The organism is Knoellia flava TL1 (assembly GCF_000768675.1).
GTDB classification, from domain to species: Bacteria; Actinomycetota; Actinomycetes; order Actinomycetales; family Dermatophilaceae; genus Knoellia; species Knoellia flava.
Genome location: NZ_AVPI01000020.1, coordinates 1 through 56095 on the forward strand (window position 1 = coordinate 1; position 56095 = coordinate 56095).

57 protein-coding genes (1 of these 57 cut by a window edge) are annotated in these 56095 nt (G+C 71.9%); 14 read left to right on the forward strand and 43 right to left on the reverse strand.

Going from position 1 to position 56095, the window contains the following annotated elements:
• The 3 genes from N798_RS08295 to metK all read right to left on the reverse strand — a co-directional run.
• Nucleotides 1-414 (reverse strand): primosomal protein N' family DNA-binding protein (locus N798_RS08295; protein ID WP_035947713.1); only part of this gene is annotated, 414 nt, incomplete at its 3' end.
• Nucleotides 415-444: 30 nt separating this feature from the next.
• Nucleotides 445-1242 (reverse strand): alpha/beta fold hydrolase, encoded by a 798-nt coding sequence (locus N798_RS08300; RefSeq protein WP_308738190.1) that lies wholly within the window; start codon nt 1240-1242, stop codon nt 445-447.
• Nucleotides 1239-2459 carry a methionine adenosyltransferase gene (gene metK, locus N798_RS08305; RefSeq protein ID WP_035947715.1) on the reverse strand — a complete coding sequence of 407 codons (1221 nt, stop codon included), beginning with the start codon at nt 2457-2459 and terminating at the stop codon, nt 1239-1241. The genes N798_RS08300 and metK overlap by 4 nt, the downstream gene beginning before the upstream one ends.
• A gap of 178 nt (nt 2460-2637) precedes the next feature.
• Between metK and N798_RS08310 the strand changes: the two genes are divergently transcribed.
• Both N798_RS08310 and N798_RS08315 read left to right on the forward strand, forming a co-directional pair.
• Nucleotides 2638-3987, forward strand: coding sequence for a coiled-coil domain-containing protein (locus tag N798_RS08310; RefSeq protein WP_035947716.1), 1350 nt, complete (start codon nt 2638-2640; stop codon nt 3985-3987).
• 29 nt (nt 3988-4016) lie between these two features.
• Nucleotides 4017-5189, forward strand: coding sequence for a coiled-coil domain-containing protein (locus tag N798_RS08315; RefSeq protein ID WP_052117066.1), 1173 nt, complete (start codon nt 4017-4019; stop codon nt 5187-5189).
• Nucleotides 5190-5421: 232 nt separating this feature from the next.
• On the opposite strand, the gene N798_RS08320 is transcribed toward N798_RS08315, so the two are convergent.
• The 12 genes from N798_RS08320 to pyrR form a co-directional block, all read right to left on the reverse strand.
• Nucleotides 5422-6798 (reverse strand): bifunctional phosphopantothenoylcysteine decarboxylase/phosphopantothenate synthase, encoded by a 1377-nt coding sequence (locus N798_RS08320; protein ID WP_035947717.1) that lies wholly within the window; start codon nt 6796-6798, stop codon nt 5422-5424.
• A gap of 7 nt (nt 6799-6805) precedes the next feature.
• Complete coding sequence (rpoZ, locus tag N798_RS08325) at nt 6806-7069, reverse strand: DNA-directed RNA polymerase subunit omega (protein ID WP_035947719.1); 264 nt, start codon at nt 7067-7069, stop codon at nt 6806-6808.
• A gap of 20 nt (nt 7070-7089) precedes the next feature.
• The gene (gene gmk, locus N798_RS08330) at nt 7090-7653 is read right to left on the reverse strand and encodes a guanylate kinase (protein ID WP_035947720.1); all 564 of its coding nucleotides are present in this window, start codon (nt 7651-7653) and stop codon (nt 7090-7092) included.
• Nucleotides 7650-7967, reverse strand: a complete 318-nt coding sequence (gene mihF, locus N798_RS08335) for an integration host factor, actinobacterial type (protein WP_035947721.1) — start codon at nt 7965-7967, stop codon at nt 7650-7652. The genes gmk and mihF overlap by 4 nt, the downstream gene beginning before the upstream one ends.
• A gap of 138 nt (nt 7968-8105) precedes the next feature.
• Nucleotides 8106-8963: an orotidine-5'-phosphate decarboxylase gene (gene pyrF / locus N798_RS08340; RefSeq protein ID WP_035947722.1), complete on the reverse strand. Its 858-nt coding sequence runs from the start codon at nt 8961-8963 to the stop codon at nt 8106-8108.
• A complete protein-coding gene (locus tag N798_RS08345; protein ID WP_035947779.1) occupies nt 8960-9922 on the reverse strand; it encodes a dihydroorotate dehydrogenase in 963 nt (320 codons plus the stop codon). Before N798_RS08345 ends, pyrF begins: the two co-directional genes overlap by 4 nt.
• Nucleotides 9922-10851 (reverse strand): dihydroorotate dehydrogenase electron transfer subunit, encoded by a 930-nt coding sequence (locus N798_RS08350; RefSeq protein ID WP_229708281.1) that lies wholly within the window; start codon nt 10849-10851, stop codon nt 9922-9924. The genes N798_RS08345 and N798_RS08350 overlap by 1 nt, the downstream gene beginning before the upstream one ends.
• Nucleotides 10848-14165, reverse strand: a complete 3318-nt coding sequence (gene carB, locus N798_RS08355; RefSeq protein ID WP_035947725.1) for a carbamoyl-phosphate synthase large subunit — start codon at nt 14163-14165, stop codon at nt 10848-10850. Before carB ends, N798_RS08350 begins: the two co-directional genes overlap by 4 nt.
• A gap of 1 nt (nt 14166) precedes the next feature.
• Nucleotides 14167-15327 (reverse strand): glutamine-hydrolyzing carbamoyl-phosphate synthase small subunit, encoded by a 1161-nt coding sequence (carA, locus tag N798_RS08360; protein WP_035947726.1) that lies wholly within the window; start codon nt 15325-15327, stop codon nt 14167-14169.
• Complete coding sequence (locus tag N798_RS08365; protein ID WP_035947727.1) at nt 15324-16616, reverse strand: dihydroorotase; 1293 nt, start codon at nt 16614-16616, stop codon at nt 15324-15326. The genes carA and N798_RS08365 overlap by 4 nt, the downstream gene beginning before the upstream one ends.
• On the reverse strand, nt 16613-17605 hold the full coding sequence (locus N798_RS08370) for an aspartate carbamoyltransferase catalytic subunit (protein ID WP_035947780.1): 993 nt from the start codon (nt 17603-17605) through the stop codon (nt 16613-16615). The genes N798_RS08365 and N798_RS08370 overlap by 4 nt, the downstream gene beginning before the upstream one ends.
• A gap of 20 nt (nt 17606-17625) precedes the next feature.
• Entirely contained in the window at nt 17626-18234 is a 609-nt protein-coding gene (pyrR, locus tag N798_RS08375) for a bifunctional pyr operon transcriptional regulator/uracil phosphoribosyltransferase PyrR (RefSeq protein WP_035947728.1), read from the reverse strand.
• Nucleotides 18235-18437: 203 nt separating this feature from the next.
• Here pyrR and N798_RS18085 point away from each other — a divergent pair, with 203 nt between their 5' ends.
• Nucleotides 18438-18611: a hypothetical protein gene (locus tag N798_RS18085; protein ID WP_156971671.1), complete on the forward strand. Its 174-nt coding sequence runs from the start codon at nt 18438-18440 to the stop codon at nt 18609-18611.
• Nucleotides 18612-18651: 40 nt separating this feature from the next.
• On the opposite strand, the gene N798_RS08380 is transcribed toward N798_RS18085, so the two are convergent.
• From N798_RS08380 to N798_RS08410, 7 genes are all read right to left on the reverse strand, one after another.
• Entirely contained in the window at nt 18652-19080 is a 429-nt protein-coding gene (locus tag N798_RS08380; protein WP_035947729.1) for a type II toxin-antitoxin system VapC family toxin, read from the reverse strand.
• A complete protein-coding gene (locus tag N798_RS08385; RefSeq protein WP_052117067.1) occupies nt 19077-19334 on the reverse strand; it encodes a FitA-like ribbon-helix-helix domain-containing protein in 258 nt (85 codons plus the stop codon). Before N798_RS08385 ends, N798_RS08380 begins: the two co-directional genes overlap by 4 nt.
• An 89-nt stretch (nt 19335-19423) precedes the next feature.
• A complete protein-coding gene (locus N798_RS08390) occupies nt 19424-20011 on the reverse strand; it encodes a dihydrofolate reductase family protein (RefSeq protein WP_035947730.1) in 588 nt (195 codons plus the stop codon).
• Between the two features lie 36 nt (nt 20012-20047).
• Entirely contained in the window at nt 20048-20557 is a 510-nt protein-coding gene (locus N798_RS08395; protein ID WP_035947731.1) for a GNAT family N-acetyltransferase, read from the reverse strand.
• A complete protein-coding gene (gene nusB / locus N798_RS08400; protein ID WP_035947732.1) occupies nt 20554-20964 on the reverse strand; it encodes a transcription antitermination factor NusB in 411 nt (136 codons plus the stop codon). Before nusB ends, N798_RS08395 begins: the two co-directional genes overlap by 4 nt.
• Before the next feature lie 3 nt (nt 20965-20967).
• On the reverse strand, nt 20968-21528 hold the full coding sequence (efp, locus tag N798_RS08405; RefSeq protein ID WP_035947734.1) for an elongation factor P: 561 nt from the start codon (nt 21526-21528) through the stop codon (nt 20968-20970).
• 99 nt (nt 21529-21627) lie between these two features.
• On the reverse strand, nt 21628-22218 hold the full coding sequence (locus N798_RS08410; RefSeq protein ID WP_035947736.1) for an NYN domain-containing protein: 591 nt from the start codon (nt 22216-22218) through the stop codon (nt 21628-21630).
• Between the two features lie 115 nt (nt 22219-22333).
• On the opposite strand from N798_RS08410, the gene N798_RS08415 reads away from it, so the two are divergent.
• Nucleotides 22334-23914 (forward strand): FMN-binding glutamate synthase family protein, encoded by a 1581-nt coding sequence (locus N798_RS08415; RefSeq protein WP_052117068.1) that lies wholly within the window; start codon nt 22334-22336, stop codon nt 23912-23914.
• Between the two features lie 43 nt (nt 23915-23957).
• Nucleotides 23958-24860, forward strand: coding sequence for an NAD-dependent epimerase/dehydratase family protein (locus N798_RS08420; RefSeq protein WP_035947737.1), 903 nt, complete (start codon nt 23958-23960; stop codon nt 24858-24860).
• Nucleotides 24861-24870: 10 nt separating this feature from the next.
• On the opposite strand, the gene N798_RS08425 is transcribed toward N798_RS08420, so the two are convergent.
• Genes N798_RS08425 through N798_RS08430 form a run of 3 tightly spaced genes read right to left on the reverse strand, consistent with a single transcriptional unit; the run spans nt 24871 to nt 26875 of the window.
• Nucleotides 24871-26145 carry a DUF2254 domain-containing protein gene (locus N798_RS08425; RefSeq protein WP_052117069.1) on the reverse strand — a complete coding sequence of 425 codons (1275 nt, stop codon included), beginning with the start codon at nt 26143-26145 and terminating at the stop codon, nt 24871-24873.
• 59 nt (nt 26146-26204) lie between these two features.
• Nucleotides 26205-26375 (reverse strand): hypothetical protein, encoded by a 171-nt coding sequence (locus tag N798_RS18090; protein ID WP_156971672.1) that lies wholly within the window; start codon nt 26373-26375, stop codon nt 26205-26207.
• Nucleotides 26372-26875, reverse strand: coding sequence for a hypothetical protein (locus tag N798_RS08430; protein ID WP_156971673.1), 504 nt, complete (start codon nt 26873-26875; stop codon nt 26372-26374). The genes N798_RS18090 and N798_RS08430 overlap by 4 nt, the downstream gene beginning before the upstream one ends.
• 302 nt (nt 26876-27177) lie before the next feature.
• Here N798_RS08430 and N798_RS08435 point away from each other — a divergent pair, with 302 nt between their 5' ends.
• Genes N798_RS08435 through N798_RS17310 form a run of 3 tightly spaced genes read left to right on the forward strand, consistent with a single transcriptional unit; the run spans nt 27178 to nt 29875 of the window.
• Nucleotides 27178-27888 (forward strand): response regulator transcription factor, encoded by a 711-nt coding sequence (locus tag N798_RS08435; RefSeq protein ID WP_035947740.1) that lies wholly within the window; start codon nt 27178-27180, stop codon nt 27886-27888.
• Nucleotides 27885-29267: a HAMP domain-containing sensor histidine kinase gene (locus N798_RS08440; protein WP_035947741.1), complete on the forward strand. Its 1383-nt coding sequence runs from the start codon at nt 27885-27887 to the stop codon at nt 29265-29267. The genes N798_RS08435 and N798_RS08440 overlap by 4 nt, the downstream gene beginning before the upstream one ends.
• Nucleotides 29264-29875, forward strand: coding sequence for a GerMN domain-containing protein (locus N798_RS17310; protein WP_052117070.1), 612 nt, complete (start codon nt 29264-29266; stop codon nt 29873-29875). The genes N798_RS08440 and N798_RS17310 overlap by 4 nt, the downstream gene beginning before the upstream one ends.
• Nucleotide 29876: 1 nt before the next feature.
• Here N798_RS17310 and N798_RS08450 read toward each other — a convergent pair whose 3' ends face one another.
• The 4 genes from N798_RS08450 to aroC form a co-directional block, all read right to left on the reverse strand.
• Nucleotides 29877-30131: a hypothetical protein gene (locus tag N798_RS08450; protein WP_035947742.1), complete on the reverse strand. Its 255-nt coding sequence runs from the start codon at nt 30129-30131 to the stop codon at nt 29877-29879.
• A 156-nt stretch (nt 30132-30287) separates the two neighbouring features.
• A complete protein-coding gene (gene aroB / locus N798_RS08455) occupies nt 30288-31352 on the reverse strand; it encodes a 3-dehydroquinate synthase (RefSeq protein ID WP_035947743.1) in 1065 nt (354 codons plus the stop codon).
• A complete protein-coding gene (locus N798_RS08460) occupies nt 31349-31870 on the reverse strand; it encodes a shikimate kinase (RefSeq protein WP_035947744.1) in 522 nt (173 codons plus the stop codon). Before N798_RS08460 ends, aroB begins: the two co-directional genes overlap by 4 nt.
• Nucleotides 31864-33087, reverse strand: coding sequence for a chorismate synthase (gene aroC / locus N798_RS08465; RefSeq protein ID WP_035947745.1), 1224 nt, complete (start codon nt 33085-33087; stop codon nt 31864-31866). The genes N798_RS08460 and aroC overlap by 7 nt, the downstream gene beginning before the upstream one ends.
• A gap of 121 nt (nt 33088-33208) precedes the next feature.
• Here aroC and N798_RS08470 point away from each other — a divergent pair, with 121 nt between their 5' ends.
• The 3 genes from N798_RS08470 to N798_RS08480 are packed head-to-tail and all read left to right on the forward strand — an operon-like array spanning nt 33209 to nt 34907.
• Complete coding sequence (locus N798_RS08470; protein WP_035947746.1) at nt 33209-33970, forward strand: ArsR/SmtB family transcription factor; 762 nt, start codon at nt 33209-33211, stop codon at nt 33968-33970.
• A 60-nt stretch (nt 33971-34030) separates the two neighbouring features.
• Nucleotides 34031-34330, forward strand: a complete 300-nt coding sequence (locus N798_RS08475; protein WP_035947748.1) for a DUF1905 domain-containing protein — start codon at nt 34031-34033, stop codon at nt 34328-34330.
• A 52-nt stretch (nt 34331-34382) separates the two neighbouring features.
• Nucleotides 34383-34907: a hypothetical protein gene (locus tag N798_RS08480; RefSeq protein WP_035947749.1), complete on the forward strand. Its 525-nt coding sequence runs from the start codon at nt 34383-34385 to the stop codon at nt 34905-34907.
• Nucleotides 34908-34931: 24 nt separating this feature from the next.
• On the opposite strand, the gene N798_RS08485 is transcribed toward N798_RS08480, so the two are convergent.
• From N798_RS08485 to N798_RS08510, 6 genes are all read right to left on the reverse strand, one after another.
• Nucleotides 34932-35630 (reverse strand): prepilin peptidase, encoded by a 699-nt coding sequence (locus N798_RS08485; protein ID WP_035947750.1) that lies wholly within the window; start codon nt 35628-35630, stop codon nt 34932-34934.
• Nucleotides 35630-36448 (reverse strand): shikimate dehydrogenase, encoded by an 819-nt coding sequence (locus N798_RS08490; RefSeq protein WP_229708284.1) that lies wholly within the window; start codon nt 36446-36448, stop codon nt 35630-35632. The genes N798_RS08485 and N798_RS08490 overlap by 1 nt, the downstream gene beginning before the upstream one ends.
• Nucleotides 36442-37605 (reverse strand): endolytic transglycosylase MltG, encoded by a 1164-nt coding sequence (gene mltG, locus N798_RS08495; RefSeq protein ID WP_052117071.1) that lies wholly within the window; start codon nt 37603-37605, stop codon nt 36442-36444. The genes N798_RS08490 and mltG overlap by 7 nt, the downstream gene beginning before the upstream one ends.
• Entirely contained in the window at nt 37602-38114 is a 513-nt protein-coding gene (ruvX, locus tag N798_RS08500; RefSeq protein WP_035947752.1) for a Holliday junction resolvase RuvX, read from the reverse strand. Before ruvX ends, mltG begins: the two co-directional genes overlap by 4 nt.
• Before the next feature lie 2 nt (nt 38115-38116).
• The gene (alaS, locus tag N798_RS08505) at nt 38117-40810 is read right to left on the reverse strand and encodes an alanine--tRNA ligase (RefSeq protein ID WP_035947753.1); all 2694 of its coding nucleotides are present in this window, start codon (nt 40808-40810) and stop codon (nt 38117-38119) included.
• Between the two features lie 158 nt (nt 40811-40968).
• On the reverse strand, nt 40969-42261 hold the full coding sequence (locus N798_RS08510; protein WP_371870448.1) for a replication-associated recombination protein A: 1293 nt from the start codon (nt 42259-42261) through the stop codon (nt 40969-40971).
• Between the two features lie 585 nt (nt 42262-42846).
• On the opposite strand from N798_RS08510, the gene N798_RS08520 reads away from it, so the two are divergent.
• Nucleotides 42847-44838 (forward strand): heparinase II/III domain-containing protein, encoded by a 1992-nt coding sequence (locus N798_RS08520; RefSeq protein ID WP_035947757.1) that lies wholly within the window; start codon nt 42847-42849, stop codon nt 44836-44838.
• 11 nt (nt 44839-44849) lie between these two features.
• Here N798_RS08520 and N798_RS17315 read toward each other — a convergent pair whose 3' ends face one another.
• The gene (locus N798_RS17315; protein WP_052117072.1) at nt 44850-47210 is read right to left on the reverse strand and encodes a N,N-dimethylformamidase beta subunit family domain-containing protein; all 2361 of its coding nucleotides are present in this window, start codon (nt 47208-47210) and stop codon (nt 44850-44852) included.
• A 315-nt stretch (nt 47211-47525) separates the two neighbouring features.
• Here N798_RS17315 and N798_RS08530 point away from each other — a divergent pair, with 315 nt between their 5' ends.
• Together N798_RS08530 and N798_RS17320 are read left to right on the forward strand one after the other, a co-directional pair.
• Nucleotides 47526-48341, forward strand: a complete 816-nt coding sequence (locus N798_RS08530) for an alpha/beta fold hydrolase (RefSeq protein WP_035947759.1) — start codon at nt 47526-47528, stop codon at nt 48339-48341.
• On the forward strand, nt 48338-49138 hold the full coding sequence (locus tag N798_RS17320) for a GNAT family N-acetyltransferase (RefSeq protein WP_052117073.1): 801 nt from the start codon (nt 48338-48340) through the stop codon (nt 49136-49138). Before N798_RS08530 ends, N798_RS17320 begins: the two co-directional genes overlap by 4 nt.
• Here N798_RS17320 and N798_RS08540 read toward each other — a convergent pair.
• The 7 genes from N798_RS08540 to N798_RS08570 form a co-directional block, all read right to left on the reverse strand.
• Nucleotides 49098-50099: a GTP pyrophosphokinase gene (locus N798_RS08540; protein WP_035947791.1), complete on the reverse strand. Its 1002-nt coding sequence runs from the start codon at nt 50097-50099 to the stop codon at nt 49098-49100. The two genes, N798_RS17320 and N798_RS08540, sit on opposite strands and share 41 nt — an antisense overlap.
• Nucleotides 50096-50746, reverse strand: a complete 651-nt coding sequence (locus N798_RS08545) for an HAD family hydrolase (protein WP_052117075.1) — start codon at nt 50744-50746, stop codon at nt 50096-50098. The genes N798_RS08540 and N798_RS08545 overlap by 4 nt, the downstream gene beginning before the upstream one ends.
• Entirely contained in the window at nt 50746-52539 is a 1794-nt protein-coding gene (aspS, locus tag N798_RS08550) for an aspartate--tRNA ligase (protein ID WP_035947761.1), read from the reverse strand. Before aspS ends, N798_RS08545 begins: the two co-directional genes overlap by 1 nt.
• Nucleotides 52540-52690: 151 nt before the next feature.
• Nucleotides 52691-53188, reverse strand: coding sequence for a LysM peptidoglycan-binding domain-containing protein (locus tag N798_RS17325; RefSeq protein ID WP_052117076.1), 498 nt, complete (start codon nt 53186-53188; stop codon nt 52691-52693).
• A gap of 141 nt (nt 53189-53329) precedes the next feature.
• Nucleotides 53330-53740, reverse strand: a complete 411-nt coding sequence (locus N798_RS08560) for a YchJ family protein (RefSeq protein WP_035947762.1) — start codon at nt 53738-53740, stop codon at nt 53330-53332.
• On the reverse strand, nt 53737-54396 hold the full coding sequence (locus N798_RS08565; protein ID WP_035947763.1) for an NUDIX domain-containing protein: 660 nt from the start codon (nt 54394-54396) through the stop codon (nt 53737-53739). The genes N798_RS08560 and N798_RS08565 overlap by 4 nt, the downstream gene beginning before the upstream one ends.
• Nucleotides 54393-56095: the 3' portion of a CTP synthase gene (locus tag N798_RS08570; RefSeq protein ID WP_035947764.1), read on the reverse strand. It continues 4 nt past the right edge of the window; only the last 1703 of its 1707 coding nucleotides appear in the window; the start codon falls outside the window, past its right edge — the gene reads right to left on this strand; its stop codon occupies nt 54393-54395. Before N798_RS08570 ends, N798_RS08565 begins: the two co-directional genes overlap by 4 nt.

A 56095-nucleotide genomic window follows, 5' to 3' on the forward strand; every position in this document is an offset into this window, starting at 1 on the left:
GGGCGGGACGGCGAGCCGGAGGACGTCGCCGACGACACCGCCCTGCCGCCGGGCGACGGCGCGGGCCGCCTCGAGCACCGGCGGCGTGAGGACGGGTTCGGGCGAGACGAGCCGCCGGATGACCGCGAGCCGCCCCTCGTGCTCGGCGTCCGCCCCGCGTGAGACGACGAAGCCGTCGAGGTCCTGCCCGGCGAAGCGCACCTTGACCCGCACGCCGGGAGCCACACTGTCGGCCATCGCCGCGGGGACGAGGTACTCGAAGGGCCGGTCGAGGTGGGCGAGACCGGTGTCGACGAGGACCGAGGCGACGGGGTCGCCGTCCGCGATCGGCTCTCCTCCGGAGACCGGCTTGGGGCGCGATCGGGCCGACGGTTGGATGAGCTCCAGCTGCTCCCCCTCACCCGGCCCGGTCATGCCCCGAAACTAGACGACCGCCCGGACAGGTCAGCCGCCGAGCCGGGTCCGGAGCAGCGCCACCGTGTCGTGCGGGCGCTCGAGTGCGGGCAGGTGGCCTGCCCAGTCGAGCTCGACGAGCACGGCACCGGGGATGTCGCGGGCCAGGAGCACCGCCAGGTCGCGGAAGTGCTGGACGTCGTGGGCGCCCGAGACCACGAGGGTCGGTGCCGCGACGTCGGCCGGGTCGACCTCGACCCGCTCGGGCTGCGGGGGCGGGTCGAGCTCGTCCGCGGCGAGCTGGACCTCGAAGGCGCGTCGCTGCATCGCGGCCAGGTCGTCGCGGACCTCGGCGGTCATGTCCGGCCCCGCCCACGTCTCGACGTTGAGGGTGGTGGCGCCCTCGACGTCGCCGGTCTCGAGCAGAGCGTCCTCGCGCTCACCGAACGCGAGGAGGACGGGGTCGGTGACCTCGAGGCCGCGGTGGGCCGCGCAGAGGAGGACGAGCGAGACCACGCGGCCTGGGTGGCGGGTCGCGAGCTCGAGGGCCACCCGTCCGCCGAACGAGGCACCGACGACGGAGGCCCGCTCGATGCCGAGCACGTCGAGGAGGCGGACGACGTCGTCGGCGTCGGCGTAGGCCTCACCGGGCAGCGGCGTGTCTCCGAACCCACGCAGGTCGGGGGCGACGACGCGGTGGTCGGTCGCGAGCGATGCCACGACGGGCGCCCACATGCGGCGGTCGGCGACCCCGGCGTGGAGCAGGACGACGGCGGGCCCGCTCCCCTCGTCGTCGTGGGCGATGAGGAGCGGGCCCGTGGTCCCGGTTGCCGGCGTGGTCAGGGTCAGCCCTTGACCGCGCGCTGGAGGTCCTCCACGCGGTCGGTCCGCTCCCACGTGAAGGGGGCGTGGACGCCGTCGGCGGTCGTGCGACCGAAGTGGCCGTAGGCGGCGGTCGGCTTGTAGATCGGGCGGAGCAGGTCGAGCGCGTCGAGGATGGCGGCCGGGCGCAGGTCGAAGACGGCGAGGATCGCGTCCTGGATCCTGTCGGCCGGGACCGTCTCGGTGCCGAACGTCTCGACATAGATGCCGACGGGCTGGGCCTTGCCGATGGCGTAGGCGACCTGGACCTCGCAGCGGCGGGCGAGGCCCGCGGCGACGACGTTCTTGGCGACCCAGCGGGTGGCGTAGGCGGCGGAGCGGTCGACCTTCGACGGGTCCTTGCCCGAGAAGGCGCCACCACCGTGGCGGGCCATGCCGCCGTAGGTGTCGACGATGATCTTGCGGCCGGTCAGCCCGGCGTCACCCATGGGGCCACCGATGACGAACGTGCCGGTGGGGTTGATGAGGGACCGGTAGTCGCTCGTGTCGAGGTCGGTGCCGGTCTCGGCGAGCTCCGCGAGGACCGGGGCGATGACGTGCTTCTCGATGTCGGGGCCGAGCAGGGTGTCGAGCGAGATGCCCTCGGCGTGCTGGGTCGAGAGGACGACGGTGTCGAGCCGGACGGCCTTGTCGCCCTCGTAGCCGATCGTCACCTGGGTCTTGCCGTCGGGACGCAGGTAGGCCAGCTCCTCCGACTTGCGGACCGCCGTCAGCCGCTCGGAGAGACGGTGCGCGAGGAAGATCGGCAGCGGCATGAGCTCGGGCGTGTCGTCGCACGCGTAGCCGAACATGAGGCCCTGGTCGCCGGCGCCCTGCTTGTCGAGCGGGTCGACGCCGCCGGTGCGGTTCTCGTAGGCCGTGTCGACGCCCTGCGCGATGTCCGGGCTCTGCTGGCCGATGGAGACCTCGACACCGCAGGAGGCGCCGTCGAAGCCCTTGGTGGAGCTGTCGTAGCCGATGCCGAGGACGGTGTCGCGCACGATCTTGGGGATCTCGACGTAGGCCTCGGTGGTCACCTCTCCGGCGACGTGCACCAGCCCCGTCGTCACCATCGTCTCGACGGCGACGCGGGCTCGGGGATCCTGCTCGAGCATCGCGTCGAGGATCGCGTCCGAGATCTGGTCGCAGATCTTGTCGGGGTGACCCTCGGTGACGGACTCGGACGTGAACAGGCGTGCAGCCACCGGGGCTCTCTTTCGTGCGGGGTCAGGTTCGTCCGCGCGCGAGGGCGGCGGGGTGCCCAAATCTAACCCCTGCGCGACGCACGCGAAGGCCGCTCCCGTCAGGTGGTCCTTCGCGGGGCCGGCGTGAGGACCTCGTCGGGCCTGACGGGCAGCTTCGGCGTGCGGCATGATGTGCGGCGTGAGCGACCCTCTCGACCTCCTGGCGCGGGCCCAGCGCCTTGCCGAGGAGGTCCGCGTCGAGTCCTTGCGCGAGGTCGCCGAGGCCCGAAGGGACGCGGCTCAGGTCCGCGCGCGCACCGCCGACGCCATGAGCGAGCTCGAAGGCGTCACCTCGAGGCTCGACCGTGCGCGTGCGGAGGCAGAGGCCGTCATCGAGGCCGCCCGCGAGGAGGCCGGAGCACTGCTCGCGGACGCCGCCGACCAGGCCTCGCTCGTGCGCACGCGCTCGTCCAAGGCCGCTGACGAGGCGCTGTCGATCGCCGAGGAGGACGCCGAGGCGCGGCTCGCCCAGGCGGAGCAGCGTGCCGCCGAGCTCGTCGCCGACGCCGAGCGGACCGCCCGTGAGCGGCTCGAGTCCGCCTCCCGCGAGATCGCCACCGCCCGCGAGCAGTGGTCGACCGAGCGGGCCGCCCACGAGAGCGAGATCGCAGGGCTGCGCTCTGGTGCCGAGGAGGACGCCGCTCGGATGCGCACGGAGGCGGACGCGTATGCCGTCCGCCACCGTCGCGAGGCCGAGCTCGCCGCCGAGACCGCGCGCGCCGAGACCCAGCACCACCTGTCCGTCGCGCAGCAGGAGCGCGACTCCCTGCTCGCCACGGCTCGCACCCAGGCCACCGAGCACCTCGACCGTGCCCGCGCGGAGGCCGACGAGCTCATCCGGTCCGCCGAGGCCCATCTCGCCTGGGCGCAGGCCACCGTCCGCGACATCGTCGGCACGGCCGAGCGCGAGACGATGGCCCAGCGCCGCGAGCACCACCAGTCGCTGTCCGAGCGCGCCCGGGCACAGCGCGACCGGATCACCGCGCTCGCCGCCAGCGCCGCCGCCCGAGCTGCCGACCTCACCTCGGAGGCCGAGGCCGAGTCGACCCACCTGCGGGCCCAGGCGACGATCGTGCTCGAGGAGGCCCGGGCGAGCGCGGCGCGCACCCTCGAGGACGCGGGCCGCGAGGCCGAGCGCATCACCCGCTCGGCGACCGAGCGGGTCGAGGAGGCCGAGGCCCGGGCCGAGCGTCGGCTCGCCGAAGCCGAGCGCGGTGCCCAGCTCGTCCGCCGCGGTGCCGCCGACGACGTCGAGCGGTTCCAGCGCGAGGCCCACGAGCAGCATCGCGCGGCCCGCGCCGAGATCCTCCGGATCACGAACGAGGCGCAGGCCCGCTCGGACGCCATCCGTGCCGAGGCCGAGGCGAGCGCCGCGCGGGTGCGCGACGAGGTCGCCGCCCTCGCCGCCCGGCGCGACGCCATCACCGCCCAGCTGGCCGACCTCAGCGGCGTCATCGACGCGCTCGCCGTCGGCGAACCGACCCCGTAGCCGCCCCCCACCCCGCACCAGGAGCAGTCATGAACACGCCCGCCTTCCCGACGATCTTCCGCGGCTACGACCCGGCTGCGGTCGACCGCCACCTCGCCTCCGTCGAGCAGACGGTGGAGTCGGCCCGTCAGGAGGTGGCCCGGGTCACCGTGGAGCTCACCAAGCTCACCCAGGAGAACGCCGAGCTCGCCAAGGGACTCGCCAAGCAGACGGCGGCCGTCGCCGAGCTCGAGGCCCGCGAGTCGCAGCCCTCCTCTCCCTCCTTCGCCCACCTCGGCGAGCGCATCGGCTCGATGCTCACGCTGGCCGACGAGGAGGCGGCCTCGCTGCGGGCGTCGGCCACCGCGGACGCCGAGGAGCACCGTCGGCTCGTCGAGGAGTCGGCCGCGCAGGTACGCGCCGAGGCCGACCGCTACGCCGACGAGGTCCGCCAGCGCGCCGATGTCGAGGCGTCCGAGATCGTCGCCAGGGCGAAGCAGGAGTCGACCGCTCTCCTCGACGACGCCGGGCGCGAGGCGTCGGCGCGTCGCGAGGAGGCCGAGGCCTACTTCGAGAGCCAGCGCGCCCGCGCCGCAGCAGCCGCGGCCGACTTCGAGAGCACCCTCCAAGAGCGTCGCGACCGCGCGACGCAGGAGTTCACCCTCGCCGAGGGCACCCACGAGCTCCGCCTGCAGGAGCTCCAGGAGCAGGCCGACACCCTCGCCCGCGAGGCCGAGGAACAGCGTGCCGCCCGCACCGCGGAGGCGCAGTCGATCCTCGACCACGCCAAGGCCGAGGCCTCCGCCATGGTGACCACGGCCAAGGAGCAGGCCGACCGGATCAGGCGTGACTCCGAGCGCGAGCTCGCCGCGGCCACTGCTCGCCGTGACAGCATCACCGCGCAGCTGAGCAACGTCCGCAACATGCTCGCGACCCTTGGTGGCGCCTCGGCGCTCGGCCAGGCCGGCTTCGGCGACGATGCCACCGACGAGCCCGCGGCGAAGGAGGAGGCCCGGACCGAGGCGGCCGCGGAGACCGAGGCCCCCGAGGTGCCTGCCGAGACCGACCGCACCGACGAGTCCGCCGCCGTCGACGAGTCGCCGGACGCCGCCGACGACAAGGCTGGGGACGGCAGGGCCGGGGACGACGTCGCGGCCCGCACCGAGCGCGAGGCCGAGCTGGCCGGAGCCTCGGACGCCAAGGGTGGCCGCAAGAAGAAGTAGCCCCACGGCCGCGAGCCCGGCCGTCGGTGGATGTCCCCGCCGCCCGGGCTCTGTTCTCTCTCGCACTCACGTGCGCAACTCGCCAATTCCTCCCGTTCGGTACACGACACCGTGTGCCGAACGGGAGGAATTGGCGAGTTTCTGCACAGGGCGATGGGTATGCCGTGCGCCCGGCTACGCGGTCGGCCCACCTCTGCGCCGGGTCACCCGGGCGGTGGTCGCGAGGGAGCGGTCAGAGCAGGTCGGTGACGGCGTCCCAGACGGCGTCGGCGACCGCGGCCTTGCTGGCGGGTCCGACCTCGACGGTCTCGTCGCTCCCCCGGCGCAGGATCGTCACGGTGTTGTCGTCGGCGCCGAACGTCTTGTCGACACCGACCTCGTTGACGACGAGGACATCGCACCCCTTGCGCTCGAGCTTGGCGCGGCCGTGGTCGAGCACCGAGCCGGTGTCGTCGCCGGTCTCGGCCGCGAAGCCGACGATGACGGGGCTCGTCGCACTCCCCCGGCTCGTGACGAGCTCGGCGAGGATGTCGGGGTTGCGCACGAGCGTGATCGTCGGCGCCGACTCGTCGGCGGACCCGTCGTCGGCGGTGTCGTGCGACTTCTTGATCTTCGTCGGCGCATAGTCCGCGGGCCGGAAGTCCGCGACGGCCGCGGCCATGACGACCGCGTCTGCGTCGGCGGTGGCGGCCACGACCGCGTCGCGCAGCTGGAGCGCGGTCTCGATGGTGACGACGTCGACGCCCGCGAGCTCGGTCGGCACCGACGTGACGAGGGTGACCTGCGCGCCCCGGGCAGCGGCCGCGGCGGCGAGCGCCCGGCCCTGCTTGCCCGAGCTGCGGTTGCCGAGGAATCGCACCGGGTCGAGCGGCTCACGGGTGCCGCCGGAGGTGACGACGACCCGTCGGCCGGCGAGGTCCCCACGACGCACGGCAGCGTCTGCGGATCTGGTCGCTCTAGCCACCGGATCCGCAGACGCAGTGAGGGCCGCACCCGCCTCACCGGTGGATGCGACGCCGGCGGTGGGGTCGGTCGACGGTCCGCGAAGCCCGGCCACCTCCGCGGAGGAGGGCTCGTGACGGGAGCGGGCGAGCTCACGCTCGCACACGGCATACAGGTCCTCGGGCTCTGGAAGCCGTCCGGGACCGGTGTCCTTGCCGGTGAGGCGCCCGCTCGCGGGCGGGACGACGTGGACGCCGCGCTCGGTGAGCGTGCTGACGTTGGCCTGCGTGGCCGGGTGGTCCCACATCTCGGTGTGCATCGCGGGCGCGAGGACGACCGGGCAGCGCGCCGTGAGGAGCACGTTGGTGAGCAGGTCGTCGGCCTGGCCGGTGGCGGCCTTCGCGAGCAGGTCGGCGGTCGCAGGGGCGACGACGACGAGGTCGGCCTCCTGGCCGAGGCGCACGTGCGGCACCTCGTGGACGTCGGTCCAGACGTCGGTGCTCACGGGCTTGCCCGACAGGGCGGCCCACGTCGGGGCGCCGACGAACCTCAGCGCCGCCACGGTCGGGACGACGGTGACGTCGTGCCCCGCCTCGGTGAGCAGCCTCAGCAGCGAACAGGCCTTGTATGCCGCGATGCCGCCCGCCACACCGAGGACGACGCGCACGGGGAGCTCAGTCCTCGATCTTCTCTGAGGTGAGCATGTTGCCGTTGATCTCGCGCAGGGCGATGCTCAGCGGCTTCTCGTGGACCTCGGAGTCGACGAGCGGGCCGACGTACTCGAGGAGACCCTCCTGGAGCTGCGCGTAGTAGGCGTTGATCTGGCGCGCACGCTTGGCCGAGTAGAGGACGAGGGAGTACTTGGAGTCGGCGTGCTGGAGGAGCTCGTCGATCGGCGGGTTGGTGATGCCGATGGGGTTGGCCTTGGTGCCGGACACGGAATCAGTCTCGTTTCGTTTCAGGTGGGGGTGCGCATCAATGATACGAGTTCGTCGGCGGCGCGCTGAACGTCGTCGTTGACGATGGTGACGTCGAACTCCTCGGCGGCCGCCAGCTCGGCCCTCGCGGTGGTGAGCCGGACCTCGCGCTCCTCGGCGCTCTCGGTGCCCCGGCCGACGAGGCGGCGGACGAGCTCGTCCCAGCTCGGCGGGGCGAGGAAGACGAAGAGCGCGTCGGGCATGGTCTCACGGACCTGGCGCGCGCCCTGCAGATCGATCTCGAGCAGCGCCGGTCGTCCCTCGGCGAGTGCGGCCTCGACCGGACCGCGGGGCGTGCCGTACTGGGCCCGGCCGTGCACCGTGGCGAACTCGAGGAGCTCGCCGTGGTCGACCATGCGGCCGAACTCCTCGTTGGTGACGAAGTGGTAGTGCACGCCGTCGACCTCGGTCGGGCGCGGCTTGCGGGTCGTCGCCGACACCGACAGCCAGACGTCGGGGTGGTGCTCGCGGACCCAGGCCGCGACGGTGCCCTTGCCGACCGCCGTCGGCCCGGCGAGCACGGTGAGGCGTGAGGCCGGGCTCACGCCTTGCCGAAGTGCGTCAGGAGCGCCGAGATCTGGTTCTGGCCGAGACCGCGGACGCGGCGGCTCTCGCTGATGCCGATCTCCTCCATGAGCGCCTTGGCCTTGACCCGGCCCACGCCGGGCATCGACTCCAGGAGCGCGGAGACCCGCATCTTGCCGATCACGTCGTTCGTCTTCCCTTCGGTGATGACCTCACCGAGGTCACCCTGTGCGTACTTGAGCCGGTTCTTGACCGATGCCCGCTCACGACGTGCCTGAGCGGCCTTCTCCAGCGCGGCAGAGCGTTGCTCCGGTGTCAGCGGCGGGAGTGCCATGGCGGGGATCCTCCAAGGGGTGTGTCGACGCTGCTTCTCAACGCCTTCCCGGCGATTTAACCATGAGCACGCCACCGGCATCGGACCGGTAATCGCACAGGTCAGCGTGGGGTCCGGCACACCGGACACGGGTCGTCGTCAGGAGAGCAGCGCCGCCATGGCCTCGCTCGTCCGGGCCGCCCGGTCGCGCAGGGCGACGACGTCGGGCCCGGCACCGAGCACCTCCCGACTGCTCGCGGGCAGGACGTTGGACAGCGCGTCGCCGAAGACCCGCTTGAGGTCCTCGGCCGTGCCACCCTGCGCGCCGACGCCCGGCGCCAGCAGCGCGCCGTTCACGGCAGCGAGGTCGAGCCCGAGGTCCTGAACCGCCGTGCCGACGGTCGCACCGACGACGAGGCCGACGTGGCCGAGCTCGCCCCGCGCGGCCGCGGTGGCGTTGTCGGCCGTGGCACCCGCGACGACCGTGCCGGCCACCGAGCGGCCGTCGCGGACCGCGTGCTGGACCTCGGGTCCCTCGGGGTTCGAGGTGAGGGCGAGGACGAAGACGCCGCGCCCGGTCTGCTCGGCGAGGTCGATCGCGGGGCGGAGGGAGCCGTAGCCGAGGTAGGGGCTCACGGTCACGGCGTCCGGGGCGTCGACCGCGTCCTTGCCAAGGAAGGCCTCGGCGTAGGCGTCCATCGTCGTGCCGATGTCCCCGCGCTTGGCGTCGACGAGGACGAGCGTCCCGGCGGCGCGCAGGTCGCGGACCGCCTCCTCGAGGACGGCGACACCCGCGGAGCCGAAGACCTCGAAGAACGCCGACTGCGGCTTGACGACCGCGACGTGGCCACCGAAGGCCTCGACGCACGCCCGGGTGAAGGCTCTCAGGCCGTCGAGGTCGTAGGCGAGGCCCCACGACTCGACGAGCGCCCGATGCGGGTCGATGCCCGCGCAGAGCGGGCCGAGGCGGCCGGTCGCCTCGCGCAGCCGCTGCCCGAACGTGGGGGTCGTGCTCACGGGATCACCATCTTCTCGTGCGCGACCCCGACGAGCTCGGTGAGCCGGGCGACGCCGTGGGACTCGGCGAGGGCCTCGAGCTCGGTGAGCACGCGCTGGGGTGCGGTCGGGTCGTTGAAGGTCGCGGTGCCCACCTGGACGGCGGAGGCTCCGGCGGCGATGAGCTCGAGGGCGTCGCGGCCGGAGCGCACTCCCCCGACACCGATGAGCGGCACCGTCTGGAAGCGCCCGTCGCGCATCGCGGCTGTCACCTGCCAGAGCGCGCGGACGGCCACGGGCCGGATCGACGGGCCGGAGAGCCCGCCGGTGATGCCACCGAGGTGGGGGCGCAGCCGGTCGGTGTCGATGACCATGCCCAGCAGGGTGTTGATCATCGTGAGACCGGTGGCTCCGGCCTTCACCGCGGCGTCGGCGATCGTGACGATGTCGGTGACGTCGGGGGTGAGCTTGGCGAACATCGGGACGTCGCGCGGCAGCTGCTCGCGGACAAGGGCGATGACCTTGGCCGACGAGAGCGGGTCGCAGGCGAAGACGAGGCCGCGGTTGGCGACATTCGGACAGGAGATGTTGACCTCGACTCCGACGACGCAGTCGAAGGCATCGCTGTCGGCCAGGACCTTCGCCACGTCGGCGAACTCACCGGCGGTGTTGCCCGCGATCGAGACGAGCACGCGCGCACCGACCGACTTGAGCCACGGGAGGTCCTGCTCGACGAAGGCGTGGATGCCGGGGCCCTGGAGGCCGATCGAGTTGAGCATCCCCGACGCGGTCTCCGCCATGCGCGGGGTGCCGCGACCCGAGCGCGGGTCCATCATCACCGTCTTGGTGACGAACGCCCCGAGCTGCGACACGTCGAAGAACCGGTGCAGCTCACGGCCGTTGGCGGCACACCCCGACGCGGTCATCACCGGGTTGGGCAGGGTGCGGCCCGAGAGGGTCACGGACAGGTCGACGGTCATCAGTGGCCACCCACCCTCGGGGCGCCGACCGCGTCGGCGGGCACGCCGCACACGCCGTCGTGGAACGCCTCCCACCGGATGCGGTCGCCCCGGAAGACCGGTCCCTCCACGCAGGAGCGCACCATCTTGGTCACGCCCGCCTTGTCACGGACCGGCATGACACAGGTCATGCAGACGCCGACGCCGCAGGCCATGGCCTCCTCGACGGCGACCTGCGCGACGGCACCGTGCTCCCCGGCGACACGGGTCACCGACTGGAGCATCCCCATCGGGCCGCATGCGTAGGCGACGGCGGCTCCGGTGCGCTCGAAGACCTCGGGGAGCACGTCGCTCACCCATCCCTTGTGGCCGGCCGAGCCGTCGTCGGTCGTCACGGTGACGCCGTCGGCGGCGCGACGGGCCTCGACGACGCCGAAGAGCCTGTCCTCGGACGCCGCGCCGAGCACCATCTCGACGGTGCACCCGCGCTCGCGCAGGACGTCGGCGAGCCAGAAGAGCGGCGCCGAGCCGTAGCCACCGCCGACGAGGACGGTCGCCACCGGCTCGGTGGGCAGCGGGAAGGGGCGGCCCAGCGGCGCCACGACGTCGACCGCGTCGTGCGCGCGCAGGGCGGCGAGCCACTCGGTACCCGGGCCCTTGGCCGCGATGACGAGGTCGAGCGTGCCGCCATAGGTGCCGGACGGGCTCACCTTGTGGATCGAGAACGAGCGCCGCAGCAGGTTGCCGGTCGTGGGCCCGCCGACCGCGAGCGCCGCGAACTGGCCGGGGCGAGCGAGCTCGGCGACGCCCGGCGCGACGATCGTCAGGTGGTGGTAGGCGCCGACGCGCCGGGTCGCGATGACCTCACCCTGCACCTGGACGACACCGCTGCCCGGGCGCGCGGCTCCAGCAGCGGGACGCGCAACGGCCTCGGGACGTCCAGCGCTCATCGACCGGCCACCTGGAGCAGGTCGAGCGAGCGGGCGTGCTCCTGCAGCGACGTCACCGTGAGGTCGCCGCGACGCAGCGCCTCGATGGCCTGCACGGCCGCCGCGAACTCCTGCACCGTCGTGATGAGCGGCACGTCCGCGGTGTTGGCGGCCGCGCGGATGGCGTAGCCGTCGGCCCGCGCACTCTGGCCGGTCGGCGTGTTGATGACCATGGCGATCTCGCCGTCGAGGATGAGCTCGCCGATGCTGCGCGCGTCGCTGGCCGCCGAGTCGCCCTCGCGCTCGGTGATCTTGCGGATGACCTCGGCGGGAATCCCGTTGCGGCGCAGCACGTCCGCGGTGCCCGACGTCGCGACGACGGTGAACCCGAGGTCCACGAGGCGGCTCACCGGGAAGAGCATCGCGCGCTTGTCGCGGTTGGCGACCGAGACGAAGACCGTGCCCTCGTTGGGCAGGCCCCCGTATGCCGCGAGCTGGCTCTTGCCGAACGCGCGCCCGAACGTCGAGTCGATGCCCATGACCTCACCGGTCGAGCGCATCTCCGGGCCGAGCAGCGAGTCGACCATCGTGCCGTCGGCGGTGCGGAAGCGGTGGAACGGCAGCACGGCCTCCTTGACCGAGATCGGCGCGTGCGGCGGGAGGGTGCCACCGTCGCCGGTCGGGGGCAGCACGCCCTCCTCGCGGAGCTGGGCGATGGTCGCGCCGAGCATGACCCGGCTCGCCGCGTTGGCCAGAGCCACCCCGGTCGCCTTGGCGACGAACGGCACCGTGCGCGAGGCGCGCGGGTTGGCCTCGAGGACATAAAGGATGTCCTGGGCCAGCGCGAACTGGACGTTCATGAGCCCGACGACGCCTATCCCCTCGGCGAGCTTGCGGGCCGACTCGCGGACGAGCTCGATCTCGGCGTTGCCGAGCGTCGCCGGCGGCAGCGCGCAGGCCGAGTCGCCGGAGTGGATGCCGGCCTCCTCGATGTGCTCCATGACGCCGCCGAGATACATCTCGGTGCCGTCGTAGAGGACGTCGACGTCGATCTCGATCGCGTCGTCGAGGAAGCGGTCGACGAGGACCGGGTGCTCCGGCGAGGCGTTCGTCGCCCGCTCGACGTAGGTGACGAGGGTGTCGTCGTCGTAGACGATCTCCATGCCGCGCCCGCCGAGGACGTAGGACGGCCGCACGAGGACGGGGTAGCCGATCCGCTGCGCCACCTCGAGTGCCTCCGAGGCGCTGTATGCCGTCCCGTGCGCCGGGGCGGGCAGCTTCGCCTCCGCGAGGACGCGCCCGAAGGCGCCGCGGTCCTCGGCGAGGTCGATGGCCTCGGGCGAGGTGCCGACGATCGGGACTCCCTCCGCCTTGAGGGCGGTCGCGAGACCGAGCGGCGTCTGGCCGCCGAGCTGGACGATGACACCCGCGATCGGGCCGGCCTGCTTCTCGGCGTGGTAGACCTCGAGCACGTCCTCGAGCGTGAGCGGCTCGAAGTAGAGCCGGCTCGAGGTGTCGTAGTCGGTCGAGACCGTCTCGGGGTTGCAGTTGACCATGACCGTGTCGTAGCCGGCGTCACGCAGCGCGAAGCTCGCGTGCACGCACGAGTAGTCGAACTCGACGCCCTGGCCGATGCGGTTCGGCCCGGACCCGAGGATGAGGACCGCCTCACGGTCGCGCGGCGCCACCTCGGTCTCCTCGTCGTAGGAGCTGTAGTGGTAGGGAGTCTGCGCCGCGAACTCGGCCGCGCAGGTGTCGACCGTCTTGAAGACCGGGCGCACGCCGAGGGCGTGACGGACACCGCGGACGACACTCTCCGGCATACGGCGGATCTCGGCGAGCTGGGCGTCGCTGAAGCCGTGACGCTTGGCGAGGCGGAGGAGGTCCGGGGTGAGCTCGGCCGACTCCCCCACCTCACGGGCGATGTCGTTGATGAGCTCGAGCTGGTCGAGGAACCACGGGTCGATGCCGGTCGCCTCGTGCGTCTCCTCGACGGTGGCGCCGCCCCGCATGGCCTGCTGCACGGTGACGATGCGGCCGTCGGTCGGGCGGGCCGCGACGCGGAGCAGGTCGAGGGCCTCCTCGCGGGTCGGAGCCTCGCCGCGCCAGTGGAACGAGGAGCCCTTGCGCTCGACCGAGCGCAGCGCCTTCTGCATCGCCTCGGTGAAGCTGCGACCGATCGACATGGCCTCCCCGACCGACTTCATCGTCGTCGTGAGGGTGTCGTCGGCGGCCGGGAACTTCTCGAAGGCGAAGCGCGGCACCTTGACGACGACGTAGTCGAGGCTCGGCTCGAAGCTCGCCGGCGTCTCGCGGGTGATGTCGTTGGGGACCTCGTCGAGGGTGTAGCCGATGGCCATCTTGGCCGCGATCTTCGCGATCGGGAAGCCGGTCGCCTTCGACGCCAGCGCCGACGAGCGCGAGACACGCGGGTTCATCTCGATGACGATGATGCGGCCGTCGGCGGGGTTGACGGCGAACTGGATGTTGCAGCCGCCGGTGTCGACGCCGACCTCGCGGATGACCGCGATGCCGATGTCGCGCATGCGCTGGTACTCGCGGTCGGTGAGGGTGAGCGCGGGCGCGACGGTGATCGAGTCGCCGGTGTGCACTCCCATGGGGTCGAGGTTCTCGATCGAGCAGACGACCACGACGTTGTCGCGGTGGTCGCGCATGACCTCGAGCTCGTACTCCTTCCAGCCGAGGATCGACTCCTCGAGGAGCACCTCGGTCGTCGGGCTCGCCTGGAGACCGGCGCCGGCCATGCGGCGCAGCTCGGCCTCGTCGTGCGCGAATCCGGAGCCGAGCCCGCCCATCGTGAACGACGGGCGCACGACCATCGGGTAGCCGAGCTCGTCGGCGGCGGCGAGCACCTCGTCCATCGTGTGCGCGATGACCGAGCGGGCGCTCTCGGCGCCGCAGCGCTCGACGACGCCCTTGAAGAGCTGGCGGTCCTCGCCGAGCTGGATGGCCTCGACGTTGGCACCGATGAGCGGGCAGCCGTACTTCTCGAGGACGCCCGCCTCGTGCAGCGCGATGGCGCAGTTGAGCGCGGTCTGGCCGCCGAGGGTCGCGAGCACCGCGTCCGGGCGCTCCTTGTCGATGATCTTCTCGACGACCTCGGGGGTGATCGGCTCGATGTAGGTCGCGTCCGCGAACTCCGGGTCGGTCATGATCGTCGCCGGGTTGCTGTTGACGAGGATGACGCGCACGCCCTCCTCGCGCAGCACGCGGCAGGCCTGCGTGCCGGAGTAGTCGAACTCGCAGGCCTGGCCGATGACGATCGGGCCGGACCCGATGACGAGGACGCTCGTGATGTCGTCGCGCTTCGGCATGTCAGGCGCTCACCTTCCGGTGTGAGTCGAGCAGGTCGATGAAACGGTCGAAGAGGTATGCCGCGTCGTGCGGTCCCGCTGCCGCCTCCGGGTGGTACTGGACCGAGAAGGCTGTGAGATCGCCTGCGGCAGAACGCACCTCGAGCCCTTCGACGACGTCGTCGTTGAGGCAGACGTGCGAGACGCGGGCGCTGCCGAACTCGGTGTCGGTGTCGCGGTCGAGCGGGGCGTCGACGGCGAACCCGTGGTTGTGGGCGGTGACCTCGACCTTGCTCGTCGTGCGGTCCATGACCGGCTGGTTGACGCCGCGGTGGCCGTACTTGAGCTTGTAGGTGCCGAAACCGAGCGCCCGCCCGAGCAGCTGGTTGCCGAAGCAGATCCCGAAGAACGGTATGCCGTCCGCGAGCACCTCGCGGAGCACGCCGACCTCGTGGTCGGCCGTCGAAGGGTCGCCCGGGCCGTTGCTGAAGAAGACGCCGTCGGGCCCGACGGCGCGGATGTCGTCGGCGGTGGCCGTCGCGGGCAGGACGTGGACCTCGATGCCGCGCTCGGCCATCTGCTGCGGGGTCATCGACTTGATGCCGAGGTCGACCGCGGCGACGGTGAACCGCTTCTCCCCCACCGCCTCGACGACGTAGGCCTCGTCGGTGCTCACCTCGGCGGCCAGCGCCGAGCCCGCCATGAGGGGCGCGGACGTGACGCGCTCGAGGAGCTGCTCGGACGGCATACGGGCGTCGTCGCCGGAGAAGATGCCCACGCGCATGGCGCCGCGCTCACGCAGGTGGCGGGTGAGGGCGCGGGTGTCGATGTCGCAGATGCCGACGACGCCCTGGGCGTCGAGCTCGTCCTCGAGGGTGCGGCGCGAGCGCCAGCTCGACGGGCGCAGGGCGGGGTCGCGCACGACGAAGCCGGACACCCAGATGCGCGAGGACTCGTCGTCCTCGTCGTTCCAGCCGGTGTTGCCGACGTGCGGCGCGGTCATGACGACGACCTGGCGGTGGTAGCTCGGGTCGGTGAGCGTCTCCTGGTAGCCGGTCATCGCGGTGCAGAAGACCGCCTCGCCGACGGTCTCGCCGCGGTGGCCGAAGGAGCGTCCGGTGAAGGTGCGGCCGTCCTCGAGGACGAGCACGGCGGGCTCACGGGTGGTGGTTGTCGTGTTCATGCGGTTCCCTGGAGCGATGCGGTGACCCTGCCGCGCAGGATGGTCGTGTGGACGGCGCCGGTGAGGCTGCGGCCGTGCCACGGATTGTTGCGGGACAGCGATCTCGACGCAGCGGCGTCCACCGTCCGGTTGGCCTCGGTGTCGACGAGGACGAGGTTGGCGGGTGCGCCCGCCTCGATCGCGCCGCCGTGGTCGCGCAGCCCGGCGATGCGGGCGGGTGCCGTCGACATGCGGTCGGCGAGGGTGGCGAGGTCCATGAAGCCGCCGCGCACCATCGTGTCGTGGACGACCGCGAAGGCCGTCTCGAGGCCGAGCATGCCGAAGGCCGCGTCGACGAAGGCGTGCTCCTTGTCGTGGCGCGCGTGCGGCGCATGGTCGGTCGCGACGGCGTCGATCGTGCCGTCGGCGAGGGCCGCCCGGAGGGCCTCGACGTCCTCGCTCGGGCGCAGCGGCGGGTTGACCTTGAAGGTGGGGTCGTAGCCGCTGAGCAGGTCCTGGGTGAGGAGCAGGTGGTGCGGCGTGACCTCGGCCGTGAGCGCGATGCCCTGCGCCTTGGCCCAGCGCACGACCTCGACGCCCTCGGCGGTGCTCACGTGCGCGACGTGGACGCGGCTGCTCGTGTGCCGCGCGAGCTGGGCGTCGCGGGCGATGATGCTCGACTCGGCGACGGCCGGCCAGCCGGGCAGGCCAAGGCGGCCGCTCAGCTCGCCCTCGTGGCAGCAGGCGCTCGGCCCTGCGAGGTCTGGGTCCTGGCTGTGCTGGCTCACGACGCCGCCGAAGGCTCGGACGTACTCGAGCGCCCGGCGCATGACGCGGGCGTCCGCGACGCAGCGGCCGTCGTCGGAGAAGACGCGGACGGCGGCGCGGGAGCGGTGCATGAGGCCGAGCTCGGCGAGCTCCTCGCCCTCGAGCCCCTTGGTGACTGCCCCGATCGGCTGGACGTCGACGAGCCCGGCGTCGCGGCCGAGGTCGAGGACGCGCTCGGCGGCCTCCGCGGTGTCGGTGACCGGGTTGGTGTTGGCCATGGCGAGGACCGCGGTGAAGCCGCCCGCCGCGGCGGCAGCGGCACCGGAGGCGATGGTCTCGGCGTCCTCGCGGCCCGGCTCGCGCAAGTGCGTGTGCAGGTCGACGAGGCCAGGCAGCAGGGTGAGCCCGTCGGCGTCGACGGTCTCGGTGTCGGCGGGCACGTCGAGGCCGCGACCGACCTCGGCGATCGTGCCCTCGCGGACGAGGACGTCATTGGCCTCGCCCCCGAGGAGTCGGGCCCCCGTGATGAGGAGGTCGCTCACGCGGCACTCCCCTCGTTCGTGGCCACCGCTCCGGTGGGGACGTCGGCCCCCGCGAGCAGGTGGTAGAGGACGCTCATCCGCACCGCGACACCGGCGCTCACCTGGTCGAGGACGAGGCTCTGCGCGGCGTCGGCGGCGTCGGCGCTGATCTCGAGTCCGCGGTTCATGGGGCCGGGGTGGCAGATGACGATCTCCGGGTTGGTGTCGGTGAGGGCGGCGAGGCGCGGGCGGGTGAGGCCGTAGCCGACGGTGTACTCCCGCGCGGTCGGGAAGTAGCCGCCGCTCATCCGCTCCTTCTGGACGCGCAGCATCATGAGCGCGTCGACGGTCTTGCCCTCGCGGCCCTGGAGCACGGCGTCGAGGTCGTGGCTCAGCGCGAAGCCGTCGCGCTCGGCCCACGCGCCGATGCCGCTCGGCATGAGCGTGGGCGGCGCGACGAGCGTGACGTGGGCACCGAGGCGGCGCAGGCAGATGAGGTTGGACCGCACGACCCGCGAGTGGGTGAGGTCGCCGACGATCGCGACATGGCGGCCCTCGAGCGAGCCGAGGCGCCGCTCCATCGTGTAGGCGTCGAGCAGGGCCTGGGTGGGGTGTTCGTGGGTGCCGTCGCCGGCGTTGATGACGTGGGCGTCGACCCAGCCGGCGACCTGGTGGCACGCACCGGAGGCCCCGTGCCGGATGACGAGGGCGTCGACCCCCATCGCGTCGATCGTCTTGACCGTGTCGCGCAGCGACTCACCCTTGGAGGCCGACGAGCCCTTGCCGGTGATGTTGATCGTGTCGGCGCTCATCCACTTGCCGGCGATCTCGAACGAGCTGCGCGTGCGGGTGGAGTCCTCGAAGAAGAGGTTGATGATCGTGCGCCCGCGCAGCGTCGGGATCTTCTTGACCTCGCGCTTCTGGACGTCGTGCATCTGCGTCGCGGTGTCGAGCACGGTCCGGATCGCACCCGCGTCGAGGTCGGCCATGGAGAGCAGGTGGCGCGGCATGCTCGTGTCGTTCTGCGCGGTCATCGGGCACCTCCGGTGATCGTGACGCTGTCGGCCTCGTCGAAGTCGGCGAGCCGGACGCGGACCTTCTCGGCCTGCGACGTGGGCAGGTTCTTGCCGACGTGGTCGGCGCGGATCGGCAGCTCGCGGTGGCCACGGTCGACGAGGACCGCGAGCCGCACGGCGGCGGGGCGACCGTGGTCGGCGAGCGCGTCGAGCGCGGCCCGGACGGTGCGCCCGCTGTAGAGGACGTCGTCGACGAGGACGACCGTCTTGCCGTCGACCCCGGAGTCCGGGATCTGCGTGGGCATGGGCGCCCGCGTGGGCTGCCGGCGCAGGTCGTCGCGGTACATCGTGATGTCGAGGCTGCCCACGGGGATCTCGCTGCCCTCGAACTCGGCGATGACCGCGGCGAGGCGGCGGGCGAGCGGGACGCCGCGCGACGGGATGCCGAGGAGGACGAGGCCGTCGGCGCCCTTGTTGGCCTCGAGGATCTCGTGGGCGATGCGACGCAGCGCCCGGGAGATGTCGGCGGCTCCGAGGACCGTCCTCCCGTCGTCGGTCGCGGGGTCGGTCTCGCTCGAGGAGCGGGGGTCTGACAGTGGGGGCACGGCTGCGTCAGGACACATCAGTGTCATGACCTCCTTCCCTGCCTCACGGGACAGGTCGTTAAAGGATGTCGGTCGCGATCACTGTAGCGACTGGCCGAGGACGCCCCCAACTCGACCCCGCCCGGCGCGTCCACGCTCCGGGACACATAACCAATTGCTATGTCAGACCCAACGTCCTGTGATGTACTTGGAGCCTCACCACACCGGCCAAAGGAGGCACCGTGCACCCGCAGACGCTCACGACACCCGACCCCGCGGACACGTGCGCCGCCTCGCCCGAGCGGACCCCGCTCTTCCCGCCGGCGGACGCCGACCTCGAGACCTACCGCGCCTGGCTGGCCCGGGCCGCGTGGCCCGAGGTCGTCTTCGGCGCCCGCCTCCCCCAAGCCTCCTGAGGCTCGGGGGACCGCACGCGCCGTATGCCGTCGGGCCGGGCTATGCCGTGCCGGACGCCGACCACGGGTCGACGACTGCGATACCTGCACCCTCGAAGTCCTTGACGTTGCGTGTCGCGAGAGGCACATCGTGCCGCCGACACACGGCCGCGATCCATGCATCCGAGATGCCGACGGGTCGTCCGGCTCGTTGTCGAGAAGCGCGGATCGAGGCGAAGTAGGGAGCACTTCGAGCGTCGATGTCGAGCACTCGCCCGTCGAAGGTCATCAGCGCTTCGTCGATGCGGGACTGGAGATCATCCCGCCTGCGTCCGCGCGGGAGCTGGAAGGCGCCTTGGAGCAGCTCGGCGACGGTGACCACGGTGATGTGTGTCCGACGCCAGGGAACCGCGTCCATCCACCCCGCCACTCGCCCGTCGGGGTCGGGCCGCATCGCCTCCGAGACGACGTTGGTGTCGAGCACGATCACGAGAAGTCCGGAATCCGCCGGTCACTGTCGTCCGTCTCGTTCCGCGCCGGCAGGTCGAGATCAACCCCACCCGTTCGGCGACGGAACTCCTCCATGACCTCACCGAACGAGACATCGTTCGACGAGGTCTCGAGGACCGCGTCGCCGAGGATCGCACGCACCTCGGCTTCCATCGACCGTCCGTTCTCCGCAGCCCTCATCTGGAGTCGACGCTTCACGTCGGCGTCGACCTTGCGGATCGTCAGTGTGCTCATGGCCTCCCCTTCCAGTCCGATGGCTCTGTGACAGCAATGCTAGCAGTGACACCACGAAGAGCGCGCTGCACGCTGGCGACCTGCGCGGGTCAGCGGACCCGGTCGAGGGTGACGACCCGGACGCCACCGGCGAGGTCGACCTGGTCCACCTGCTCGAACCTCGCGTGCGTGAAGTCCCCGGCGAAGAGCGGGATGCCGGAGCCGATGACCGACGGGTTGACCTTGAGGACGAGTCGGTCGATCTCGGGGAGCAGGGCGTGCGCGAGGGTGCCGCCGCCGACGAGCCAGACGTCCTTGTCGCCCTCCTCGACCTTGAGCTCGCGCACCCGGGCGAGCGGGTCGCCGGCCACGACCTCGACCGGCAGGTCGTCACGCCCGGCGAGCGTCGTCGAGACGACGAGGTGGCGCAGGTGCGGGTAGGCGTCGGTGAGGCCCGCGGCGAGGCCGAGCTCGTAGGACGCGCGACCCTCGACGACCGTGTCGAAGTGCAGCCCCTCACCCGTGATGCCCATCGCGTCACGAGCCGGGCCGGGCAGGGTCTCGGAATAGTGCGCCACGATGAACTCGACGAGGTCCGGCGTCACCGGGAAGAACTCGGCGCCGCTCGGGTCACTGCCGTCGGGGCCGGCGATGAAGCCGTCGAGGGTGGTCGCGACGTAGTAGACGAGCCTGCGCATGGTTCCGCATCCTCACACGGTGGCGGTGGCTCCGACCTACCCGGGTCGCACAGGCAGCACGGTCCGCACCATGGCGATGCGGCGGCCGAACCGCTGCAGCCCGATGCACTCCTCGGCCTCGCGCATCGGCGCCATCCAGTCCGGCTCCGGTGCGAGCTCGACCCACCCGTGCCGGGCGTAGAAAGGCGCGTTCCACGGCACGTTGGCATAGGTGCGCAGCGTGACCCGGGAGCCGCCGCGGGAGGCGACCTCACGGCATACGGCATCGACAAGCGCGGCACCGAGACCGAGGCGACCGTGCGCGGGGTCGACGACGAGCTGCTCGAGGTGCCAGCCCTCGGGCAGCGAGAGGACGTGGGCGAAGCCGACGACCGGCTCGCCCACGACGAGGAGGAAGCCCGGCTCCGCAGCACGGGACTGCCCCGACACCGGCGGCGGCCAGTCGACGCCCTCGAAGACGGTGTCGAAGAGCCGGTCCCCCGATGCCTCGACGGCCGCCAGACCGGGGAGGTCGGCGGCCGTCGCGGGTCGGACGAGGGAGGTCACGCGAGGGTGGGCTTGACCTCGGCGAGCCGGGCGAGCAGCCCGTTGACGAACTTGGGGCTGTCGTCGGTCGAGAGCTCGGTCGCGATGCCGACGGCCTCGCTGATCGCGACACCCTCCGGCACCTCGCCGAAGAGCACCTCGAACGCGCCGACACGCAGGATCGCGCGGTCGACGGCAGGCATCCGCTCGAGCGACCAACCCTGCGAATAGGTCGTGAGCAGGTCGTTGATCTCGGTCCAGTGCTCGACGACGCCGGTGACGAGGTCAGCGGTGAACTCGTTGAGCGGGGCCTCGGTCACGGGTGCGGCGAGGCGCTCCCGGAGAAGGTCGGCGGCGTTGACCTTGCGCTGCTCGGCCTCGAAGAGGAGGTCGATCGCGCGGCGACGCGACTTGGTGCGTGCGGCCACAGGTCAGTTGACGCGGCTGAGGTAGGACCCGTCGCGGGTGTCCACCTTGACCTTGTCGCCGGTGTTGAGGAAGAGCGGGACGGCGATCTCGGCGCCGGTCTCGAGGGTGGCCGGCTTGGTGCCACCGGTCGAGCGGTCACCCTGCAGGCCGGGCTCGGTGTACTGGATCTCGAGGACGACCGACGGCGGGAGCTCGATGAAGAGCACGTTGCCGTCGTGGCGCGCGACGATGGCGTCCTGGTTCTCGAGCATGAACTTCGCGGCGTCGCCGACGATCTCGGGCGAGACCGAGATCTGGTCGTAGGTGTCGCCGTCCATGAAGACGTAGTCGGTGCCGTCGTTGTAGAGGTACTGCATCGTGCGCTTGTCGACGTTGGCGGTCTCGACCTTCACGCCGGCGTTGAACGTCTTGTCGACGACCTTGCCCGAGAGGACGTTCTTGAGCTTGGTCCGCACGAAGGCCGGGCCCTTGCCGGGCTTGACGTGCTGGAACTCCACGACGGACCAGAGCTGGCCTTCGAGGTTGAGGACGAGGCCGTTCTTGAGGTCGTTCGTCGATGCCACGAGTGAATTCGCTTCCATTGGGTGTCGGGAGATCGCCGGGCAGTCTATCCGTCAAGCGCCCACACCCCGAATTCGCTCGGCTCAGGGGATGCGGTCGACTCAGAGGAACTGGGCCGGGTCGAACTGCTCGATGGGGATGACCCGGATGCGCGGCAGCGCCGACGTGAACGCCTTGACGTCGTACTCGAGGTCGAAGCTCTCGAGCCCGTCGGCCTCGAGTGCGGTGAACCCGCTGTTGCGGAACTCGCGGAAGGCCATGAGCCCGACCCGGCGATCGTCGTCCTCGAGGAGGGCCTCGACCTCCTCGAGGAAGTCGCCGTCGTGGCTGACGAGCATGACGTCGGCGTCGCGGTCCTTGATGGCCCGCAGCGTGCGCTGGATGGCGACGTCGACGACCTTGACGTCGGAGTCGCCGGAGAGCGGCACCGGCTGGAAGCCGAGCGCGTTGAGCGCCTGGATGAACGACATCGGCATCGTCGTCGATGCGTTGAGGAAGAACAGGCCCTTGACGTCCTGGTCCCACGCCTCGCGGGCGAAGGCGATGAGCCGGTCCCACCGGGGACGCTCGTCCGGCTGCGGCCGGCGCCCGAGGATCGACGTGCCGAGGGTGGCGTCGATGTTCTCACCGTCGACGAGGAGGTAGGTGAGGACCTCGGACCCGTCGCCGTCGGGCGTCTTCGCGGCTGCCATGGACCGGAGTCTAGGCCCGACGCGGTGCCGGCCCTCCCCCGTCCGACCCAGACCCCCGTATGCCGGCCAGTCGCCTTCCCGTTTCCCGGCGCCTCACCGGGGCACACTGCGAAGCATGAGAGCGAAGTCGATCGTCGGAGCCGTCGCCGTCGGGCTGGTCGGGGTGGCCGCCCGCGACCTCACCCAGAAGAAGCACTCGCTCAAGCGCAACTTCCCGGTCATCGCGCATGCCCGCTACCTCCTGGAGAAGATCGGGCCCGAGCTGCGGCAGTACATCATAACGAGCAACGACGCCGAGCGTCCCTTCTCGCGGGACCAGCGGTCGTGGGTGTATGCGAGCAGCAAGAAGGAGAACAACTACGTCGGGTTCGGCACCGACAACGACATCGAGCACACCGAGGGCTACGTCATCGTCAAGCACCGCACCTTCGCGCCGACGGCCCCGTCGACGGCGGTCGCGCACGGGCACCACGACGACGACGTCGACCTGCCTGCGGCCAAGGTGCTGGGTGCGTCTCGCGGACGGACCCACGCCTTCCGACCCGCCTCCGTCGTCAACGTCTCGGCGATGAGCTTCGGCTCGCTCTCCGGCAACGCGATCGAGGCGATCAACCGCGGCGTCGCTCTCGCAGGCGCGCTGCACAACACGGGTGAGGGCGGCCTGTCCGACCACCACCGCCAGGGCGGCGACCTCATCCTCCAGATCGGCACCGCCTACTTCGGCTGCCGCGACGGGCAGGGCCGCTTCGACCTCGCCCGGCTCAAGGACCTCGTGGCGTCGGCGCCCGTCAAGGCGATCGAGGTCAAGCTGAGCCAGGGCGCCAAGCCCGGCCTCGGCGGGCTCCTGCCTGCGGCGAAGATCACCGAGGAGATCAGCCGGATCCGCGGCATCCCGATGGGCCAGGACTGCGTGAGCCCGTCACGGCACGCGGAGTTCGACGACGTCGACAGCATGCTCGACTGGGTCGAGCGGATCGCGCAGGAGACCGGGCTGCCCGTCGGCATCAAGTCGGCGGTCGGCGAGCTCGAGTTCTGGGAGGAGCTCGCCGAGCAGATGTCGTCGCGCACTCGTGGCGTCGACTTCGTCACCGTCGACGGCGGCGAGGGCGGGACGGGTGCTGCGCCGCTCGTCTTCAGCGACACAGTGGCCCTGCCCTTCCGGGTCGGCTTCTCGCGGGTCTACTCGACCTTCGCCCGGGCCGGGCTCACTGACGACGTCGCCTTCATCGGCAGCGGCAAGCTCGGACTGCCCGACAACGCTCTGGTGGCCTTCGCGCTCGGCGCGGACATGCTCAACGTCGCCCGTGAGCCGATGTTCGCCTTGGGCTGCATCCAGGCGCAGAAGTGCCACACCGACCGGTGCCCGACCGGCGTCGCCACCCAGAACCCGTGGCTCGCACACGGCCTCGACCCGACGCTCAAGTCGGTGCGCGTGGCGAACTACCTCCAGACGCTGCGGCGCGACCTGCTCAAGGTCTCGGAGGCGTGCGGGGTGGCGCATCCCGGCCTCATTGACGCAGATGCGGTCGAGATCCTCGACGGCCACCGGGTGGGCACGCCGCTGCGCGAGGTCTTCGGCTACGAGCCGGGCTGGGGCACTCTCGGTCCCGACCTCGCCCGCGAGATCACGGCGGTGATGTGGCCGGAGCGAGACGTCGACACCGAGGCGCCGGAGTCCGCCACCTCGATGACGTGACGCAGCCCCGTTCGACCCGACCGGCGGGTGGTTGGATCGAGGCATGCGCATCTTCTTCACCGGTGGCAGCGGCAAGGCCGGCAAGCATGTCTCGACGCACCTCGCCGCCCAGGGCCACGAGGTCACCAACGCCGACCTCGTCGGCCTCGGACACCCGTCCGTCAGCGACCTCCGGGTCGACCTCACAGACATCGGCGAGACCTACTCGGCGTTGGCGGGTTTGGCGAGGATGTCGGAGCTCGACCTTCCGGCCAGACCCTCCTACGACGCAGTCGTCCACTTCGCTGCGATCCCCGCGATCCTCAAGGCTCCTGACGCCCTGACGTATGCGACCAACGTGCTGAGCACCTACAACGTGCTCGAGGCCGCGACGCGACTCGGCGTCCGCAAGATCGTCTTCGCCTCGTCGGAGACGACTTACGGCATCTGCTTCGCGCAGGGTGAGCGGCGACCCGAATACCTGCCCGTGGACGAGGAGCACCCCACGGTCCCCGAGGACTCCTACGCGATGTCGAAGGTCGCGAACGAGGTGACCGCCCGGTCCTTCCAGGCGCGCACCGGCGCCGACATCTACGGGCTGCGGATCAACAACGTCATCGAGCCGCACGAGTACGCCGAGATGTTCCCCGCCTTCCTCGCCGACCCGTCGCTGCGGCGCCGCAACATCTTCGCCTACATCGACACCCGCGACCTTGGGCAGATGGTGGAGCGGTGCCTCGAGGTCGACGGGCTCGGGTACGAAGTCTTCAACGTCGCCAACGCCGACATGTCGGTCGCCGCGACCACCCAGGAGGTGCAAGACCGCTTCTACGACGGCGTGGAGCTCACCCGCGAGATGGGTCGCGACGAGACGTTCTACGCCATCGACAAGGCGCGCGACCTCCTGGGCTACGAGCCGCAGCACTCGTGGCGGGACGTCCTCGAGGACCCGGGCGCCAACACCTGAGCCAGCCGCCTCAGGCGGGGCGTAGCCCCACGTCGGAGGGCGAGAGGGGGTCGACGTCGGGATCCGAGGTGGCCTCGGTGAGACGAGCCAGGGCCGCCGTCACCGCGGCGCGGTGCTCCGGCCTGGCGGCGACCTCGACGTCCCGGAGCGCCATGCGCACCCGTCGTCGGACTCGCGGCGCGTCCCTCCCCCAGTGGCTGACCTCGTCGAAGGCGAGGGCGAGGTAGTCCTCGACCCGCGGTTGCGGCACGGACAGCAGGAGGCGGCCGTCGTCAGCGCATCGCTGCCGCAAGGGGAGGTCGCGCGAGACGAGCCGCCGGACGATGTCGTGGATGTGGTCGAGGGCCTGGACCGCCGTCGTCGGGTCGTTGACCCCCGGTGAGAGGGCACGCTCCGCGATGTCGACGAGCTGACGGAGCCCGAACCCCACGTCCTGGTCCATGCTGCGCTCGCGACCCAGCTGCACGGCCGCGTGGACGCGGTCCTCGTCGAACGCGGCGGCGCCGTGGATGCGTGCGAGCGGCGCCCCGGTGGCGACGAACTCCCCCACCGCCCTGAGCATCTCGACCGAGACGCCGTGGTCGGCGGCGGTCGCGGCGAGGGCGGTGTCATCGACCCGCTGCACCACGCCCGGACGCCTGGTGGTGACCGTGCGAGCCGGGCCATCCGCGACGAAGGGTTCCGGCCACACCGGCGCCGCCTGTGCGTCGGCCGGGAAGCGTTCGTCGAGCAGGGTCCGGGTGTCGTCCGCGATCGAGGCCAGGATGGTGGCGGCGCGGATGGACTGTGCGATGTGGTGGATGTAGGCGAGGAAGACGAGCACCGAGGCCATGACGAGTGCGAACGAGAGCGTGACGCCGATCTGGGGCACGAAGGGGTCCACCTGCGCCGTTCCCCGGATGCCGCGTAGCACCACGAGGCCGTAGACGAAGGTGGCGACGAAGACCCCGAGGGCGACCTGGTTGAAGCGGTCCTCGAGGAAGGATCGCAGGACGCGGGGTGAGAACTGGCTGCTCGTCAGCTGCAGTACGACGATCGTGATGGAGAAGACCAGACCCGTGAACGAGATCATCGACGTGATGATCGCCGCGAGCAGCGCCCGGGCTCCTTCGGGGCCGCCGGCGAAGAGGAACGGCAGGCGCAACGAGGTGTCGAGGGACTCGTCGAGCTCGGTCACCCCGAGGGCCAGCAGGGTCGCCGTCACCGCACAGAGCAGCGGGATCGCCCAGAAGCGGTGTGCCAGTGAACGCAGCCGCGCCGTGACGGCCCCCTCGTGGACGACCATGTCGTTCCCCCCGCTCTGCTGCCCGGTCTCGGAGCGTACCCCCGACCGACGGTGCCGGGTCAGGAGATGGCCGCGGGTCGCTCGACCGCGCGGGCCTCGAGGTCGTCGAGGTCGGCGAGGCGCCCGAGGGCGTCGCCGAGCACCTCCGCCGAGGGGCGCCGGCGCAGCAGCTCCCGGAGGGCCTCTCGCTCCTCCCTCAGCGCCTCAACGAAGGCGGGGCTGGGGTTCACGACCGTTCGCTCCCGTCCGCGGGACGGCGGTCGATGATGGCGCCGGCTCCGCACGCAGCGCCACCCACGAGCTCGATGAGCAGGCTCTCGGGGTCCTCGGTCGCGAGCCGTCCCGAGGCGACACCGTTGACGCCGTCCACCAGCACGTCGGGGACGGCCTCGAAGACCGCACAGGAGAGCAGGATGAGGCGCTCCCCCTCCTGGGGGAACTCGCTGTCGTGCTCGGCACCGTCGAGGGGTCGGGTCCGGCAGTCGCCGATGGTGACCACGATCGCCGGCGGGGCATCGCGGACAACCACGACCAGCTCACCGTCGGTCGTGCAGGAGGCGGCCGCGTAGGGCGCCGGCCGCCCGGTGTCGTTTGCCGGATCGACATCGTCGCCGACCACGACCTGCGTGAGTCGGGGACCGCTCTCCAGGCGCACGACCCCGTAGGGGTACTCCGCGCAGGTCACCGTCCACAGTGCACTGCTCATCGTCCGCAGAAGGCCCGAGTCCACGACGTGGCTCGTCACCACCGGGTCGCCCTCCGGCTGCCCCGGCTCCTGCCGCCCCGGCACCATGCGGCCCGACAGCTGCCGTCCCGGTTCAGGCCGGGGCGGCAGGGTCGGGGCTGGAGCCGTGACGCTCCACCAAGACCGGCCGTCCCTGTGCAGCCGGGCTTGGGCGTACATCGTCATGGCGAGCACGCTGCCAGCACGACATGACGAGGATGAGGTCGACTTCTTTGAGGTTTCATGACAACTGCGCCCCACGGGTCGTGCGGGGACCCGACGGTCGACGCAGATGGCAGACTGCCGAGGTGCCCAGGCTGCTCGTGCTCGAGGACGACGACGGGATCCGCGTCTCCCTCGCGATGGCGCTCGAGGACGAGGGCTATGCGACGACCGCGCACGCCGACGCGGAGTCCGCGCTGCGCGACCCGGCCTTCGCCGCAGTGGACGTCTTCCTCGTCGACCTCATGCTCGGCGCCGGGATGGACGGCTTCGACTTCATCCGGGAGGTGCGGCGCCGCAGCGACGTCCCCGTCATCGTGCTCAGCGCCAAGGCGGACACCCACGACATCGTCGCGGCGCTGGAAGCGGGCGCCGACGACTACGTGACCAAGCCGTTCGAGATCAAGGAGGTCAGCGCTCGCCTGAGAGCCCTGCGGCGTCGCCCGCCGACGCGCGCGCCGGAGCCTGCGGACGCGGGCACGCAGACCTTCGTCATCGACTCCGCCCACGGCCCGCTCGTCCTCGACGCCCACGCAGGGGTCCTGCGCCGTGGCACCGACGACGTCCACGTCACCGTCACCGAGTACCACCTGCTGCGCGAGCTCGCCGCCTCGGCAGGACAGGTGCTCAGCCGTCAGTCGCTGCTGGAGCGGGTCTGGGACCACGGCTACTTCGGCGACCAGCGCATCGTCGACGTCCATGTCCGCCGCCTGCGGACCAAGATCGAGGTGGACCCCTCGGAGCCTCGCCTGCTCGTCACCGTCCGCGGACTCGGCTACCGCCTGGACTGCTCATGAGGCACGGGCACGCGCACCTCGGCGTCCGCTCGACCTCCACCCTCTCCTTCGCCGCCCTCGCGCTCGCCGTGTCCGCCGTGCTCGCGGTCGGCACCTACCTCACGGCGCGCCACTTCCTGCTCGGCCAGCGGGAGGACACCGCTGCCCGGCAGTCGTTCGTCGACGCCGCCCTCGTCCGCGAAGGGCTCCTCACCGCCGGGGCCCAGGTGAGCGACGTCCTCGACTCGACGTCACCGCCACCTGGCGCCGTCGTCGTCGTCGAGCGCGACGGAGCGTGGTACTCCTCCTCGCTCGACGCCGAGGCCAGGTCCATCCCCGAGCAGGTCCGACGGCTCACTTCCGAGGGCCAGTCCGCCCAGGCCTGGACCCTGCTCGGCGGCGAGCCGGCGATCGCCGTGGGCGTGCCCATCCCGGCCGTGGGCGCCCAGTTCTACGAGCTCTCCCCCACCACCGAGCTCGACTCGACCCTTCGGGTCCTGGCCCTCGTCCTGGGCGCCTTCGCACTCGTGACCACGGTGGCCGGCGCGCTCATCGGACGGGCGGCGTCGGCACGGGTCGTCGCGCCTCTCCAGGACGTCGCCTCGGCCACGGCCGACATCGCCGCGGGCCGGATGACCACCCGTCTCCAGGCCACCTCCGACCCCGACCTGGCCGTGATCGTCGGGTCGTTCAACACCATGGTCGAGGCGCTCGACCAGCGCATGCGCCGTGACGCCCGCTTCGCCGCCGACGTCGCCCACGAGCTGCGGTCCCCGGTGACGACCCTCATGACGAGCCTCACCGTGCTCCGAGGCACGGAGGACGGTGCCGCCGAGCGCCGTCGTGCCGCCACCGACCTCGTCGAGCGTGAGGTGCGACGCCTCCACCGCTCGCTCGAGCACCTGCTCGAGCTGGGACGACTCGAGGCGGGGGTCGTCCAGCTCGGCCGCGAACCCGTCGACCTCGGCGAGCTCGTCACCCACACCGTGCGGACGACGATGCGTCCCGAGGAGCTCGTCGTCCTCAGGGACGGCCCGCTCGTCGTCGACGCCGACAAGGCGATCCTCCACCGGGCCGTCGTGAACCTGCTCGACAACGCCGACGTCCACGGCGGGGGCGCCGTGGCGGTCACCGTCGTGCGCGTCTCGCAGGCGGTCGAGCTGAGGGTTGCGGACGGCGGACCGGGAGTCCCCGAGGCGGAACGCAGCCGCGTCTTCGAACGCTTCGTCAGGGTCGGGTCGCGGGGGTCCGTCCCGGGATCCGGCCTCGGCCTCAGCCTCGTCGCGGAGACGGCCCAGGCCTACGACGGGGCAGTCCGGTGCGAGGAGACACCCGGGGGCGGCGCGACCTTCGTGCTCTGCCTGCCGGCGTCGGGCGGCGAGCACGGGTCGGGGACATGAGCGGGACGCGACGGCCACGATGGGTCGCACCGTCGGTCGTCGGCCTCGCGATGGCGTTCGCCACCACGGCGTGCGGTGCACCCTCGGGCTCCGCTGCGCGCCCCATCGAGTCGGTGCCCTACGACCTCACGGCCCCCGCACCCGCAGCCTCGTCGTCGAGCACCCCCGCGCCGTCGCGCGGGCCCCACGTCTTCCTGCTGCGCGGCGACGTCCTCCGTCCCGCATCTCCCGTCATTGCCGGGGGCGACGTCCGCAGCACCGCCGCGCGGGCGCTCGAGACGCTCGTGGAGGGACCGAGCGACCAGGACCGAGGGGCCGGGTTGTCCACGGCCCTCGGACCCGAGGTGCGGCTCTCGCTCACCGACCTCGTCGACGGACGGGCCACCGTCGAGATCCAGGTGGGCGAGCAGGCGCTCGGGGCCGGCCGGCTGCCGCTGGTGATCGGTCAGATCGTCCTCACCCTGACCTCGGTCCCGGGGGTGGACGAGGTGGTCCTCACTGCTGAGGGGTCCCGGATCGCCGCACCGCTGCCGGGAGGCGCCCTCACGGACCGGCCGCTACGGGCACGGGACTACGCGGCACTCACTGCCACCCCGACCGCAACCTGACTCACTGATGGGCAGGGCGGCTCCGGCGCGCTCCCGTCGACGGCGCGGAGCCGGGTGCGCCGTAGCGACGGGCCAGCTCCCGCAGGTTCGGTCGCAGTCCCAGTCGGCTGAGCTCCTCGGCGATGGCAGGGACGACCTGACGCGGGTTGCGACCCGGTGCCCGGGCCTCACCCCGCATCTGGGCCGCTGCGATGGCGTGCGAGGTGCGCGTGTCGATCTCCTCGCCACGCTCGAGGACGATGTTCTCGAAGGTCATGTCTCCCTCATTCCGTCGTGACCCCATCGGGGTCGGGCCAACTCACCTCCTCACCGTCGCAAGGAGATGTGTCAGTCCCACGGTTGACCGCGTTGCGGTTCCATGACCGTCGTGTGACGGCGTCCGTGACCGGGTCCCAGGTGCGGGGGCCGCCGGTCAGGCGCACACCGCGGCGTATGCCGTCCGCAGTTGGTCGTCGGTCGGACCCTCCAGGCGGACGGGCTGGGCGACCTCCTCGAGGACGACGAAGCGGAGCATCGACCCACGGTTCTTCTTGTCGCGGCGCATCGCCGCCTCGAGCTCGGGCCAGCGCCCCGGCTCGTAGGACGTGGGCAGCCCGACGGACGTGAGCACCTCGCGGTGGCGGTCGACGACGTCACGACCGAGAACCCCTGCTGCGGCCGCGAGCTCCGCTGCATAGACCATGCCGATCGCGACGGCCTCGCCGTGCCGCCGCCGGTACTGCTCGACCTGCTCGATGGCGTGACCGAACGTGTGCCCGTAGTTGAGGATCTCGCGCAGCGACGACTCCTTGAGGTCCTGGCTGACGACGTCGGCCTTGACCCGGATCGCGCGCTCGACGAGCTCGAGCGTGTGCGGCCCATCGGGTCGCCCAGCCGCCTCAGGATCCTCGGCGACGAGGTCGAGGATGACCGGGTCGACGATGAAGCCGGCCTTGATGATCTCGGCGAGCCCGGCGACATAGTCTTCGCGCGGCAGCGTCGACAGCAGGTCGAGGTCGCACAGCACAGCCCGCGGCGGGTGGAACGAGCCGACGAGGTTCTTGCCCTCCGCCGTGTTGATGCCGGTCTTGCCGCCGACGGCCGCGTCGACCATGCCGAGCAGTGTCGTCGGGACCTGGACGACCGGCACCCCACGCAGCCACGTCGCCGCGACGAACCCGGCAAGGTCGGTGACCGTCCCTCCCCCGACGCCGACGACGACGTCGGTGCGGGTGAAGCCGTGCCTGCCGAGCACCGACCATAGGTCCGCGGCGACGACCGCGGTCTTGGCGTCCTCGGCGTCAGGGACGCCGACGGCATACGCCTCGATGCCGCTGTCGCGCAACGAAGCCGTGATCCGCTCCCCCAACGACCGCATCGAGTCGGGATGAACGACGAGGGCGCGCTGCACGCCGTCGCCGACGACCTCGGCGACGCGCGCCGAGCAGCCGGCCTCGATGACGACGTCGTAGTCACCGCCGACGGAGACGACGCTCACTGGCCGCCCCCGAGCAGCGAGACGATCTCGGCGACGACGTCGTCGACCTCGCGCCCGGCGGTGTCGACGCGGTGCGTGGCGAGCCGCTCGTAGGTGGGGCGGCGTTCGTTCATGAGCTTGGTCCAGGCCGCGCGGGGGTTGATGGCGAGCAGCGGCCGGCTCGCGTCGAACCCGACCCGCTTGGCCGCGTCGGCGATGCCGACGTCGAGGAAGACGACGACCTGGCCGTCGAGCACCTCCTGCGTTTCGGCGTCCATCGGAGCTCCGCCGCCGAGGGCGACGACCCCGGCGTGCGCCTCGACGGCCCGGGCCACCTCGGCCCGCTCGAGCGCGCGGAAGGTGGGCTCGCCGTCGAGGACGAAGATGTCGGAGATCGAGCAGCCCTGGTCGGCCTCGATGGCCGCGTCGGTGTCGTGGAAGGCGACGTCGAGCGCGCCCGCGAGCGCCTGCCCGATCGTCGTCTTGCCCGACCCGGGCGGCCCGATGAGGACGACCACGGGACGCTCCCCGGTCACCACGAGCGCATCGTCTCGGGCACGGCGGCGAGGTATGCCGCGTGGTTGCGTCGCGTCTCCTCGACCGAGTCGCCGCCGAACTTCTCAAGGCAGGCGTCGGCGAGGACCAGCGCGACCATGGCCTCGGCGACGACGCCCGCAGCGGGAACGGCCGAGACGTCGGAGCGCTGGTGGATCGCCTTGGCCTCGCCCTCCCCCGTCGTGTCGATCGTGTCGAGCGCCCGCGGGACCGTGGAGATCGGCTTCATCGCGGCACGCACGCGCAGGACGTCGCCGTTGGACATGCCACCCTCCGTGCCACCAGCGCGACCGGTGCGTCGTCGGATCGTGCCGGACTCGTCACGCTCCATCTCGTCGTGGGCGGCGGACCCGCGGCGGGCGGCGGTGCGGAAGCCGTCACCGACCTCGACCCCCTTGATGGCCTGGATGCCCATGAGCGCGGCGGCGAGCCGCGCATCGAGACGGCGGTCCCAGTGGACGTGCGAGCCGAGACCCGGGGGCAGGCCGTAGGCGAGGACCTCGACGACGCCGCCGAGCGTGTCGCCGTCCTTCTTCGCCGCCTCGACCTCGGCGACCATGGCTGCGGACCCGGCGGCGTCGAGGGTGCGAACGGGGTCGGCGTCGATCTCGGCGACCTGGTCGGGCGTGGGCAGCGGGGCGTCGTCGGCGACACCCGCCGGACCCATCGAGACGGTGTGTGAGACGAGCCGGATGCCGTAGGCCTGCTCGAGGAAGCGCGCGGCGACCTCGCCGAGGGCGACCCGGGCGGCGGTCTCGCGGGCGGAGGCGCGCTCGAGCACGGGGCGGGCGTCGTCGAAGGCGTACTTCTGCATCCCGACGAGGTCGGCGTGCCCGGGGCGCGGTCGCGTCAGCGGCTTGTTGCGGGCGACCTCCTTCTCGGCGTTGACGTCGTTCGACGCCTCGTAGGCCTCGTCGGAGACGGGGTCGGCCGACATCACGGTCTCCCACTTCGGCCACTCGGTGTTGCCGATGCGGATCGCGACGGGCGAGCCCATCGTCACGCCGTGGCGCACGCCGCCGAGGAACTCGACCTCATCCTGCTCGAACTTCATCCGGGCGCCGCGGCCGTAGCCGAGGCGGCGACGGGCGAGGGCGTCGGCGAGGTCCTTGCGCGTCACCTCGACGCCGGCGGGCAGACCCTCGATCGTGGCCAGGAGGGCAGGGCCGTGGGACTCGCCTGCGGTCAACCATCGGAGCATGGACCGATCCTCCCACGCAGCACGACGAGCCCACGGGGCGCGGTCAGCACGTGGGCTCGGTCGGGGGCGGACGGCATACGGACTCTTGACAGGAAACCGAATGGTTTCCTATTGTCGCCGCGTGGACCTCGTCTTCCGGGCCCTGGCGGACCCCACTCGCAGAGCGCTCCTCGACGCGCTCTTCGACGAGGACGGGCAGACGCTCGCCGCCCTCGCCGCGCGGTTCGACATGACCCGGATGGGCGTCGCGAAGCACCTCGCCGTGCTCGAGGAGGCGGGCCTCGTCGCCACCCGACGACAGGGGCGCGAGAAGCACCACTTCCTCAACGCCGTGGGCATCCGCCAGGTCCACGACCGCTGGGTGAGCAAGTACACCGAGCCCTGGGCCGCCGGCCTCGTCGGGCTCAAGGACGAGCTGGAGGCAGGGAGCATGAGCACGACCAAGGTCTTCGAGATCTACATCCGCACGACGCCCGACCGGCTGTGGCACGCGATCACCGACCCCGAGACGCGACGCCGCTTCCACTTCGGCAACACCATCGAGTCGGACTGGACGCCGGGGTCGGCCTACGCCATGACCCACGACGGCGTGGACCGACCGCTCGTCGACGGCGAGAACCTCGAGGTCGAGCCGCCGCACCGGCTCGTCCAGAGCTTCCGCGCCCACTGGGACGACGACGCCGAGTCCGCGGGCACCTCGCGCGTCACGTGGGAGATCGAGGAGGTCGGCGACTCGTGCCGCCTCACCGTCGTCCACGACCGGCTCTCCGACGGCGTGAGCGAGGCGATCCACGGCGGCTGGCCGATGGTGCTCTCGGGACTCAAGACCTGGCTCGAGACCGGCACCGAGCTCACCACCCCCGGCTCGCTCATGTACGGCTGACCGGCCACCCGGAGCCCACGCCGACCCACCTCAACCCCACCCAACGCAGGGAGCAGACCCATGACCCCCCTCGACAAGACCTTCACCGGAACCCTCGCCACGAGCAGCGCGCCTGGCGGCTGGACCTACCTCGTCACCGACTGGAGCGCCGAGTTCTTCGGGACGCGCGGACTCGTGAAGGTGGCGGGCACGATCGACGACCACCCGTTCCGCGGCTCGTTCATGGCGCTCGGCGACGGCACCCACAAGCTGGCCGTGACCCGCGACGTCCGTGACGCCATCGGCAAGGGCACCGGCGACGACGTCACCGTCCACCTCACCGAGCGGCTCGACGAAGCGAAGGCCGCGGCGACCTCCTGAGCCACGCGGCGACCTCCTGAGCCAACCGGCCCCCCGCGGCTACCCTCACGGCATGACGACGACACCACCGCCCGCCGCGCCGTTCGCCCAGTCCGTCCGGATTCTCGCCGGCGCGCTCATGGCGGGGCTGGTGTTCATCGGTATCGCGATGTTCTTCGTGCTCGGCACCGAGGACACGCCGCCGGTGTGGCTGGTCGCCGCGCAGCTCGTGGCCGGGGTCGTCGTCCACCTGCTCCTGGAGTCGGTCGGCTACCGCGTGCAGCCGCTCGACCCGGACCTGTCCGACGCCGACGCGGAGACGGCGGCCCGGGCCCGGTGGCAGAGCGCGATGGTCCTGCGGTTCGCGCTGAGCGAGGTCATCGCCATCGCGTCGCTCATGGCCGCCTTCGTCGTCGAGGGCGGGATCCTCGCGTATGCCGTCGGCGCAGTCGTGTCGCTCGTCCTCATGGCCGTCCACGTCTGGCCGTCGGCGAGGCCGGTGGGCAGGATCGCGGATGCGCTCGAGGCGGCCGGTCGCCGCTCCACCCTGCGCGAGGAGTTCGGGGTTCCCGCCCCGGGCCCGATCCAGCAGTACTGACGAGCCGCGGACGCCGGAGCGCCCTCAGCGGCCGAGGTAGCCGTCGATGAGCGACTGCCCCCACGCGACGGCGACGATCGCACCGGCGCACATCGAGGGCCCGAACGCCATGGCCGACGTGCGACCGGCGCGCTTCGTGAGGAGCAGCACGAGGGCGGTGAGCCCGCCGACGACAAACGCCGCCATCGTCCCGACGACGACGTGGCCGACGGACAGCCAGCCGAGGATCAGGCCGATCGTCGGCGCGAGCTGGATGTCGCCGCCGCCGAAACCGCCGCCGGGCAGGAAGGCGAACGCGAGGTAGAGCACCGTGAGCCCGACGCTGCACAGCCCCGCGGTGAGCAGCCGGTCCCACTCCCCCGTCGCGACCGTCGGCGGCACGAGCAGCAGCGCGAACGCCGGCAGCGCCGGACGCGTCAGCCCGACGGGCAGCCGATGGACGTCGATGTCGATCCAGACGAGGCAGACCGTGAGCCACGCGAAGAGCAGGTATGCCGGTAGCGCGGCATACGCGGCCGTGTCACCGACCGTGAGCGCGAGGAGGAGGACGAGGACCGCGAGCAGCGGCGCGACCCACCACGACGGCGGTGTCGGGTGGTCCGCCTCGTCCTCGACGATCCGGTAGCCACCGGTCGCGAGCTCACGGGCCGTGAGCCGGCCGACGACGAGCGCGCCGACGACGAGCACCACGACGCCGACCACGGCGAGCACGTCGGCGGACATCAACCCGCCACACTCTCGCGGGCGGCGGCGAACATCGGCTCGAGCGGCGGCCGCAGGCCGGTGAAGAGCTCGACCTGCACGGCCGCCTGGTGGACGAGCATGTCGAGACCCGAGACGACCTCGGCCCCACGGTCGCCAGCGGCCCGGGCCAGCGGCGTCGGCCAGTCGGCATACACGACGTCGAGGAGGGTGGACCCGTCGAGGTCGACGCCGGCCGCACGCAGGGCGTCCGCCGTCGCCTCGCTCGCCGCGGGCGGGAGGGTCGAGACGACGAGCCGGCGCGGCTCGTCGGCCCACCGGTCGAGGGCCACGTGTCGCGCCGCCACTCCGCGCGCGCCCAGCAGCGTGACGACCGAGTCGGCGGACGCCGCGTTGCGCGAGGCCACGAGGACGTCGCGGACACCCAGGTCGACGAGGGCGAGCGCCGCCGAGCGGGCCGTGGCCCCCGACCCGAGGATCGTGGCCGACCCGGCGTGGTCGACGTGGCCCACGGCGCCGACGATGCCGGCGACGTCGGTGTTGGCACCGTCCCAGCCGCCGTCGTCGCGGCGCACGAGCGTGTTGATGGCCCCGGCAGCACGGGCGACGTCGGTCACCGTCGCGGCCACGTCGAAGGCGACCTCCTTGAGCGGCATCGTCAGGCTGAGCCCGCGCCACTCGTCGTCGAGCTCGCGGACGACGTCCGCGAGCTCGACCTCGGTGACCTCACGACGGACGTAGGTCCAGTCGGAGAGGCCGAGGACGGCATACGCCGCGGTGTGGAGGACGGGTGAGAGCGAGTGCGCGACCGGCGACCCGAGGACTGCGGCCCTCAGCACTTGTCCTTGTTGGCGGAGCACCACTCGTTGAACTCGCGCACGTTGGCGTCGTGCTCGGCCTGGGTCGTCGCGAACTTCGTCTCACCCGTCGTCGGGTTGACCGCGACGAAGTAGAACCACGGGCCGTCGGCCGGGTTGGCCGCCGCCTCGATCGACGCGGCACCCGGGCTGTTGATCGGGCCCGGCGGCAGTCCCTTGACCTTGTAGGTGTTGTAGGGGCTGTCGGAGTTGCGAGCCTCGTTCGAGGTGCCGGCGCGACCGCGCTCCTGCTCGATGTAGTGGACGGTGGAGTCCATCTGCAGCATGCCGACGGTCGGTCCGTTGGGGTCGTTGAGGCGGTTCTCGATGACGCGGGCCACCTTGGCGCGGTCGGCGTCCCCGTTGACCTCGCCCTCGATGATCGAGGCGATCGTGAGGATGCGGTTGTACTCGTCGGGCTCCACGCCGGCCTTCTTGAGCTCGGCGAGGGTGAGAGCGACCATCTGCTTGAGCTGGGTGGCGGCAGGGACCTTGTCGTCGAACTCGTAGCTCGACGGGAAGAGGTAGCCGTCGAGGCGACCCTTCGCGGACTCGGGCAGGCCGAGCGCCTGCGGGTTCTTGGCGGCCGCCTGGTAGTCGGCGACCGGGACGCCCGTCGCCTTGCTCAGGCGGGCGAAGATCTCGTTGACCCACAGTCCCTCGGGGATCGTCGCGCGTGTGACGGTGCGGTTGGCGGGGTTGGCGAGCATCGCGAAGGCGTCGCTCGCCTTCATGCCCTTCTTGAGGGTGTAGACGCCGGCCTGGATCGCGGCGCTCGCCTCCGGGTCGGCCGCCGAGGCCTCGAGGTATGCCGTCCGCGTCTTGACGACGCCCGCCGCCTTGAGCGTGGTGGCGATCGACTCGCCGCTGTCACCGGCCTTGACCGTCACCTGGACGTCGCCCTCACCGGGGCCGGGGAAGTCCTCCGCCTCGGAGCTGCCGCCGAGCATCGACGACACCATCGGCTTGAGGAGGGTGAAGGCGACGGCCGTGGCGCCGCCGACGAGGACGACCGCGAGGAGCAGAGTGAGCAGACGACGGCCCTTGCCGGTGCGACGACGCTGGTGACGGTGCCGACGACGCTGCGCCTCGGGGGGCGGCTCGCCGAAGATCGTCGTGTCGAGCTGGTTCTGGGTCACCGCTGTCCATCCTTCGTCTTCGGCCTGCGCCGCTTGTCCCGCACGGGCTCCCCCGGTGGGCGACCCGTGCTCCGCTCCTCGTCCAGACCGGCCTGGAGGATGAGGACTGCAGCAGCCTGGTCGACGACGGATCGCTGCCGTCGCCCGTCGACACCACTCTGGCGCAGGGCCCTGTGGGCGTCGACGCTCGTGAGGCGCTCGTCGACGAGACGGACGCCCACGGGAGTCACCCGACGGGCCAACTCCGCAGCATACTTGCGTGCCGCCTGTGCGGCGGGTCCCTCGCCACCCGAAAGTGACCGGGGCAGGCCGACGACGACCTCGAGGGCCTCCCTCTCACGGGCGAGCGAGACGATCTGCGAGATGTCGTCGCCCTCCCCAGCGCCGTCGGCCGGCCACGTGCGCGTCAGCGTCGCGTGGGGGCTGGCGAGCACGCCCGAGGGGTCGCTGACGGCCACACCGACACGCACGGTGCCGACGTCTACCCCCAAGCGGACCCCGGGGCGCATGCTCAACCGACCAGCTCCCCGACGCGCCACTCGACGGCGTTGATGGCCTCACCGGTCTTGCTGAGGTCCTGACCGCCGCCCTGCGCGATGTCGTCCTTGCCGCCGCCACCGCCGCCGAGGGTCTGCGCGGCGATGCGCACGAGCTCGCCCGCCTTGATGCCGCGGTCGCGCGCGGCCTGGTTCGTCGCGATGACGACGACGGGGCGGCCCTTCGCGCCGCCGGTGACGGCGACGACCGAGGGCGCTCCGTCGCCGAGGCGCTGGCGCGCGTCGAGGACCATGGCGCGCACGTCGTCGGCAGCGGCCTCGCCGCCGGCGTCGTGGCCGACGAAGCGGACCCCGCCGACGTCCTTGGCCTGCTCGGAGAGCGATCCGGCGGCCGCGAGGACGGCCTCCTTGCGGGAGCGCTCGAGCTCGCGCTCGGCCTCCTTGAGACGGGTGACCATGGCGCCGACGCGCTCGGTGAGCTCGCCCGGCTGGCCGCCGACGATGCCCGAGAGCTCTGCCACGATGGCCCGCTCGCGGGCGAGGTAGCGCAGCGCGTCCATGCCGACGAAGGCCTCGAGACGGCGCACGCCGGAGCCGACAGAGGACTCACCGGTGACCGTGAGCGCGCCGACCTGCGAGGAATGCCCGACGTGGGTTCCACCGCAGAGCTCGCGCGACCACTCGCCGCCGATCTCGACGACGCGCACGTCCTCGCCGTAGGTCTCGCCGAAGAGCGCGAGCGCGCCGAGCTCGCGCGCCTGCGCGAGCGGCATCCACGCCGCGGAGACGGGTAGGTCCTTGCGGACCGCGAGGTTGGCGACCTCCTCGATCTCGCTGCGGGTCGCGGCCGAGAGGGCCTGGCCCCACGCGAAGTCGAGGCGGAGGTAGCCGGGCTTGTTGTAGGAGCCGGACTGCAGGGCCGACGGGCCGAGCACCTGCCGCAGCGCCGCGTGGACGACGTGCGTGCCGGAGTGCGCCTGGCACGCCGAGAGACGCCACTCGGGGTCGACCTCGGCGAGGACGGGCACGCCTGAGCGCAGCGGGCCGTGGACGACCTCGACCGTGTGGGCGATGAGGCCCTTGACCGGGCGCTGGACGTCCATGACCTTGAGGTGGACGCCGTCCGCGGTGATGATGCCCTCGTCGGCGATCTGGCCGCCGGACTCGGCATAGAACGGGGTGCGGTCGAGGATGACCTGGCCGCGCTGGCCGGGCTCGATCTCCTCGACACGCTGGCCGTCGACGACGAGGCCGAGGACCTTCGCCTCGGTCGTGAGCTCCTGCCACGCGCGGAAGTCGGTCTCGCCGGCCGCCCGCAGCTCCTTCCACACCTCGGTGTTGGCGTGGCCGGACTTCTTCGCCTTCGCGTCGGCCTTGGCGCGGTCGCGCTGCTCCTGCATCAGCCGCGTGAAGCCCTCGCGGTCGACCGACAGGCCCTGCTCCTCGGCCATCTCGAGGGTGAGGTCGATCGGGAAGCCGTAGGTGTCGTGGAGCTGGAACGCCTGGTCCCCGGCGAGCGTCGACCCGCCGGTCTGCTTGGTGCGCGCGACCGCGGTGTCGAGGATCGTCGTGCCCGCGGCGAGGGTGCGCCGGAAGGCCTCCTCCTCGGCGTAGGCGATCTGGCTGATCCGGTCGAACCCGCTCTCGAGCTCGGGGTAGGACTGCTTCATCCGCTCCATCGAGACGGGCAGGAGCAGCGGCAGCGCCGGGTCGTCGAAGCCCAGCAGGCGCATCGATCGCACCGCCCGGCGGAGCATGCGGCGCAGGACGTAGCCGCGGCCCTCGTTGCCCGGGGTGACACCGTCGCCGATGAGCATGAGCGACGAGCGGATGTGGTCCGCGACGACGCGCAGGCGGACGTCGTCGGGGTTCGACTCGCTCGCGGCGTGACCGGACGTCGCGCCGTAGGTCTTGCCGGTGAGCTCGGCCGCCTTCTCGAGGACGGGGTAGACCTCGTCGATCTCGTAGAGGTTGTCGACGCCCTGCAGGATGCTCGCGATCCGCTCGAGACCCATGCCGGTGTCGACGTTCTCGGCGGGCAGCGGGCCCGCGACGTCGAAGTCGACCTTGGAGCGGACGGCGCTCAGCTCGTACTGCATGAAGACGAGGTTCCAGATCTCCATGTAACGGTCCTCGTCGACCGCCGGACCGCCCTCCTGGCCGTAGTCGGGGCCGCGGTCGTAGAAGATCTCGCTGCACGGGCCCCCAGGACCCGGGACGCCCATGTGCCAGTAGTTGTCGGCCTTGCCGCGGCGCACGATGCGCTCGAGCGGGATCGCGGTGTACTCCGCCCACAGGCGCTCGGCCTCGTCGTCGTCCTCGTAGACCGTCGCCCACAGGCGGTCGGGGTCGAGGCCGTAGCCGCCCTCGTCCTGCGAGGAGGTGAGCAGCTCCCACGCGAGCCGGATGGCGTCCTTCTTGAAGTAGTCGCCGAAGGAGAAGTTGCCATTCATCTGGAAGAACGTGCCGTGCCGCGAGGTCTTGCCGACCTCCTCGATGTCACCGGTGCGCACGCACTTCTGCACGCTCGTGGCCCGGGCCCACTGCGGCGTCTCCTGCCCCAGGAAGTAGGGCTTGAACGGCACCATCCCGGCGTTGACGAAGAGCAGGTTGGGGTCGTCGTGGATGAGGGGCGCGGAGGGCACCACCGTGTGGCCGTTCTTCTCGAAGAAGGCGAGCCAGCGGCGCCGGATCTCAGCGGTTTCCATGCAGAGTCAGTCCTGGGGTCGTCGTGCGGCGTGTCGGAGCTTCGGGCCCGGAGCGGGCCACCGATGAATCCTACGTGTCGTGCCAGCTCGCCCGCGCCCGCGTTCCCGGCACGTCGCCGCTCGCGGCTCGGCTCCGGCGGGCGTCCGGCCGACGAGCCTCAGTTGCGGCCGAGCCGCTCCTTGAGCCAGGTCCACCGCTCCTGCAGCCGCGCCTCGAACCCGCGGTCGGTGGGCTCGTAGTACGACGTCTTCCCGTGCAGGTCGTCGGGGAGGTACTGCTGCGCCGCGACGCCGTCGGGTTGGTCGTGCGCATAGACGTAGCCGTCGCCGTGACCGAGACGGGACGCGCCGGCATACCCACTACCACGAAGGTGCGGGGGCACCGCCCCGCCGCGTCCGGCGCGCACGTCCGCGATCGCGGCGTTGATGCCGGCGTACGCCGCGTTGGTCTTGGGCGCGAGAGCGTTGTGGACCACGGCCTGGGCGAGGATGATCCGTGCCTCGGGCATGCCGATCTGCGCGACGGCGTGCATGGCCGCGACGGCGGTCTGGAGCGCGGTCGGGTCGCCCATGCCGACGTCCTCGCTCGCGGCGATGACGATGCGGCGGGCGATGAACCGCGGGTCCTCCCCCGCCTCGAGCTGGCGGGCGAGGTAGTGCAGCGCGGCGTCGACGTCGGAGCCGCGCATCGACTTGATGAACGCCGAGGCGACGTCGTAGTGCTGGTCGCCGGTCTTGTCGTAGCGGACCGCGGCCTGGGCGACCGCCTGCTCGGCGTGCGCGAGCGTGATCGTCACCTGCTCGGCGTCGGAGGTGATCGGGGCGTCGTCCTGCGCCACGCCGGCCGCCGCCTCGAGCGAGGTGAGAGCACGCCGAGCGTCTCCGCCGGAGATGCGGACGAGGTGCTCGCGCGCCTCCGGCGACAGCACGTATGCCGCGTCGAGACCGCGCTCGTCGGTCACCGCGGAGTCGAGGACGTCGGCAATCTGCTCGTCGTCGAGCGAGGTGAGCGTGATGAGCATCGAGCGCGACAGGAGGGGCGCGATGACGGAGAACGACGGGTTCTCGGTCGTCGCCGCGACGAGGATGACCTGGCGCGTCTCGACCCCGGGGAGCAGGGCGTCCTGCTGGGCCTTGGTGAAGCGGTGGATCTCGTCGAGGAAGAGGACCGTCTGCCGGCCGTAGAGGTCGCGGTTGCGCGCGGCGGCCTCCATGACCGCACGGACGTCCTTGACGCCGGCGGTGACGGCGGAGAGCTCGACGAACTCGCGGTCCGCGGCCGTCGCGACGAGGTGGGCGAGCGTCGTCTTGCCGGTGCCGGGCGGCCCCCAGAGGATGGCGCTCAGCGGACCGGCGGTGCCCCCGGAGCCCTCGATGAGGCGGCGGAGCGGGCTGCCCGGGCGCAGGATCTCCGCCTGTCCGCGCACCTCGTCGACGCTCGCCGGCCGCATCCGGACCGCGAGCGGCGGCAACGTCGACGCACTCCCGCCCTCGGTGGCGAAGAGGTCGTTCCCGGCTGGCACCCCGGCAGCGTAGCCGCCGGTACCGACATCCCGACCGTGGCGCTCAGCAGGGAGATACTGGCGGTGGAGGTGCTTCGTGACACCAGGTCGAGGGCAGGATCCCGGAAGACGCCGGACGGTGGTCGCTGCCCTCGCCGCCCTCGCGGTGCTGGTGGTCGGCATCCTGGCTCTGGCGCTCCCCCGCAACCAGGGCTCCGTTCCGGCAGGCACCACCACCGACCCTGCCCCCTCACCCCGCCCGACGATGTCGGTCCGACCCGGCCCGACCGGTCCCGGTGAGGCCCAGTTCGAACCGAGCGGACCGCCCCTGGTCACCCCGACGGAGCCAGCGGCGAGCGACATCGGCTCAGCGACCCCGTCGAGCGGCACCGCAGGCGGCTGAGGCCGCGCATCCGCGATGTGCCGGGCGGTCGCCGGCGCATCTCCTACACTTGAGCGCGACAGAGTGTGCCAAGGGGGCGCAACGATGCGGAAGCGGACACCATGAAGACCTCGGCCCGACCTGGCACACCCATGCGCGCGAGGGGATGGGGCCGGCGCGCCGGGCTGGCCGTCGTGACCGGTGCGACCGCACTGGCCGTCCTCGCATCGACCGGCTCGCCGGGAGCGGCCGCGAGCGGGACCGCCCGCGAGCCGATCCCCGTTCTGCCCGCCCTGCCCGAGGTCGGCATCAGCCAGTTCGGCTCGGGAGTCACCCACGTCGACCCCGTGGCGAAGCCCGCGACCGACATGGGCGCGCGACTGAGTGCGCCGCAGGGGCAGCGCTCGAGCACCGGAGAGGCGATCGCGGCCGGCACCTACGCGTGCTCGGGGTTCGGCGGAGTCGACAGGTCCACGAGCCCGTACGAGATCACCCGCGACATCTACGAGTGGGGTGGCTTCGCGGCATACAGGGTGGGCAACGGCGCGGGGGACGTCAACTGGCGGCTCAACCCCTACAACAACCCGTCGTGGTACATGTGGCTCCACTCGCTGCGCTGGCTCGGCCAGGGCATCATGCAGGCGTCCACCGGTGACGTCGCGATGCTCGACCGGGTCGGCGTGACGATCCAGGACTGGATCCGCGACAACCCGTACTCGTGGAAGGGCGACGTCGGCGCGTGGGAGTCGACGATGCACCGGACCAACGTCCTCGTCTGCTACCGCCATGCGGTGCTCAACGCGCTCGGCGTCACCACCCTCCCGGCCAAGTACGCCTGGGTCGACACGTCACTGCGCAACCACGCGACCTTCCTCGTCAACAACTGGTCGGGGGCGTGGAACCACGGCACCGACGAGAGCCTCGTGCTCTTCGGGGTGGGCTGCCTGCTCGAGCGCCAGGACTACCGAGACCTCGCCGTGAGCCGGCTCGAGCAGGGCATCACGACGTCCATCGACTCACAGGGCTCGACGAACGAGCAGTCGACGGCCTACGCCCAGTTCAACTACCACCTCTGGGGCCGTGCCGAGGAGGTCCTGAGGGCCTGCGGGACCGACCCGGGGTCGACGATCGGCCAGCGTCGCACCCTGATGGCGACGTGGCTGGCCCACGCCACGAACAGTCTCGGCGCGTTCCACCAGATCGGTGACTCCGAGGTGGTCCGCACCTCCAACGCACCGGGCACGCCCATCGAGTACCCCGCCACCAACGGCGCCTCGGGGACCCCGCCGACCACCCGGACCGCCGCGTACTCGCGTGGCTACGTCTTCGGTCGCACGACGTGGGGGGATGCGCGCACGACCTTCCGCAACGCGTCGAGCTACAGCATCCGCTACGGGCCGCCTCGGGCCCTGCACGGCCACAACGACCACACCGCGATCACCTACACCTCGCGCGGGCGAGACGTCGTCATCGACTCGGGCCACGCCGGCTACCAGAACGACCAGTGGCGGGTCTGGGCCAAGAGCCGCCGCGCGCACAGCTCGCTCGCCACACCGCTGAGCCCGGAGGCCGCGCCGACGACGACGCTGCGACGCTCGCTCGTCGCGTCGAACTGGGAGTTCTACGAGTTCGCCGACTCCCCGGCCGCCGGTATCAACCGCACGCGGGCGGTGACCTTCCTGCGCGACCCCGACCTCTTCGTCACGCTGGACCGCGCGAGCTCGACGACAGCGCAGCAGTTCCAGACGAACTGGCACCTGCCCTCCGACGAGAGCGCGACGATCTACTCACGAACGACGGCCATCTCGCAGGCGCCGGGTGCGGCGAGCCGGACGATCCTCTTCCAGCTGCCCTACAAGCAGGCGCTGCCCCCCGGTGCCCTGCTCGTCCAGAAGGGCCAGACGTCGCCGATCCAGGGTTGGCACTACCCCAACATCACCCAGCGCAAGCCCGCGCCGAACGTGCTCCTCGCGCGCTCGGGATACTCCGCGTCGATCCTCAGCTTCGTCGTCCCGGTGGGACCCACGGCAGGCGTCGGGTATGCCGTGCGCCAGGTCGGCACCTCGACCGTCATCGACCTCACGGTCGAGGGCAAGAAGGTGTCGGTGTCCGTCAGTGCGGGCGGCGCCATCTCGCGGCTCTGACCCGATCTCGCTCAGTCGACACCCACCTCGACGGGTAGGCTCGGCGGTTGCACGCGGACGGGAGCAGACGTCACCTTGCCCGTCGCCGGGGCTGACGGCGTGCTGCCGGGGATGCCCGGCATCTCGATGCCTCCTCGCCCGACCCAGCCCATGACGTTGCGCATCATCGTCGAGACGGCGGCGCGGCTCGTCTCCGGCGGCTCCACGACCTTCCACGCCGCCGGGCACACCCCGCCGAGGAAGCAGCCGTAGGCGAAGGTCGACCCGTTGAAGACACGGGCCCCGGACGGCGCCGTCGACGTCGTCATGTCGAACGTCTGGGACACGCCCGACCGGAAGCACCACGCGCTGCCATGAACCTGCACGGCGTGTGTCGGTGAGCGCCAGACGCTCGGGTGCACGAAGTCCTGCTCTCCGGCGATGAACCCCGGCACGACCGTGCCCAGGGGCAGACCCTGGAAGAGGAAGCTGCCGTTCGTCACGAGGTCGTCCTTGACGGCACAGCCGTACTGCGCCCCCAGGATCGTCTGTTCGTGGTGGCCCAGACCCGACCAACGCCACGTCGAGCTCATGGGCCACGACGTCCAGCGGTCGATGTCCCACTCCCTCAGGCTCGGGCGGTAGGAGATTCTGCGGTAGATCGTGTTGGCACCCAGGTTGGCGACGTTGACACCTGCGGCGATTGCCTGGGTCAGTGCGGCACGCATCCCGAGGGACCAGTACTCGTCGTGTGCGGGCAGCACGAGGGTGCGGGCGCGCTGCGGCAGCTGGCCCCCGAAGCGCTCGAGGTCCTGGTCGGTCCAGTAGGTGACGTCGATCCCCTGGCTCTCCGCCCAGCGGACCAGGCCGAGCTCGAGGGGAAGGAACTGTCCTGAGCCCTGGCCCTCGGCATACGGTCGGTCGCTCGAGAGGCGCCCGGACCCGGGCGTGGAGTAGAAGCTGTTGCCGCCCCAGCGGTTGTAGGCCTGCCAGGTCGCCGTGGCCTGCTGCACGAGGACGTCGTGCGTCGTGCCGGTGTCGTCGCGCACCGTGAGGGGCACGTACGTCTGCTCGGTGGCGTTCTCGATGCGCAGGAGGTAGGTGCCCGGGACGAAGGTGTCGTCGACCGGCACCTGCAGCGTCGTCGACCACGGGGCACTGGTCATGGCCAGGTCACGGCCTTGCGCGTCCGTCCCTCCGGTGACCGAGTCCGGCTGGCTGACCGGGGCCAGGGGCGCCGGTGTGCTCCAGACGCGCCGGGCGCCGAGACCGCCGTAGTGGCCCATGCGGAACGCCGTGACACCGTAGGGAGTGTCGGACCGCACCCTGAGGCCGACGACGTCCCCGCATGCCGCCGAGTCGGTGGTGGCATATGCCGCCAGGGCCGTGGCGGTCGTGCTCGCGATCGTCCAGCCGGGATCCCCGGTCCGCAGGTTCTCCTCGACGGTGCTCGGCCACTCACGGGGGCAGCCCGCTGCTGTCGCCGGCAGCGGCTCGACCGGGACTGCGGGCATCGGCGCTGGCGGCACGTAGGCGACGCCGAAGCTCGTGCTCCCGCTTCCCAGAGAGGTCACGAGGTCCCTCGCGCGTGCCGTCAGCCCCACCGTCGAGCTCGAGGGCGTCGCCGAGGTGACGAGGCCGTGGACCGGCACGGCCAGCCTGGCGCCCACGCCCACCCAGAGGTCTCCCCGGGACGAGGTCCAGGCGACGAGCCCCGACGACAGCGTGGTCAGGGTGCCGTTCACGGTGCTCAGCCGTCCGCCGCTCCCGGCAGGCAGGCGCATCTCGATCCGGCGCAGCCAGCCGGCTCGAGCGACCGTGCCGCGATAGGTCAGCGACAGCGTCGTCGCCGGGGGCGCGGTCGACGGTGTCACCGAGACCACGACGACGGGCGGTGTGGTGGCGAAGGCGGCATATCCCGACGTCAGTGTGAGACCGGCGGTGGACTTCGCCGCCAGTGCGAGGCTCCAGGACGCCACGGCGCTCGGCATGGTGAGTCCGTAGACCGGGATGGCCAGACGAGTCCCCGGGCTCACGACGGGAGGGCGGCTGGCGGTCCACCTGAGGTAGCCCGGCGAAGGGGTCGTCAGTGTCCCGTTGACCGACGTCGGCCGTCCGACGGATCCCGGTGGGATGGCGAACGTGACGCTGGCCAGCGTCCCTGCACGGACGACGGTGGCGCGGTAGGACAAGGTGGTGGGCGCGCCCGCTGGGGCCGTGGAGGGCGTGACGGACACCTCCGGCAGGACCGTCGCCGCCTGTGGCGTGACGACCGCCGAGGCCGGCGTGACCGTCGCGCCACCCTGCCGCGCGATGGTCACCTCAGCGGCCGCTCCCCGGGACGACGGCCCGCCCATCGCCCACGCCAGGCCCAGCACGGTGAGCACCGCCACGGCGCGCGCACGTCCTCCGCGTCCCCCGGCTCGCTGGGGGGCGTGGCCGTCGGTCCGTCCGACAGCATCCTCGTCCGGCATCCGCGCTCCCCTGTGGCTGACGAGGCCGTCTGTTCGACCTTCCACCAGAGTCGTGGCCCGGGAGGCGGCGCGAGCGCGCCCCAGCGGAGATGACGAGGACGTGCCATCCGCGGGACGTCCGCACAGGTCAGACGGGTCACGGCGACACATCCGGTCGGGTCGTCGGGGTCCGTCCGTCGACGCCGCTACGTAGGGTGGGGACCGTCCGGAATCCCGCCCGAGAGAGGTCCAGTCATGCCCGACACGCCCACACTCGCCGTCCACCACGAGGACACCGGCGGTGACGGACGGCCGGTCGTCCTCATCCACGGCTGGCCGCTGTCCGGCGCCTCGTGGAAGGACACCGTCCCCGCGCTCACCGCTGCCGGCCTGCGCGTCATCACCTACGACCGACGCGGCTTCGGCCAGTCCGCACCCGACGCCGGCGGCCGCTACGACTACGACTCGCTCACCTCCGACCTCGCCGACCTCATCGAGCGGCTCGACCTGCGCGACGTCTCGCTCGTCGGGTTCTCGATGGGCGGTGGCGAGGTGGCGCGCTACGTCGGCACGCACGGCGAGGACCGCGTGCACAGCCTCGTCTTCGCCGGCGCGATCCCGCCGTGGCTGCTCAAGAGCGACGAGAACCCCGACGGCGGGCTTCCCCGCGAGGAGGCCGAGAAGATGCAGGAGGGCCTGCGCGCCGACCGCGAGGGCTTCCTCGACGAGTTCACGACGAACTTCTTCAGTGCCGACGGGGACCTCAAGGTCACGCAGGAGCAGCGCGAGGAGGCCAAGTCGCTCGCCGCCCAGGCGGACCTCGACGCCGCCGTCGCGTGCATCGCGTCGTGGCTCGAGGACTTCACCGGCGACCTCGCCAAGGTCACGGTGCCCACCCTCGTCATCCACGGCGACTCCGACGCCATCGTGCCGCTCGAGGTCTCCGGCCAGCGGACCCACGAGCAGGTCAGTGGGAGTGAGCTCGTCGTCCTCGAGAAGGGTCCGCACGGCATCAACGTCAGCCACCGCGACGAGTTCAACGAGGCCCTGGTCTCCTTCCTCACCACGTGAACGCGGCCGGTCGCGGCGTCGAGCCGCTCCAGTCCAGGGACGAGCTCGTCGCCGCGACCGCAGACCACCCTTTCGCCCGGTTCGACCTGTCCCGCACCGTCGTCGACCCGGGGCTGCGTGTCACGGGCACCGCCACCGTGGCCTGGGCCCAGCACTGGGCCGACGGTCGGCTCGGGGTCGTCGTGCTCGGCGACCCCGACGACGTGGCCGTGCTCGCAGCCGCCGACATCACCCGCGAGTGGGTGGAGCGGCTCGCCCCCGACCACGTCACCGCCCCCGTCGACGCCTACGAACCGCTGAGGGATGCCCTCGGCCTGCGTGGCGGCAACGCGTGGGACCGCATGTGGACGACGACTCCGCCACCGGCCGTCGCGGCCGAGGGCGAGGTCGTCCCCCAGGACGGCGACGACGACGAGCTCACCGACTTCGTGCGCGCGCACAACCCGCACCCGCACGCCCTCCCCGGCCAGAGCTCCCACCAGCGCTGGGTCGTCGTGCGCGACGCAGGCCGCCTCGTCGCCTGCGGCTGCACCGAACCCGGCAACGCCGTCGTGCCGCTCATCGGCGGCATCGTCGTCGACACGACGCAGCGGGGACGTGGGCTGGGAGCCGCCGTGACGGCATACCTCACGAGGGACGGCATCGAGCGGACCGGCGCGTGCACGCTCGGGGTCTTCGCCGACAACGCTCACGCGCGCGGTCTCTACGAGCGGCTCGGATACGCCGTCGGGCTGCGGGCGCGCACCGGCTTCCGGGTCAGGTCTGGGAGCCGCGGACCTTCTCGAGGCGGGCGGTGAGGGACTCGACGCGGTGCGCGTTGCCGTGGAGGTTGATGTAGCGCGGCCCGAAGACGGCGAGCAGCACGTCGTCGAGGCGGCGCACGGCACCGGCGGGATAGCGGTAGTCCATCCGCTCGTTGATGCCCTGCGCGTCGACCGTGCCGAGGAGCCCGCCGAGCTCGTCGAGCGAGGTGATGCCGAGCTCGAGCAGCAGCCCGGAGATCCACGAGTAGTGGTCGGTGCGCGACCACCCGGCGTCGCTGAAGTGCGCGGTGAGGAAGGCGGCGAGGTCGGCGCCGCCGATCCGCGGGTCGTCGTCGAGGCTGCCCGTGTCGAGCAGGCTGCCCGCCTGGAGGCGGTCGCTGATCGCGGTGAACTCGCGGTCGGCGAGCTCGAGCAGGCCTGCGGCGAGGGTGAACCGGCGGTCGAGGTCGCTCACGTCGGCCGCGGGCACGGAGCCCTTGTAGCGGACGTCGTGCTCGAACTCGGCCCACGCGTGCTGGAGGATCGTGCGCACCTGCACCGATGCGGAGCGGCCCTTGAGGTGTGCGTATGCCGGGTCTCTCGCCTCGTCGTCGAGCGTCACGAGGAGGTGCCGGCTCGAATAGCCGAAGCGGCCCTGCTGGGCGGTCTCACGGCCGAGGTCGCGGTCGTCGAGGACGCTGAACTCGCCGGCGAGGAGGTCGGCCACCGCGGCGACGTCGCGCTGGAGGTAGGTGACGACGCGCACGCCGACCTGGTCGGTGATCTCGGTGAGCGGGTCGGCGTAGGCCGGCCGGTCGTCGACCATCCGCGACGCCTTGCCGGCGAAGGAGGCGACGCTCTTGGCGCGACCCGTGACGCTGACGTAGTTGATGCCGGCGTCGTCGAGGAGCGCGGTGACCATGACGACGAACTGGTCGGCCACCTGGCGCAGCTCGGGCTGGAGCTGCGCGTAGCGCTGGACCGCGTCGTGCACCGACGCAGGCTGCTCGGTCACGGGGCCCACCCGAGGGCGGCGCGCAGGCCTGCGACCCCGGAGGCGGGGTCGTGGTGCACCGCGCGGATGCCGAGGTCGCGCGCGGTCTCGACGTTGGCGAGGTTGTCGTCGACGAACCCGACGGTGCCGGCGTCGGCGAGCGCGATGCCGAGGCCGTCGAGCACCCGCTCGAAGTAGGCCGGCTCCGGCTTCATCGCACCGAGGTCGCACGAGTAGAACGACCGTGAGAAGACGTCGTCGTAGCCGAAGGTGCGGCGCAGGAAGGCCTTGCGTTGGTCCTGCTGGTTCGTCGCGAGGACGCACGTCACGCCGGAAGCGGCGACCTCGCGCACGAGCTCGACCGCGGCCGGGTCGCCGTCGACCTGCTCCCAGAGACCGAGCAGGTCGTCGAGCGTCGCGGTGACCTCGGGTCGCTCGTCCAGCAGCCGCGCCAGCGACTCCCGGAACGGCTCCTCACCGCGCAGGGCGGGGATCTCGGCGGCGAAGAGCGCCTCGGCGAAGCCGGGGCCGCCCCACTCCTCCAGCCGCGGCCGCCACTCGTGGCGGGGGTGCTGGAGCACGCCGTCGGCGTCCCAGAGCAGGACGCCGACGGGGCGCGCGGAGTCCAGCGGCCGCGCCTGCACGGAGAGGTCGGCCGCCGAGGACATCAGGCCTTCTCGCCCGGCGCCTCGGGCTTGGCGTCGACGCCCGCCTCCTTGCGCTGCTCCGGCGTGATCGGCGCCGGTGCGGCGGTGAGCGGGTCGTAGCCCCCGCCCGACTTCGGGAAGGCGATGACGTCGCGGATCGACTCGGTGCCCGCGAGGAGCGAGACGATGCGGTCCCAGCCGAAGGCGATGCCGCCGTGCGGCGGGGCACCGAAGGCGAAGGCGTCGAGGAGGAAGCCGAACTTCTCCTGCGCCTCCTCGTCGGACAGGCCCATGACCTTGAAGACCCGCTCCTGCACGTCGCGGCGGTGGATACGGATCGACCCACCGCCGATCTCGTTGCCGTTGCAGACCATGTCGTAGGCGTAGGCGAGCGCGGGGCCCGGGTCGGTGTCGAAGGTGTCGAGGAACTCGGCCTTGGGCGAGGTGAACGCGTGGTGGACAGCGGTCCACGCTCCCCCGCCGACGGCGACGTCACCGGCGGCGACGGCCTCGGAGGCCGGCTCGAAGAGCGGCGCGTCGAGCACCCAGAGGAAGCTCCACGCGTCCTCGTCGATGAGCTCGCAACGACGGCCGATCTCGAGGCGTGCGGCGCCGAGGAGCGCGCGCGAGGACTTGGTCGGGCCAGCGGCGAAGAAGACGCAGTCGCCCGGCTTCGCGCCGACGTGGGCGGCGAGGCCGGCCTTCTCCTCGTCGGAGAGGTTCTTGGCGACCGGGCCGCCGAGCTCGCCGTCCTCCTGGACGAGGACGTAGGCGAGGCCCTTGGCGCCGCGGCTCTTGGCCCAGTCCTGCCACGCGTCGAGCTGCTTGCGCGGCTGGCTCGCGCCGCCGGGCATGACGACGGCGCCGACGTACTCCGCCTGGAAGACCCGGAACGGGGTGTCCTTGAAATAGTCGGTGCACTCGACGAGCTCGTTGCCGAAGCGGAGGTCGGGCTTGTCCGAACCGAAGCGCTTCATGGCGTCGGCGTAGGTCATCTGCTCGAACGGGGTCGGCAGGTCGACGCCGATGAGCTTCCACACCTCCTTGACGATCGCCTCACCGAGCTCGAGGACGTCCTCCTGCTCGACGAAGCTCATCTCGATGTCGAGCTGGGTGAACTCCGGCTGGCGGTCGGCGCGGAAGTCCTCGTCGCGGTAGCAGCGCGCGATCTGGTAGTAGCGCTCCATGCCGGCGACCATGAGCAGCTGCTTGAAGAGCTGCGGGCTCTGCGGCAGGGCGTACCACGAGCCCGGCGCGAGGCGTGCCGGCACGAGGAAGTCGCGCGCGCCCTCGGGCGTGGACCTGGTGAGGGTGGGCGTCTCGATCTCGACGAAGTCGCGCTCGCCGAGCACCGTGCGGGCAGCGGCGTTGACGCGCGAGCGCAGCCGGATCGCGGCACCGGCCGACGACGCACCCGGGCGGCGCAGGTCGAGGTAGCGGTGCTTGAGACGGGCTTCCTCGCCGACCGTGACGCGCTCGTCGATCTGGAACGGCAGCGGGGCGCTCGGCGCGAGCACCTCGATCGCGGAGGCGACGACCTCGATCTCGCCGGTGGGCAGGTCGGGGTTGACGTTGGCCTCGGTGCGCGCGACGACCTCGCCCGTCACCTTGATGCAGAACTCGGCACGCAGGTCGTGCGCAGCCCCCGTGAGGACCTCGTCACGCGCGACGACCTGGACGACGCCGCTCGCGTCCCGCAGGTCGATGAACGCCACCCCACCGTGATCCCGACGCTTGGCCACCCAACCGGTGAGCGTGACGGTCGAGCTGGTGGAGTCGGCGCGCAGGGTGCCGGCCTCGTGGGTGCGGAGCACGGGGAGGTCCTTCGGGACGGGGGTGGATGAACGCCCGTCATCCTACGGAGTCGCACCCCACGCGCACGAACCGGATTGTCGACGGACGAGGGCCGCACCACGACTGTGGTGCGGCCCTCGTGGCACCGCACGAGCGCGGTCGCCGTCCGGCTCAGTCCGGGATGATGAACTTCTGGCCCGGGAAGATGAGGTCCGGGTTCTCGATGTTGTTGACCTTGGCGATCTTCTTCCAGCTCACGCCGTACTTCTCACCGATCTCGGAGAGGGTGTCGCCCTTCTTGACGGTGTGCGTGCGCTGCGCCTTGGGTGCAGGCGCCTTCTTGGGCGCCGGAGCAGGTGCCTTCGGTGCCGGGGCAGGAGCCTTCGGGGCCGGCGCCTTCGGCGCGGGAGCGGGCGCCGGAGTCCCGGCTCGCTCGGCGGCCTCCTTGGCCGCCTTGTCGTACTCCGCCTTCTTCTTCGCAGCCTCGGCCGCGGCCTCGTCGGCCTCCTTCTTGGCCTTCTCGGCCCGCTCGCCGCTCTCCTTGCGGGCCTTCTCGGCGGCTTCGTCAGCCTTCTTCTTGGCCTCTTCGGACTGCTTCTTGGCTGCGTCGACGGCGTCGTTGTCGTCATCGAAGCCGAGACCCTTCTTGAGGTCGTCCAGGAAACCCATGTGGCTGGTCCTTCCGCGTCGATCGAGCCCCGCGACGTCGGTGTCGGGAGCCTCCCGGGCTCTCGCCCTCGGGACGTTCGCGACGCTACCGAAGGTGGACGCGCCCGGACGGCGCAGCGACCGGGCAATGCCCAGCGGCGGTCAGTCGCCCGAGCGCACCGCGTCGAGGTAGAACCACCGTCCGGCTCGTCGGGTGAAGCGGCTCCGCTCCCGGACCGCTCCCCGCTGGCGCACCGCGCCCTCGCCGGACGTCCAGTGCGCGGCGAACTCGACGATGCCCTCGTCGTCGTTGCCGCCGGCCTCGAGGACGTCGAGCCCGGTCCAGGTCAGCGAGGGGTCGACCTCCACCTCCGCGGGACGGGTCGTCGGGTGCCACGTGCGGAAGAGGTGGTCCTCGTCGCGGACCACGTATGCCGTGTAGCGCGACCGCATGACGGCCTCCGGGGTGGGTGGCCAGGACTCCCCCGCGAGGTAGGGCCCGCAGCACGCCGACAGCGGTACGCCCTCCGGCACCCCGCCGCAGGGACAGGGCCCGCTGGCGCCGGGGATCACGCCTCGACCGCGCTGCCGGAACCCTGCGCGCCGGGGCGCTGCGGCCACGGCGCGTCGTGCGGGCGCAGGCCCTGCCACCCGCGCTCCCGGGCCACGTGCGCGGCGAGGAGGCTGCCGACGAGGATGCCGTTCTGGAGGCGGCCGGCGAGCACCGCGGTGACGACGTCGTCGAGCGCGACCCAGGCGACCGGCATACCGTGCTCCTCGGCCTCGCGGACGTGGCGGTCGTCGTCGGCGACCGGCTGCACGTCACGCGCGAGAAAGACGCGGATCGCCTCGTCGAGGCCACCGGGTGAGGGGTGCAGGTCGACGAGCAGGTCCCACCGGCCCGCGGTGAGGTCGGCCTCCTCGTGGAGCTCACGGGCGGCCGCCTCCCACGCCGGCTCCCCCTCGACGTCGAGGAGCCCGGCCGGGATCTCCCAGTCGCGCGTGCGGATCGGGTGGCGGTACTGCTGCACGAGGCACACCCGGTCCTCGTCGTCGAGCGCGACGACGGCCACGGCGCCGGGGTGCCGGACGTACTCGCGCACGTGCGTCCCGGCGTCGCCGAGGTCGACCTCGTCCCGGACGACGTCCCAGACCCGCCCCTCCATGACGACCTCGGTGTGCCGGACCGGCTGCGGGTCGTGCTCGTCGTGGGGCGGCTGCGAGGTCACGGTGCGTCGGCCTCCACCGGCACCTTCGGACGCTCGACCTCGACGAGGCGTGCGGCACGCTGCTCCTCGATCGCGGCGCCGATGAGACCGGCGAAGAGCGGGTGGGCGCGCGTCGGTCGCGACTTGAACTCGGGGTGCGCCTGCGTCGCGACGTAGTAGGGGTGGTCCTCACGCGCGAGCTCGACGAACTCGACGAGGCCGAGCTCGGGGTGCGTGCCGGAGATGACGAGACCGGCCGACTCGAGCTGCTCGCGGTAGGACTCGTTGACCTCGTAGCGGTGGCGGTGGCGCTCGTCGGCGCTCGTCGCGCCGTAGACCTCGGCGACGACGGACCCCTCACGCAGGTCGGCGCGCTGCGAGCCGAGCCGCATCGTGCCGCCGAGGTCGCCGGCGCCCTCGACGAACGCCTTCTGCTCCTCCATCGTCGCGACGACGGGGGCCGGGGTCTCGGGGTCGAACTCGGTCGAGCTGGCCCCCTCGATGCCGGCGACGTTGCGCGCGAACTCGATGACCATGCACTGGAGCCCGAGGCAGATGCCGAGGGTGGGGACGCGGTGCTCGCGGGCCCAGGTGAGGGCGCCGAGCTTGCCCTCGATGCCGCGGACGCCGAAGCCACCGGGCACGAGAACGGCGTCGACTCCACCGAGCGACTTCTGTGCTCCTGAGGGCGTCTGGCACTCGTCGCTGGCGACCCACCGGATGCGCACCTTGGCGTCGTGGTGGAACCCGCCCGCGCGCAGCGCCTCGGTGACCGAGAGGTAGGCGTCGGGCAGGTCGATGTACTTGCCGACGAGGGCGACCTCGACCTCGTGCTCGGGGCGGTGCACCCGGCCGAGGAGGCGGTCCCAGTCGGTCCAGTCGACATCGCGGAAGATGAGCGAGAGCCGGCGGATGACGTAGGCGTCGAGGCCCTCGCGGTGCAGGACCTTGGGGATGTCGTAGATGCTCGGGGCGTCGACGGCGGCCGCCACACCCTCGGTGTCGACGTCGCACATGAGCGAGATCTTGCGCTTGATCGGCTCGGGGATCTCCCGATCGGCCCTCAGGACAAGGGCATCGGGCTGGATGCCGACCTGGCGGAGCGCGGCGACGGAGTGCTGCGTCGGCTTGGTCTTGAGCTCACCGCTCGGCGCGAGGTAGGGCACGAGCGAGACGTGGAGGAAGAAGACGTTGTCACGGCCGAGGTCGTGGCGCACCTGACGGGCCGCCTCGAGGAAGGGGAGGCTCTCGATGTCGCCGACCGTGCCGCCGATCTCGGTGATGATGACGTCCGGTGCCTCGCGGTCGTTGACGCCGGGGGCGCCGGCGGCCTGGGCCCGCATGCGCTCCTTGATCTCGTTGGTGATGTGCGGGATGACCTGCACGGTGTCACCGAGGTACTCGCCGCGGCGCTCCTTGGCGATGACCTGGCTGTAGACCTGACCGGTCGTGACGTTGGCGCTGCCGACGAGGTTGCGGTCGAGGAAGCGCTCGTAGTGCCCGACGTCGAGGTCGGTCTCGGCACCGTCGTCGGTGACGAAGACCTCGCCGTGCTGGAACGGGTTCATCGTCCCGGGGTCGACGTTGAGGTAGGGGTCGAGCTTCTGCATCGTCACGCGCAGACCGCGTGCCCTGAGCAGGAATCCGAGGCTCGATGCCGTGAGGCCCTTGCCGAGCGATGAGGCGACGCCTCCGGTCACGAAGATCTGTTTCGTCTGAG

Excerpts from the sequence above, each read along its gene's own strand:
- N798_RS08420 (WP_035947737.1), top strand. The coding sequence starts at position 23,958 with ATGCGCATCTTCTTCACCGGTGGCAGCGGCAAGGCCGGCAAGCATGTC.
- N798_RS17325 (WP_052117076.1), bottom strand. The coding sequence starts at position 53,188 with ATGGGTTTCCTGGACGACCTCAAGAAGGGTCTCGGCTTCGATGACGAC.
- carB (WP_035947725.1), bottom strand. The coding sequence starts at position 14,165 with ATGCCGAAGCGCGACGACATCACGAGCGTCCTCGTCATCGGGTCCGGC.
- N798_RS08475 (WP_035947748.1), top strand. The coding sequence starts at position 34,031 with ATGACCCCCCTCGACAAGACCTTCACCGGAACCCTCGCCACGAGCAGC.
- N798_RS08345 (WP_035947779.1), bottom strand. The coding sequence starts at position 9,922 with ATGACCGTCGACCTGTCCGTGACCCTCTCGGGCCGCACCCTGCCCAAC.
- aroC (WP_035947745.1), bottom strand. The coding sequence starts at position 33,087 with ATGCTCCGATGGTTGACCGCAGGCGAGTCCCACGGCCCTGCCCTCCTG.
- N798_RS08520 (WP_035947757.1), top strand. The coding sequence starts at position 42,847 with ATGCGCGCGAGGGGATGGGGCCGGCGCGCCGGGCTGGCCGTCGTGACC.
- N798_RS08450 (WP_035947742.1), bottom strand. The coding sequence starts at position 30,131 with ATGACCTTCGAGAACATCGTCCTCGAGCGTGGCGAGGAGATCGACACG.
- alaS (WP_035947753.1), bottom strand. The coding sequence starts at position 40,810 with ATGGAAACCGCTGAGATCCGGCGCCGCTGGCTCGCCTTCTTCGAGAAG.
- N798_RS17310 (WP_052117070.1), top strand. The coding sequence starts at position 29,264 with ATGAGCGGGACGCGACGGCCACGATGGGTCGCACCGTCGGTCGTCGGC.
- N798_RS08385 (WP_052117067.1), bottom strand. The coding sequence starts at position 19,334 with ATGAGCACACTGACGATCCGCAAGGTCGACGCCGACGTGAAGCGTCGA.
- N798_RS08545 (WP_052117075.1), bottom strand. The coding sequence starts at position 50,746 with ATGTCCTCGGCGGCCGACCTCTCCGTGCAGGCGCGGCCGCTGGACTCC.
- N798_RS08350 (WP_229708281.1), bottom strand. The coding sequence starts at position 10,851 with ATGAGCGCTGGACGTCCCGAGGCCGTTGCGCGTCCCGCTGCTGGAGCC.
- mihF (WP_035947721.1), bottom strand. The coding sequence starts at position 7,967 with ATGGCACTCCCGCCGCTGACACCGGAGCAACGCTCTGCCGCGCTGGAG.
- N798_RS08440 (WP_035947741.1), top strand. The coding sequence starts at position 27,885 with ATGAGGCACGGGCACGCGCACCTCGGCGTCCGCTCGACCTCCACCCTC.
- N798_RS08485 (WP_035947750.1), bottom strand. The coding sequence starts at position 35,630 with ATGTCCGCCGACGTGCTCGCCGTGGTCGGCGTCGTGGTGCTCGTCGTC.
- N798_RS08390 (WP_035947730.1), bottom strand. The coding sequence starts at position 20,011 with ATGCGCAGGCTCGTCTACTACGTCGCGACCACCCTCGACGGCTTCATC.
- N798_RS08480 (WP_035947749.1), top strand. The coding sequence starts at position 34,383 with ATGACGACGACACCACCGCCCGCCGCGCCGTTCGCCCAGTCCGTCCGG.
- N798_RS08530 (WP_035947759.1), top strand. The coding sequence starts at position 47,526 with ATGCCCGACACGCCCACACTCGCCGTCCACCACGAGGACACCGGCGGT.
- ruvX (WP_035947752.1), bottom strand. The coding sequence starts at position 38,114 with ATGCGCCCCGGGGTCCGCTTGGGGGTAGACGTCGGCACCGTGCGTGTC.
- N798_RS08370 (WP_035947780.1), bottom strand. The coding sequence starts at position 17,605 with ATGCCGCGCCACCTGCTCTCCATGGCCGACCTCGACGCGGGTGCGATC.
- N798_RS08425 (WP_052117069.1), bottom strand. The coding sequence starts at position 26,145 with ATGGTCGTCCACGAGGGGGCCGTCACGGCGCGGCTGCGTTCACTGGCA.
- N798_RS08410 (WP_035947736.1), bottom strand. The coding sequence starts at position 22,218 with ATGGCAGCCGCGAAGACGCCCGACGGCGACGGGTCCGAGGTCCTCACC.
- N798_RS08315 (WP_052117066.1), top strand. The coding sequence starts at position 4,017 with ATGAACACGCCCGCCTTCCCGACGATCTTCCGCGGCTACGACCCGGCT.
- pyrR (WP_035947728.1), bottom strand. The coding sequence starts at position 18,234 with ATGTGTCCTGACGCAGCCGTGCCCCCACTGTCAGACCCCCGCTCCTCG.
- carA (WP_035947726.1), bottom strand. The coding sequence starts at position 15,327 with ATGAACACGACAACCACCACCCGTGAGCCCGCCGTGCTCGTCCTCGAG.
- N798_RS08510 (WP_371870448.1), bottom strand. The coding sequence starts at position 42,261 with ATGCGGCCGGCGAGCGTCGACGAGGTGCGCGGACAGGCGGAGATCCTG.
- N798_RS08415 (WP_052117068.1), top strand. The coding sequence starts at position 22,334 with ATGAGAGCGAAGTCGATCGTCGGAGCCGTCGCCGTCGGGCTGGTCGGG.